Genomic DNA, 53295 nt, shown 5'->3' on the forward strand with positions numbered 1-53295 from the left:
CATTTCAAAAAAGAAATCTCCTCCTTCTGGATATCTACAATACATATATCTTCCTCCTAAAATCTTACTTTACCTTGCAATATGGTTTAAAATATTCCCTCTTATACTTACATAACGGACATATAAGTGGTGCTTCTGTTCCTTCATGAATATATCCACAATTCATACATTGCCAGTAAGTTACTTTGTCAGATTTAAACATAGTATCTGTTCTTATTTTCTCACAAAGAGTTAAAAATCTTTTTTTATGGCTCTCTTCAACTTCTCTAAGTTCTTTATAAAATTTTGCAATTTCTTCAAAGCCTTCTTCCCTTGCTACATCCTCAAACTCTTTATATATACTTTCACTTTCTTCATTTTCAAAATAAGCTGCATCCATTAAATTATCTTCAGTACTATTGATTTTTTTAAGATATCTCTTAAATGCTTCCCTTGAATGAGCATATTCATTTTCTGCTGTTTCATCAAATATTTCTCCAACCCATCTATATCCTTCTTCTCTTGCTTTTTCTGCATAAAGATTATATTTCCCTCTAGCTCTTGATTCTCCTGAAAAAGTTTTATAAAGATTTTTTTCTGTTTTACTTCCTTTTAAATTCAAAATATACTCCTAAGTAATCATTACTATAATTTATAACTTATTCATTTTTAATGAAATTTGTTACCTTCAGAAATAGCAACTTTTCCATTATCACAAATTAATGTAAATTCTTCTCCTGCCCTATCTTTAGTATTTAGTCTAACTCTATAACCCCAAAGTTTTCCTAAATATCTTAAAGTCTCCTTTGCATAAGATAATTCTAATTCTCTTCCATCAAATACATGTTCTAAAGTTAATGTATAATCTTTCTTATTTAAATCTATAACTCTTATATGAGGTATTCCTCCAATTCCTAATGATAAAGCTAAATTATCTCTAATACTTTTCCATCCTCTATCATCAGAAACTTCTTCAACTACAAAATCAAAATTTCTCTTTCCATATTGAAATAAATTAAGTTCCACGCAAAGTTCCTTTGTTAAATACCTTCTTATAAATGAAGAATCTCTATCTAAAGCCCTCACTTCAAAAATCTTTTCTCTTCCATATCTTTTTTCTAAATCCATAAATATTTTAAATCCAATATAATAAGGATTAAGTCTCCCCTCTATTGGAGCTACAACATCATTATGTCTTTTTAAAAATTCAAGATAAAGATCTTCTGAAAGTCCAAGTTCCCTTAAAATTGTATAATGACAAAAACATGCCCATCCTTCATTCATTGTTTTTGTTTCAATTTGTGGCAAGAAATATTCAGTTTCCCTTTTAACTATTTTTAAAATATTTTTTTCCCAGTCCTCTAATTTTCCATATTCAATTATAAAACCAAATACATCATCCCTTGGCTCTAATGGAATCTTATCTATTTCTGGCTCAGAAATTTCCTTATCCATATCTAAAAATTCTCTATTTGCTATTTTTTCTTTATAATCATTAATTCTTCTAAGTCTTATTTCCTCATCCTTTAGCTCACGAACTCCAATACTTCTTCCTATACTATATCTAATGGCATGGGCTGCATCTAAAACTTTTTCTACCTTATCATATCCAATGGAAGGATTGTTTATATAACTTCTAATTATTTCTGAATCTAGTTTAAACATTTCAAGAGACATATCTGCCCTTGTTCCCTCTTTAAATAATCTATTATTTTTAAAAAAGTCATTATGTCCATAAACATGAGCCATTGTTAATATTTGAAGTAATAATGTATTATCCTTCATAAGATAAGCTAAACAAGGATTTGAGTTTATTACCATCTCATAAGGTAATCCTGTTAAATTTAATGAGTATAAAGTTTTATTTTTCTCATAAGATTTTCCATAACTCCAATGAGGATATTTAGAAGGCATACCTACATATGCCTCATATCCTATCATTTCATTAAATCCTATTACTTCAAATTCTTGAGGGTAGTAGTTTAATCCTAATTCTTTAGCTTTTTTTTCTATTTTCTCATTCCACTTTTCTAAATCCTTTAAATTATATTCCAAAGCAACCTACTCCTCCTTAAGCTCCTCACTAAGCATAAACTTTAAAGCTTCCCATAAATCTTTCTTCTCTTTAACAACAACAGGAGTAAAATTTTCTTCTTTAATTTCTTTATTAAATCTATAATACATTGTTGTTGAATATGTTGATGGAAGTAACTCTGCATATCCAAATCTATTACTTACATCACATAATTCTTTAACTGCCTTCATTGCCTTTTCATTATCCTCTGTCCAGTTATCACCATCACTGGCGTAAACAGGATAAATATTCCACATTTCCTTTGGATAATCTTTTTTTATAACCTCTAAAGCTAAATTAATTCCACTTGATATATAAGTTCCTCCTGATTCTGCCTTGTGGAAAAATTCATATTCATTAACTCTTTTTGCAACTGTAGTATGAGATATAAATTCAAAGGCTAAATTATTATATTTTCTCCTTAAAAATCTAGATAGTACAAAGAATAAAGACCTTGCTAAATATTTTTTTGTACTATCCATAGATCCTGAAACATCCATTATAAATATCATAACTGCATTACTTTCCCTTTTTGGCTTTTGTTTAACTCTATAAAATCTTAAATCCTCTTCTCTAAAAGGAAATCTATGAAGCTTAGCCTCATCTCTTGGTATTCCAGCTTCAATTAACGCACGTTTCTTACCTTGTTTTCTTGCAATCTTTGACATTACAGTTTTCTTTTTTGCAAGTCTTGGTCTTATACCATATCTTTGGTATCCACTTCTCTTTCCTGCACTTTCTGATATTATTTCAGAATATTTTTTTCTATCTAAATTTGGAAGATTAATTTCCTCTGCTATATACTCAAGTAATTCTTCTAAAGTTATTTCTGTATCATAAATATCATCTCCAGGAGAATTTCCTGCTCCCTTATTACCTTTTCCTTGTCCTGGTTTTCCAGAACCTATTTTATCTCCACGCTTTTCTTCTCCAGTTCCTGTTGCAACTCCCTTAGAGTTTCTACCATAAACAAACTGATATTCTTTTATTCCCCTTATAGGAATTTTAAATTTTTTATTTTTTCCTTCTCCAATAATGCTTTCTTCTGATAAAATATCTCCTAAATTTTCCTTAATGGACTTTTCCACTAATTGCCTATGTCTTCTTCTATCTTCAATAGACCTATCATGTTCTACAGGATTTATTGTGTTATCTCTAAAGATTGCCATAAGACTTTAGCTAGTCCTTCCAAAGATTATTAGCTGCATATTTTAAAATCACATCACAGCAATGTAGGCAATAGCCATTCTTTTGCATTTCATCTACCATAGCATTATATTTTTCAGTTTGCTCTTTATCTCTAACTCTTGATTTTGTAATTATTCTTGAAAGATCCTTAACAGATGCCATAAGCTTCTTTTCAATTGCCTCTTTAATAGGTTCATAAGATGTATAATTAATCATTCCACCATTTCTAACTAAATAGAACATATAAGATGTAACATCTGCCCTAAATCCTTTTGCTGATGATTCTGAAACTCCAATTTGTTCCTCTATACTTCTCATAAACTCTTCATCTGGATTTAATTCCTCTCCAGTTGAAGAATCTTTTATTTTGCTCTTATTTACAAAAGCTTCAGCATTATCAATATAATTATTGAAAAGACTTTCTGCCTGTTCTCTAAAGGAATGAATAAATGCCTTTGTAATTTCTTTTTCTAAAATTTTGTTATATTCTTTTCTAACTGTATCTTGTATAAATCCTAAATAACGTTTTTTATCATCAGAGGAAATATCCATCTCCTTAACTGATTTAATTATACTTTCCATAATACTTAAAGGATTAATACAATTATGCTCTGAATTTGAAAGGGCATTATCAATTGCTTTAATTATAAATCTTGTTGATATTCCCTTCATACCTTCATAAGAACCTGCTTCTTCCCTAAGTTCTCCTATATCAATTCTCTTTGTTGATCCCTTTTCAACTATTTCCTCTCCATTATAAATTTTAAGTTTAGTAATTGGATCAACTTTATTTGAAGCAGTAAGTCTTGAAAGAATTGCAAACATTGCTGCTATATCAATTGTATGAGGTGCAATGTGAGCATTAAAGCTGCTCTTTTTTAATATTTTTTTGTAGATTTTAACTTCCTCATCAAGTTCTAAACAGTAAGGAACTTCAATTTTAACTATTCTATCTAATATAGCTTCATTTGTATGGTCTGCTTTAAATTTATTCCACTCAGCTTCATTTGAATGAGCAACAATTACTCCATCAAAATAAATCATAGAACCTTTACCTGGTGATGGAACTGACTTTTCTTGAGTTGCTGTAATAATTGTATGAAGATATTCAACATCATTTTTAAATACTTCTATAAATTCAACCATTCCTCTATTACCTACATTAAAAGCTCCATTTAATGAAAATATTCTAGGGTCATCCTCTGGATACATATCCATTTTTGAAATATCAATTGATCCTGTAAGAATAGAAGTATCTTGATTATTTGGATCAACTGGAGGTACAACTCCAATTCCTTTTCTTGATCTTATTGAGAAACCTTTCTTTTCAATTGGCATCTCTTCATATTTTCCATCATATTCATTAACAAGTCTGTATTTACATACTGGACAAAGATCTCCTTCAATTTTAACTCCTAAAAGATTTTCAAATTCTGGTCTTAAATGTTTAGGAATTAAATGAAGTGGTTCTTCATGCATTGGACACCCTTTAATGCTATAAATTGATTCACAACCTTCTAAAGCTTTCTTTAAAGATTCAACTAAAGATGATTTACCAGCACCAACAGGCCCAACTAAATATAAAACTTGTCTTGCTTCTTCCCCTTTCATTGCTGCTGAATGAAAATAATTAACTAATTTCATTAATACTTTATCAATTCCAAAAAAATCGTCCTTAAAAAATCCATACTTTCTTATAACGTCATTTCCATAAATTCTTTTTACTTTATAATTTTCTTCCCCTTTTAGTGTTTCAACTCCCTCTTTTTTTATAATGTCATATAATCTCTTATGAGAAAGTTTTGCTATATCTGGATTTTCCTTTACTATTTCCAAGTAGTCTAAAAAGTTACCATTAAATTTTTCCTTTTCTCTACTTTCTCTATCAATTTGAATAAATTCTTTAAAGTCCATATTCTAAACCCCTCCCTTTAATAAAATATATTCATGTAATTCACTAATCTATGACAAAAAAAAGAATTAGAAATGTAAACTTTCTAATTCTTTTTTATATTTTTAATTTTTATTTGAAGGGTCTATTTTAAATTTAAATTTATCTAATAAATATTTTAAGGTTATATTTTAGTAATAAGTGTACATACTTATATTTAGTTTATCTTTTATAAAATTTTTTATTTTTTTATATGTGTTCTCTGATAATAATGCTTCTATAGTAACATTATTTGAAAAATTTGAATTTTTTATTTCATCATTATTTTCCTCAATTATATTTTTTATTGGAGCAAACATATTATATGAACACTCTAAAAATACCCCTATCTTTTCTTCCTCTAAATCCTCCTCTATCTCTTCTCTATAATTTGCACGACAAACACTACTATCTATTGAATCTAATATATAAAACCTAAGTTTATTACTTCTTGGAAATTCTCTTTTTTCTATAGTCTTTAATAATTTTTTAAGTTCCTCTTTTGATAAATCTTTAAATTCTTCTTTATGAAATCCATATTCATAAAGATTATATTTATTTTCTAACTTTTCTATTATCACTTTTCTATTTTTCTTATATGATCTTATATCTAAACAATTATAAGGCTTTAAATCTTCTAACCTCTTCATTGAATCAAAAACAAAATTATCAATAGCTATCAAATTTACCACCTCTATTTCTTATACTTAAATTATACAACTTTGTTTGTTATAAGTTATATATTGTTTTTTTATATTTATAATATTAATTAACTTATATATAAGCAAGTTTCACTACCCTAAAATTTCCTCATTTATTTTCCATCCATATATGTATAAACTAACTATTTATAACTAACTATATTAAAGATTAAATAATAATTATATGAGGTGCAAAATAATGAAAAAATCTATTAAAATTTGTTTATTTATATTTTTATCTATGGTATTTTCCTTTAACCCTATTATTGCTAACTCTAAAATTATTTCTGATGTAAATCTTGTAGAGGATTCATTAAGAATAGATACACTACCAAAAAACTTTCGTAAAAGCTCTGATAAAATATATTCTAATGAAAATCTTAATTTATATGGCTTAGATAATTTAAATATTTCAGGTAGTGGACAATTTTCTAAAAATGGACTTTCTTTAATTAAAGATTCTATTGGTAATAAAATGCCTATAACAATTGTTGATTTAAGACAAGAATCACATGGATTTATAAATGGTATTCCTATTAGTTTTGAAAATGCACTAAATAATGCAAATGTATGTTTAAATACAGAGGAAGTTTTAAAAGATGAAATAAATAGATTAGAGTCTATAAAGCTAAATTCTCCTATAACTTTTTATAATACTAAAAAAACTATTATTCCAAAGGAAGTAGAAACTGAGGCTACGCTCACTAAAAATAATGAACTATCATATATTCGCATTCCCGTTACAGATGGTAATTTACCAACAGATGATATGGTAAATTATTTTGTGGATTTTGTGAAAAAACAACCTAAAAATAGTTGGCTTCACTTTCATTGTAAAGAAGGAATAGGAAGAACTACTACATTTATGATAATGTATGATATTATGAAAAATTATAATAATGTAAGTTTAAATGATATTATTAATCGCCAAATACTATTATCAAAACTAACGGAAAATAATACTAAAGATTTTTATACAGGAAAAAGATTTGAGTTTTTAAATAAATTTTATAATAAATGTAAAGAAAATAATTATTTTGTTTATTTAATATTTAATTAACCCAAAATGCACTTAGTTAAAATTACACAACATTTAAATGTATAAGCTTAACTAAGTGCATTTTTAATAAACTTAAAATAAAATTTCTAATTTAAAATCTAATTTTTAGTATAAAAATTATTTAATATTATCTTTTAATTCTTTAGCAAATTCTTCTGCTTCTGCTGCTTCTTCCTTTGCTTCATTATCTAATTCCTTATTTATAGCTTTTCCTAATTTGTCAGCTTCTTTTTCATCTTCTTTATAAGCTTTACTATTTTCATTTACTACTTTTAGATCTTCTTCAGCCTTATTCTTAATTTCTTCTTTTAAGTTGTTTATATCTTTTTTCATTTTAAAAACCTCCTCAAAACTTCTAATCTTTAAGTTTCTTAATTTTTATAGTTTTATTATAACAACTATTTTTATTAAAGAATCACTTTTGAATTAACTTTAATTTAAAAGCATAAAATTATTTACAATTCAAATTTTTTATTCATTTTTACTTATTTATTCATTTTTTGTAAATATAACTATTATTTTTCCATAATTTATGATATTATTTTAATGATTAACTAAAAAAGGGGGAAATGCTTTGATTCAATTAAAAAATGTAACTAAAGAATATACCAAGGGATTTAAAGCTGTAGACAATTTAAATTTAGATATTAAAGATGGTGAAATTTTTGGTATCTTAGGTCCTAATGGTGCTGGAAAAACTACTACTATAAGTATGATAACTGGTATTTCTGAATCTACTACAGGAGAAATTACAATAAATAATATTGATATAAAAAAAGAGCCTGTAAATGCAAAGATGCAATTTGGTTATGTTCCTGATAGTCCTGATATGTTTTTAAGATATAAAGGAATAGAATATCTTAATTTTATGGGGGATGTATACGATGTAGATACAAATATTAGAAAAACTAGAATAGAAGAATTAGCTAAAAGATTTGAAATGGAACATGCCCTAGGAGATAAAATTCAAAGTTATTCTCATGGAATGAGACAAAAAATTATAATAATGGGTGTTTTAATACATAATCCAAAAGTTTGGATATTAGATGAGCCTCTTACAGGTTTGGATCCAAAATCTTCTTACTTATTAAAAGAAATGATGAGAGAACATGCTAATGCTGGAAATACTGTATTATTTTCAACACATGTTTTAGAAGTTGCAGAAAAAATATGTGATAGAGTTGGTATAATTAAACAAGGAAAACTTATATTTGTTGGTACTTTAGAAGAGTTAAGAGAAGAATTTAAAGGGGATGATTCTTTAGAAAAGATGTTCTTGGAGATGACAGAAAATGAATAGGATTAAAATATTAACTAAATACTTTTTAGGAAACTCTTTTAATAATGCCTCTTCTGGTATAAAATCTAAAAAATTAGCAACCTTTTTATATATTTTAATTTTATTTGGGTTATCTATGCCCTTTTGCAATATGATAATGAATATGTATGAACCTTTTTCTAAAATAGGTCAAGAAGGTTTCTTACTTTCATTTATATTTTTATTTGGCTCTTTAATTATACTACTTTTAGGAATTTACGATATATTAGACTCCTTTTTCTTTTCAGATGATGTAGAACCTTTAATGCCTATGCCTTTTAAAAGTAGTGAACTTATGATAGGTAAATTCATAACAACTTTAATAGATATGTATATTTATTTGTCTATTATAATACTACCTCTAATTGCTTTTGGTGCATTAAAAAAAGCTGGTATAACATACTTTTTAATGTTAATTCCAGTATATTTACTATCACCTATAGTAACAATTATATTTTGTATTTTAATAATAATGCTTTTAATGAGTTTTATAAATATATCCAAGCATCAAAATCTATTTAAAATAATATTTAGCACTTTAGGTATTGTTATTATGCTTTTCTTATATTCTTTGAATTCTAATAGTATGAGTTCTGAAAATGTTTCTAAGGCTATGCAGTCAAATAATGGCCTTATTAATTTAAGTAACAAAATATTTATTACAAATATTTTTAGCACTAAAGCCTTAATTTATAGTAATTCTTTAAAGGGATTATTAAACTTAGGTTTATTAATATTAATTTCAGCAATTGCATTAATAATATCTTGCTATTTAGGTAAAATTTTATATACTAAAACTTTATCAAAAAGAACAGATACCTTTAGTAAAAGGGAGAACATTTTAGAAAAACAAGGAAATAAAGTTATTGTTCAAAACTCTAAAATTAAAACACTTATCTTAAGAGAAATACGAACAATATTAAGAGAGCCTAGTAACTTTATAAATTGTGTTGTAATGCTTATTTATATGCCTATATTTGTTTGTGTATTTTTTATAAAAGGAAATATTTTTGATGGAGCATCACAAGAAAAGATAAACATTATTGTAATGGCAGCTACTTTCTTAGCAATTTCTTTAACAATATCAGGAAATGCTGTTGCTGCTACTGCTTTAAGTAGAGAAGGTAAAGATATACTTGTATCAAAATACATACCTGTTAGCTACAAAACACAAATTCACTCTAAAATAATATTAAGTTTTGCTATAAATGGATTATCAATACTATTAGGTATAGGAATATTAATATACGCTAAAGTTTCTCCATTAATATTTGTACTTAGTTTAATAATACAAATACTAACTGTAATTACTATCTCTTTAAGTGAAATGCTTTTAGATTATACAGCACCAAAACTTAATTGGGTAGATATTAAAAATCTTTATAGTAAAAATTTTAGACCTTTACTTATTATGCTTGTATGCTTAATTTTAGGTATTGTAAATATATATCTAGGCATTGCATTAAGTCCATTTATTATATTTTTAGTTGATGGAATAGTTCTATTAATATCAATAGTTTTATTATATAAATTTTTAATAAAATTTGGTATTAAAGCTTATGAAAAAGATTATTTATAAAAGTATTTATATAAAATCTTACACTAAAAAATACTAATAAATTAACTATATTTTTTAATTAATCCTTAAATGACTTTAAATTCATTTAAGGATTAATTATTATTTATTAAAATCTAATATATTTTTATGTCTTTTATAACTATCAAAATTTCTTATTTATTATATAGTCCCTAAAATCTTTAATAGTATTATTTTTACACTTTTCTTTATTCCAAGCCATATATATAGTTTTATATCCAATATCTTCTTTTATATTAATTATAGATATTTTACTTGTACTTATACTTGGAGTATATGGAACTATTGTAATTCCAGCCCCTGCAGATACTAATCCCATTAGCATACTTGCCTTATTAGGCTCCACTGATATTTTTGGTGTATATCCAATAAGTTCAGAGTAAGAAATCCTTTTATTTTTTAAATTATTATTTAGTATAATAAAAGATTCTTCTTTTAACTCCTTTAGTGAAACCTCCATTCTGTTAGAAAGACGATGCCCCTTTGGAACAATTAAAACATACTTTTCTTTTTTTACAAGTACAGCCTTAAGCTCTGGATAATTATCAATAAAATTAATATCATCAAAAAATGCTAAATCAATGTCACCCTTATTTAAACTATTTAAAATTTCTAAAGTAGAACCATTATCAAATTGAAATTTAACATCTGGATTTTTATTTAAAAAATCACTTAATATAAAAGGAACAAAGGTAGAACCTATACATTCAGTAGATGAAATTATTATTTTTCTTTCATTATTTTTTTGTATATTATTTATTTCTTCAATACCTTTTTCAATATTAAATAATGCTAACTCAACATATTTTAAAAACACCTCTCCTGATTCAGTAATCTTAATATTTCTACCTTCCCTTTCAAATAAATCTATTTCTAACTCTTTTTCAAGTTTTAATATTGATTTACTTAATGCAGGTTGAGTTATTAACAATTTACTAGAAGCTATTGTAAAATTTTTAGTTTCTGCTAACATCTTAAAATATTCTAATTGTTGTAAGTTCATAAATGCCTCCCTCTTAATTATCATAACTAAATTTCATACTATTATGAATATTAGTAATTAGACTACCTAAGTTATACAGTGATATAATAGCAATAAATTAATTTTAAATCTAGTATTTTATATGACTTTTATTTATATATAATCTTAAATTTTATATAATATAAAAATTTTATAACATACATTTAAGGAGAGGATTATTAATGTTTAGTGTATCTAGTGAAAAATGTATAGGTTGTTCAAAATGTATTAAAGATTGTCCAGCAAATGATATATTCCTTAAGGATGGTAAAGCTATTATTAAAAATAAAAATTGTTTTAAATGTGGTCATTGTATTGCTATTTGTCCAGTTAATGCTGTATCAACAGATGATTATAATATGGATGAAGTAAAAGAATATAATGAAGAAGACTTTAAAATAGATTCTTCTAAATTATTAAACTTTATTAAATTTAGAAGAAGTGTTAGACAATTTAAAAATAAAACTGTTGAAAAAGAAAAAATAGAAAAGATAATTGAAGCTGGAAGATTTACTCAAACTGCAAAAAATAATCAAGATGTATCATATATAGTTGTTACTGAAAATCTTCAAAAATTAAAAGAATTAGCTTATAAAAGTTTAAAAGAAAAAGGAGACTATTTACTTAAAAATCTAACTCCTCAAACAGAACATCTAAAAAGATATGCTCTAATGTGGAGTAACATGTACGAAAAATATAAACTAGATCCTATAAATAATGATAAACTTTTTTTCAATGCTCCTGTTTTAATAATAGTTACATCTAAAAATCCATTAGATGGTGGATTAGCTTCTTCAAATATGGAACTTATGGTTAATTCATTAGATTTAGGTACTTTTTTTAGTGGTTTTTTCCAAGTTGCTGCTAAAGATAATAAAGAAATTTTAGATTTTCTTAAAATTAAGGATACAAATATAGCTTCATGTATGGTAATAGGTTATCCTAATGTTAAATACCAAAGAACAATACCAAGGAAAGAAGCAAATATTTATTGGTATTAAAAGTAATAAATAAAATTTAAAATAATAAACCTTAAAGAAAATATACTAATCTTTAAGGTTTATTATTTTTACTTTTACTAAAGTACAACTTTATTTATTAAGTATTTTAGAAACACATTCTTTTCTCATATAATTTAAGGTAATTACTTCACCTATTTCACTATAATAATTAATTAATATTTTACCTAAATTATATCTTTCTTGAAAAGGTGTTGTTTTAAATTGTACAGCTTGTATATCTTTTTTATCTAAAATATATTTAGTTCTTACAAAGCCTCCATTAACTGCCTTTATTTTATTTTTAGATATTTTTAAATTTAAGTTTTTACCTTTAAGTATTGAAGATGGTATTACAATTAATAAAAGAATATTTACTAAAAATACATAGTTAGTCTTAAAAATTAAATACCCTATTAATGATATTAAAATAACTATAATAGATGGCTTTAAAACTAGCATTAATTTCCCTTTATTTATTCCATCTCCATCTCCTTCTATTATCCAATCTGGAAGTAATTCCTGTAATAAATTAAAAAGTTCCTTTTCCTTGCCTATTGGATATAAAATTATATTTTCATCTCCAATGCCTGTATAACCTTTAACAACTACACTAAGTTCATGAATTTTAAATATTTGTCTTAAAAGATTTGATCTTAACCTTACCATTTTTACATTATTTATGTTAAATGAAAATTCTCTACTATTTATAAGACCATATTTTACTTTTATAGTATCTAAGTCCTTTGAAACAGTAAAATCATAATATTTAATCATATAATAAATAACTGCTATACATTTAAGAATAATAAGCAAAATTAATATTCCAAGTATACCAAAAAATAATGACATATGTTCTGATAAATATGAAGTAGAATTTGAAATAACATCATTTACCTTACTATCTTTAATGAATCTTTCTAAAATATTGTACCCCTTAAAAATAAGAATTATGATAATTATTATATTAAATGTTGTTAATCCATATTTAAATAATTCTTTATTACTTGCTTTTTTAACATATGTATTCTCTTTAAATTTATCTTCTTTTTCTTTATATGTATTTTCTTTATTTTCTAAAACTTCTATCTTTTCTAAACTTTCACCATAAGGATTTTTTGAAAATGCAAAATCTTTTAGTATATTTATTTTTTCTTTTGATAAATATATTTTTATCTCATCTAAATCTGCATCTTTAACTGGACTTTCTATTTTTACCTTGCTATATCTTAAAAGTTTTTCTAATAAATTTACTGATATGTCCATAGATTTTATATTGTTTTTAGGAATTATTATTGTATTTTTAGAAAAAATCCCATAGTGATATCTAGCCTCTTCTTCACTTAATAAAAAATACTGGTTAAACCATTTCCAAACAATATAAGCTATATCTAATATTAATATTACTGGTACTATTAAATAAGCCCATTTTTTCATAGAGACAATTGCAAAGATAATTAAAACAATATTTTCTTTAAGACTTAAAATAGCTCTGTAAATTATACTTTTTATATCATTTCTAATTTTGATTCCATTATTTAAAGAAGTTTCATTATGATTAATTTTACTTTTCATAACTAAGATAACAACTCCTCTTTAACATTTTCATTAATCTTTTTTCTTAGAAATTCAACTATTTTATCTACTTCTTTTCTATCTAAATTGGGTATTTCAAAATCTCCACCAGCAGTTCCAATTTTTACAGAAGCAAGATTAAAAATTCTGTTTATAGGACCTTCATTTAATTTTATATTTTGTATTCTAACTATTGGAATTGTTACACTTTCAGTAAAAAATATACCTTCTCTAAAATAAATTTCATCTTCATTAATTTTATAGCTCCATTGTTTATATTCAAAAAATGGTTCAATATAAGCTTCAATAGTAGTTAATCCTATTATTATAAAAGAAATTATATTTATTACTTTTATATGCTTAGAAACAAAATTACTTACCCAGGAAATATTCATATTAGGTATTAAAAATCTTATCCCAATATAAATAAGTATTAATACTAATAAATATATTGTTCTTGAAAATATCCAAGACTTAACAGCATTATTACTTAACTTTTTTTCTATACTCATTTTTCTCCCCCTTTAAAGATTCTTTCATTTATCAAATTATCATAAAATATACTATTTAGTCAATTTTTATAATTTTTACAACATTTATAATTTATAATTTTAAAAAGGTATCAAATTAAATAATTTGATACCTTTTTTTATTAAATTAACAATTTAAATTTTAAATTATATTATAAATTTTTCCTATTAATTGTAGCTTTCACTTAATATATAATCTTTACTTAAATGTTTTTGGAATAAATTCATCTGCTTTAGCTTTTGGTTCTCCAAAAACTGCCTTTGCACTTTCCACTAATGGATTATGATTTATATGTTTCTTTTTATTTTTCTTTTTAACCATAATTATCACCTCAAAAATAATTTGTACAAATTCTCTATATATTATGCAAAAAGAATTATTATTCTGTAATATACTAATTTTTTAAGAATATTTATTAATAAAGATAACTCCTAACTTTATATGAATATAAAAAGAAGGTGTAAATATGAATTATAATAAAAAAATTTATTTTATAAAAGATTTATTAGATAATTACTTAAAATTTGAAATTAATAATAATAATCTAATTATAAAAAATTTAAATGAGCCTATTGAAAAAAGAGAGTTTATAATAAAAAAAGATGTTATTGACTATTCCTTATATATAGAAGCAATAAATAAAATACACATATTTTATATAAACTCCATTGGAGATTTAAATTATTTTAACTATCCTAATTACTTAGAAAATATAAAAATTTTAAATGTAAAAAATGATTTTCCTTTAAACAACTTAAATATAAACATATTCAATTGTAATATTTTTACCACCATAGATTATTTCTCAAAAAATACTCTTATTCTTAAATGGAATAACCATAATACTCCTTATTCAAATAATTTAAAGGATATATTATCTTTTAATACCAATAATTTTTCACCTAAAACATTTAAAAATAATAATATTACAAAATTACAAACTTTAAAAGAAAACAATATTATAAGTCCTGAAGATGAATACACTAAATCTTTACTTACAGAAATATCTAAAAAGGATAATAAAATTAAAGAACTTATGACTACAATGCTTAATTCTGAAAACCATATAAAAACATTAAAAAATGAATATAATAATTTACAATTAAATTTAAATATAAAAATAAGCTCTCTCTTAAAACTTCTTGAAGAAAAAAATAACATAATATTAAGCTTATCTAATATAATTAATAAAAAATAAGTCCCTATATAACTTGAAGGGACTTATTTTTTAATTTAATTATTGAGGATTGCAATTTCCTCCTGCTTGAACATTACAGTTTGGAAGTGTAAAGAACCCAGATACTTGTAATCCTTTAAGAACTCCATTACAATTTAGATTAGTAACTGGATTGAAAGTTACTGTAGTACAATTACAGTTTGTAAGTTTTTGACGAATTCTTTCACATGCAGCATTAGCATCCGCTTGATTACATCTAGTACATATAACATTATTTACACATACTGAATCACTACAACATAAGTCCATTAAGAAATTAGGATTGCTAAAACATTCTGTAGAATTAACTGCATGATTTATAAGGAATGGAATACATCCTACAATTCTAACATTGTATAAAGTAACTGGTATAGGACAACCACAAACAGTAACATTTGCACTACAAGGTTCTACAACACATCTTAAACAATCTGTACTAAAAAGAACTCTTAAAAAATCTTGAGGAACAATTCCTAAATTTCCAGGTACATTTAAAATACAACAAAAATCAACTCTACGATTAGATGGACATCCTGGGATACATCCTTCTATCTGTCTACTTTCTAAAGTATTTTCTTCTAATTTACAATATTCTTTTTCTTCTTTAACTAACGGAACTTCACGTTTTATTAATTCTTTTTCTTCCAACTTAACACTTGTTTTTTCTTCTTCGTTTAAAGTAACTGCAATTTGATCACTTAAATTGTCTATTTCCATAATTAATTCTTGTATATCCTTCATCCTAATTCTCCTTTATAATTAAATATTTTCCCATTATCTTCTATATATTGTCTATAATAATATACTATTGATATATTCAAAAAAGGTACTCATTTTTCTGTATTTTTTATATAAGTTTTATCATATTCTATATAAATAGAACTTTTTTATGAAAGGAGATTCATGATTGAAAGAAAGAACCTTTATATAATAAATAATAACTCTAATGACATATTTAATTTTATATATAATAAAAAAACTGGTATAGCATATAGAATCTTCAAGGAAAATCAATGGTCAGATTATAATATTATTGCAGAAAATTGTAATGAAAACTTCCATTTAGCTTTACTTCCTAATGGTCTTATTTATCTTTTTTATGTTGATATTAAAGGAAATCTTTTATTAAAAATATATGATAATTCAAATTGGAGCAAAGAACTAGTTCTCCAAAAAAGTAAAAATAATATATATAAAATGGATTTTAAAATTGCTACAGTTGGCAATGAAATTCATATAATATATATGATTTTAAATAAAAATGATAACACACAAATATTATCTCACCAAAAAATTCAGAAAATAGATAAAATATCTCATATTAAAATAATTGATGTATTAAAATTCAACAGTAATAATTTCTTTAATATCTATGTTAATAACAAGGAAAATTTATATATAGTTTATCAAAGGTTTACCAATCAATATGCAATTGGATACAAAGTTTTTAATTTAAAAGATAATACTTATTCTGATTTTAATAATATTGATACAAAAACTGACTATTTTTCAAATTTTACTTTTTCATTTATAACTGAAGACTCCATTTTTTCTATAGAAAATAAATCAACAAAAAATATTTATGTTAATGAAAATCTAATAACTGAACTTACTGATAAGTTAAAAAAAGAGGAAACTAGAAATATATTTCAAGAAAATAAGCTATGTGATATAAAGGATAATTTAAATAAATTTTTAGATAATAAAAAGCTTTTATTTGAAAATATAGACTTTCTTCAAGAAAATTTAATTAGTAAAGAGGAAAAAATAACAAAATTAGAAAATTTAAATATGGAAATTAATAAAAAAGTCCTTAACTTAAATAAGGAAATATTGGAACTAAAAAAAGAGCTAGATAAGACTAATTCTCCACTAAAAAAGTTATTAAATAATATATTAAAAAAATTTAATGAAAATACTTAATAATAATAAAGTCTGTAGAAAAATTTGTTTTTACACAAGTTCTCCTACAGTCTTCCATTTTATCTATTAAATTATATTTTTTATATAGTACAAACTAGCCCAATACTTTCTACTATCTCTTTATAACAATTCATTTTTTCTTCTGTTGGACTCTTAAGTCCTTTTAATGTATATTCTTCTCCTATTGCCTCATATTTATTTTCCCCATAATTATGATATGGCAATAAATCTATCTGCTTTACTGTTTTTAATTTTTTTGCAAATTCTGCAATAGCTCTTATATTTTCTTCACTACTATTAAAACCTTCTATAACAGGTACTCTAATAATCATTTCTTTAGCTATATTATCAGTTATTTTTATATTTTCTAATATTTTTTCATTAGGTACTCCTGTGAATTTCTCATGTATTTTGCTATCCATATGTTTTATATCCACCATAACTAAATCTATATAAGGTATAACTTTTTTAACAGCCATATTATCTACATACATAGCAGTTTCAATAGCAGTATGCCATCCATATGATTTACATTCCTTTAAAAGTTCCACTGCAAAATCTGGCTGCAAAAGTGTCTCTCCACCTGAAAGAGTTATTCCTCCACCTGATCTTCTATAATGAATAGCATCCTTTTTAAGTTCTTCTATTACATCAGAAACAGTTACAGTTTTACCAACTACCTCTAAAGCTTCTGTTAAACAATTTTCTGCGCATTTAAGACAGCTATTACATTTAGACTCATCTATTATTTTATCTCTTCCTATTTTTATAGCATCTATTTCACATATATCCTCACATTGCTTGCAGCTTATACATAAACTTTTATTGTACATAATTTGTGGCTTAACCTTTTGTGATTCTGGATTACTACACCATAAACATGACATTGGACATCCTTTAAAGAAAACTATACTTCTTGTTCCCGGTCCATCATGTAGTGAAAATTTCTGTATATTAAATATAACCCCTTTTTTATTATCTCCTATCATGTTTATTCTCCTCTATAATTATTTTTACATAACATGTTCTGTTCTCTTTATAATATCATCTTGTATTGATTTATCTAAGGAAATAAATTGAGCACTATATCCTGCAACTCTAACTATTAAATCTTGATAATCTCTTGGATTTTTTTGAGCCTTTAATAATGTTTCTCTATCTATAACATTATATTGAACATGCATACCTTTTTGGTCAAAATAACTTCTAACTATTGATGCTAAGTTCATTAATCCTTTATCACCCTTTAATGCTGATGGATGGAATTTTTGATTAAATAATGTTCCATTTGAAGCACTAAAATGATCTAATTTTGCAACTGAATTACATGCAGCAGTAGGACCTGAAACGTCACAACCTCTTGATGGGGAAACACCATCTGCTAATGGCTCACCAGCTACTCTTCCATCTGGTGTTGCTCCTGTTAATGTACCAAAGTATACATTTATTGATGATGGATAAAGACCAGCTTGGAATTGTCCTCCTCTTGGATTTTCATATCTACTAACTTCAGTTGTATATACTAATGCTCCTTCTCTAGCTAATTCATCTACTTCATCAATATCATTACCATACTTAGGACATTTTTTCTTTAAGATTTCCTTTAACATAGGATTACTTTCAAAATTATTTGCTAATCCTTCTTTTAATTCTTTAGCTGTTACTTTTTTATCATCAAAAACAAGTTTTTTAACTGCCATTAATGAATCTCCAACATTTGCAACTCCAACACCTTGTGGTCCACTAAAGTTATAATGAGCTCCACCATCTTGTAATGATTTTCCAACACTTATACAATCTTCTACCATTGAAGATAAAAATGGTAATGGTGCTCTTTCAGCATGAGCTATATCTATACAGTTATCTGCTATACACATATGCTTTACAAAATATCTCATTTGCATTTCATAGGATTCCATAAATTCTTCAAAAGATTTCATCTTTGTAAATTCTTTTGTTTTTGGTCCTATTTGTTTACCTTTATCCATTCCTGAATTTATAGTTAATTCTACTATTCTAGCTAAATTAAAGAATGCTGAATCATGCCAGCCTTCAGTTTTTCCCCATTTTTGTGGTTCAACACATCCTATAATTCCATAATCTCTAGCATCTTCTAAAGTAACTCCTCTAGATACTAATGCAGGTATTATAACTTCATCATTATAGTAAGCTGGTATTCCAAGACCTTCCCTTGTAACCTCACAACATCTTAATAAAAATTCCTCTGGAGTTTTATTCCATATTCTTACTGATAATGATGGTTGAGGTAATCTTACATGTGCTGATGCCTTTAATGCCATATAAGATAATTCATTAGTTGCATCCTTTCCACCTTTGTCTTGTCCACCTACAATTAAATTTTGATATAATGGATATCCTCCAAAGAACTTAGTTGAAATTTCATCTCTTACTTTATTAATATCATTTAATTTTATCCAAATACATTCTATTAATTCTTGTGCAAAGTCTTTAGTTATTTTTCCATTCTCAATATCTTTTATATAGTAAGGATACATATATTGGTCAAATCGAGTTGGTGAAATAGAATGTCCATTTGATTCTATATTAATTATTGCATGTACAAACCAGAATGATTGACATGCTTCATAAAAGGAAGTTGCTCCATTTTTAGGCACTCTTTCACATATAGCTGCTATTTTTTCTAATTCTTTTTTTCTATTCTTATCTTCAGTTTTTTCTGCTAGTTCTTTTGCTTTTTTAGCATATCTTTCTGCAAATTTTATAGCTGCTTTGCAAGAAACTATAACACTTTCTAAGAAATTTCTTTTCTTAATATAATTTGGATCAGCTTCATCACTTTCTTCCATTTTTTTAATAGCTTTTTCTATAATTCCACTAAAACCTACTTTTAATACAAGTCCATAATCTACTGAAATATGTCCAACTCCATTAAAATAATAATTTCCAACTGTAAATACATCTGAATTCATAGCATCTATAGTTTCTTTAGACATATATGAAGTTGCTAGTTCATTAGTAGTTTTACCATCCCAATATTCAAAAACTTCTTGTAACTTCTTTTTAGATTCTTCAGATATTTGGAAGGCATCTCCTGTTCTTTTATCAAGTTTATCTAATTCATCTTCTAGCCACTTATTTGAAAATTCAGGGAATACTTGTGAAGATCTAGGTTCTTTAGTTAAACTACCTACAATAAGTTCATCATCTCTAATTATTACAGGTAAATTTTCTAACATCTTTTTAAGAGCTAATCCTCTTCTTACTATTGCAGGTTCCTCTTCTGTCTCCTTAAAAGATTCTGTTATTAAAATTGCTCTTTCTGTTTCAACACAAGGTGATGCATTTAATATTTGAGCCTTTAGTTTTTTAATTCTTTCTGTTGGTTCACCAAATCCTTTACTTATCATAACTATCTCTCCTTTTATAAAATAATTTTTGCTTATGTATTAAACCTTTTCATTTTATGATTTAATACTATCATTTAATCGATAAATTTTTAACAAACTTTTTTGTTGTCTATTTGTACTATTTTGCTACAAATACTATCCCTTTAAATTTTCATAGCAAAAATTTACCTATAAAAAAAACTGCTGATAAGATAATCAACAGTTTTAAATCTTTTTATTTCTATATTCAGATGGGGTTATCCCAACTATTTTTTTAAATACCTTTGAAAAGTAGCTTGATTCATCATAACCTAATTCTAAGGCTATATTAAATATAGATATATCTGTATTTTCTAACATATATTTAGCTTTTTCAATCTTATATATGTTTACATAATCAATAAATTTCATTCCTACATCTTTTTTAAACAACTTACTAAAATAATATATACTAAAATTACAAACCTTAGCTGTATCCTCTAATGTTATACGTTCCTTATAATGTTTATCTATATATTGTAATGCTATATTTATGCTATCATTTATCTTTTTTTCACCTATTAATTTATTATGTATAGTAAAGTTGTTATCACTAAATATTTTGTTCCAAAATTTATCTATATATATTTTTATATCATCTACAGATTTTAATGCTATTATATCTTTTATAAATAATTCTTCATTGATATAATTAAAAATTTCTGGTTTTATTTTTCCATAAACACTTATAATCTTTTTAATTATATAAATTACTTTTTCTTTAAATTCTAAAATACCATTACTTTTTAATGTATAAATATGGTTAACATCATTTAATAATTTTTTTGCTTCTATTAAATCTCCTGATATTATCTTATCTAAAAGTAAAAATTCCTTTTCTTTTAATCTATTAATATTAGTTTCTAAACTTAATATTTCTTTATTTAAAATATCTAATACACTTTCCCTACATATAGGTTTAAGTAAAAAATTGTTTATTTCCTTAACTAGTTTCTCGTAATTAGAACTTTTGGAATAATTACAATATCCTACCATCATTATTATTACTTTTGTATTATTTCTTTTCTTTATAATATCACAAACTTCTAAAGAATTTATTCCTGGAATTTCGTTACTTATTATTATAATATCAGGATCTAAATCTTTATCTAATTTTAAGGCAATCTCACCACATTCTGCTATACCAACTATATTTAACTTATCTTCTAAAGGTTTAATAATCTTTTTAAAAGCTTCTATTTCTAAAATATCATCATCAATTAATAATAATCTATACACCTTTTATTTTTTACCTCTATTCTTTTAAAAATTTTATAATTACTTCAGTACCTTTATTTATTTCACTTTTTATATCTATTTTATAATTATATCTATAAAATTTATTCATCCTCTCCTTAACATTACTAATTCCATTTCCATTAATTTTTTTATTCATATTTATATTCTCTAATAAATCTTCTTCAATTCCAACTCCATTATCCTTTATTGATACTACAATAAATTCATCATTTTCTAATAGAGAAATATTTATAAAGGCTCCTTTATCCTTTGATTTTAATCCATGAGTTATAGCATTTTCTACAAATGGATAAATCATCATAAATGGAATTTTTATGCTTTTATACCTATCATCCATATTTATAGAAAAATCTAATCTTTTTGAAAACCTTATCTTTTGAAGGCTTAAATAATCTAATATATACTTTAATTCCTCTTCTATAGTTACAACTTTATTAGATTTCTCATAAGAAAACCTTATCATGTTTGATAGTTTAAAAAGAACTTCCCTTGTATTTGGAGCATCTTCTATTATAGCTAAAGAACAGGCACTATTTAATATGTTAAATATAAACCTTTGGCTAGTTATACATTCAAGAGATTTTAATGTTGATTTTTCTAATTCTCTCTCAAGCTCTATTTGTTTAAATTTAGACCTTTTAACATCCTTATCTTTTTCATCTATTTCTTCTTGGCTCATCTTAAAAAGAGCTTCTCCTATAATATAATTAGATATATGGAAAAGCATTTCTGCAATTGATTGAATCTTATTTAAAGACATTACTGTTAAATTTTTATATGCGGATTTAAGTTTATGTTCTTCAATAGAATGATGAATAGGAACTATATTTTCTAAATTTGAATTCTCCTCTTCTACTAGAATTTGTCCACCCATTAATAACCCTAAATACTGATCTTCTACAATTATTGGTATTGCAAAATCAACTAATCCCATATGACATTTATATATATAAGGTTTTCCACACCTTGCCGCTTCTAATCCCCCCATAGAATCACACTTTTCACATAAATGGGTAAAATTTTTATCAGAACGAATTATTTTACAAAATTCCGTACAACAACTATGCTTAGTAAAAGGTTTACCTTTATAATCTGTTGTTAAAATAGCTACCCCCGTTGCCTTTGAAATATCCTCTTGGATTTTTTGAAAATCTTTAACATCTATTATATTTTTAAGACTAATAAATTTATTCAATATATACCCCCTAATAGCATTTTAAATTTGTTGTATTTTGAAATATAATTAAATTTTTCTAATAATATACAAAAAAATTATATCATTAACCTATTTTTAATTCAATTAATCCATTTATTCTATTAATACAAATTGTTTTCAATTATATTACAATTTAACATTTACACTTGAAATTTTGGATAATTGGAAGTATAGTAACTATGCTATATATTTTATATTTAATTTTGTTAACTTAATATTAATAATTTTAAATATTATTCTAGTATAGTATTGTTCTGCCTTAACTATAGAATTTATTTGTTTTTGAAAATTAAATTTAAGGAAATTTTTTTAATAAAGGTATTTAATATTTAACAAATGAAAAACAATTATATTTTTAAAGGCATTTTCTCAACCAATGAAGTAAAATGGTAATATGACTTTAATAAATTTTAAGGATTATTATAGATACAATATTTAATTTTTATTTAATTTGGAGGGAGTACATTATGAAATAAAATAAATATTAAATTTCGTAGTAGGGGGAGATATTAGTTATTATGAAAAGAAGGCAACACGATAAGCATTATACTAAAAATGAAAAAATTATTATAGGTATTATTATTTCTTTTTGCGTTTTACTTGCCGTATATCTAGGAACATCACTATATTTTAGCAATCATTTTTATTTTGGAACTGTTATAAATAATGTTAATGCATCATGCAAAACCGTTGATGAAGTAAATAAAGAAATATCATCTGGAATTAATACATATTCATTAGAATTAGTAGGACGAAATAATGTGAAAGAAAAAATTACTTCTTCTGATATTGATTTAAAATATAATCAAAATGGTAAAGTGAAACAATTAAAAGATGAACAAAATCCTTTTGGATGGGTTGTTTCAATATTTAAGAAATCTAATTATGAAGTGCCTGGAATTATTACTTATAACAAAGAAAAGTTAGACAAGTGCTTTAATAATTTAGCTTATTTTAATAAGAAGGATGTAGTTAATCCTAAAAATGCTAGTTTAAAGTATACAGATAATGGTTATGAAATTGTTGATGAAGTTTACGGAAATAAAGTAAATCCATCTATTTTATATAAGGATATTGAAACTGCACTTATTAATAGGGAAAAAACTTTAAATTTAGAAAAACTTAATTGCTATGAAAATCCAAAATATACTTCAAAATCTCAAGAAGTTATTGATGCTAAGAAAACTCTTGATAAATATGTATCAGCAAAGGTAACTTATAAAATTGGTGATAATACAGAAGTAGTTAATGGATCATTAATCCACAACTGGCTTGATGTTACTAACAATATGAAAGTTGTTGTTAATCAAGCTAAAGTTAGAAATTATATAAGTGGACTAGCTAACACTTATGACACTCGTGGAAAAACAAGAAACTTCGCTTCATCTACTGGAAAAACTGTTAAAGTTAGTGGAGGTAGCTATGGTTGGGCAATTAATATTCCTGAAGAAACTAATAATTTAATTTCTATAATAAAAAAAGGTGAAACTGTAACTAAAGAACCAAAATATGCACAAACAGCAGTATCACATGGCTCTAATGACATAGGAAACACTTATGTTGAAATTGATTTAACAAAACAACATTTATGGTTCTATAAAGATGGTGCACTTGTAGTTGAAGGTAACGTTGTTACAGGAAATGAAAGTAATAATCATGGAACTCCTCCAGGTGTTTACAGCTTATATTACAAAGAAAGAAATGCTACATTAAAAGGTCAAAATTATCGTACTCCAGTTGATTATTGGATGCCATTTAATAATGGTATCGGAATACACGATGCAAAATGGAGAAATAAATTTGGTGGAGATATTTATAAAACAAGTGGTTCTCACGGTTGTATAAATTCACCACATGAATTAGCAGAAACAATATTTAATAATATTTCAGCAGGTACTCCAATTGTATGTTATTTTGAATAACATCAAAAATAAGTAAGGCTTTACAAAGTCTTACTTATTTTTTTATTAATATTTATCATTGACTTTGATAAATTTTTCTTTTATAATTTATTTAAAGAAATTCTTACTAAAACAGTAAGAATTATTTTCAATAATCTTATTTTTAAATTTAAATATCCTAAAAGCTACGATTAGAAAAATAGATATTTTAACTTATCAGAGAGTAGTCTCCTTGGCTGTAAGAGACTTTAAGCAAAAAAATATCATTAAGTGCATCTATGAGCTCTTTTTTCGAAATTTTAAAAGTAGATTAAAGCGTGTACGCCCGTTATAGCGTTATAGTATGATTGTACTTATATTTGAGTTTTATGTATAAAGTTTTGTCTTTTACATATAAACAGAGTGGAACCGTGGAAGATTTACTTCTGCCTCTGTATTTAGAGGCAGGAGTTTTTTTATTTTTATATAATTTATACAATATAGGCTAATAAATTAATAATTAAAGGAGGTCTTTTTTTGAAAAAATTATTAAACAACTTAATCTTCAAATTACTTGTAGGAGTTATAGTAGGTATATTAATTGGTGATTATGCTTCCACAAATGTAATTGGAGTTGTTGTAACAATCAAGTACATATTAGGACAAATTATCTTCTTCTCAGTACCATTAATTATTTTAGGTTTTATTGCTCCGTCTATTGCAAGACTTAGAGAAAATGCAAGTAAACTTGTAATGTATGCTATTTTAATTGCATATCTTTCATCAGTGTTTGCTGCATTTTTATCTATGATTGCAGGTTACACATTAATACCAAAACTTTCAATTGCTTCAGCTACAGCATCATTAAATAAACTTCCAGAGCTGTTATTTAAACTAGACATTCCACCTATAATGAGTGTAATGAGTGCTCTTGTTTTAGCTCTATTTATAGGACTTGCTACTGGATGGACAAAGTCTGATTTAGTTGAAAAGCTATTATACCAATTCCAAGATATTATATTAAGTATAGTAAATAGAATAATAATTCCAATACTTCCATTCTTTATTGCTGCAAATTTTGCTGCATTAGCTTATGAAGGTGGAATTAAAACTCAGCTTCCTATTTTCTTTAAAGTAATAATTATAGTTTTAATAGGTCATTTTATTTGGCTTTTTGTACTATATTCAGTTGGTGGACTTATTTCTAAAGAAAATCCTTGGGAAGTACTAAAATACTATGGACCTGCATACCTTACAGCAGTTGGTACTATGTCTAGTGCAGCAACTCTTCCTGTTGCTTTAGAATGTGCAAAAAAATCTAAAGTTCTTAGAGAAGATATTGTTGATTTTGCTGTACCACTTTGTGCAAATATACATTTATGTGGATCTGTTCTTACAGAAGTATTTTTCTTAATGACAGTATCTCAAATACTTTATGGAAAATTACCAAATCTTCCAACAATGATATTATTTATTTTATTACTTGGAATCTTCGCAATAGGTGCACCTGGAGTTCCTGGAGGCACAGTTATGGCATCTTTAGGCTTAATAATTAGTGTTCTATCCTTTAATGAAGCTGGAACTGCTCTTATTTTAACTATATTTGCACTTCAAGATAGTTTTGGAACTGCATGTAATGTTACAGGAGACGGTGCCATAACACTTATGCTTACAGGAATTGCAAAAAAGAAAAATTTATAAGTATTTTTATAATATTTAATTCTTTTATGTAAAGATTTGTTATTTATTTTTTAAATGTTATAATTATATTAATTTCACTTTAAGGAAGAAGGAATTATCAATGAATTTAATACTTATAAATCTATTGTTATTATTTTTAATTGTAGCTTTCACAGTATATGCATTTATAACAAAAAAATCTTTAAACTATAAGTTAGTAGGTTTATTATTAATTGCATACTATATTGATAAAGATGTTAGGCTTATAGCACCAACTTATATTTATGCTAGTTTAAAACCTTTTCTTTACTTTTTAGAAGCTACATTATTGATAATTCTACTAATTAGATTTTTTATTAATTTTTTTAAATCTATGAAAAAATCAAAAAATACAAATTCTATAAAATAAAACTTTAATATATTATTTAAAGTTACAAAAAGGCAAAATGATAAATTTCTACTAAGTGATACGATTTCACTAAGAATTTATTATTTTGCCTCTTTTATTATTTATTTTTATAACTTCTAATATAAATTTTTCTTATATATATAACAAATATAGTAGATAATAATACAATAACACTTAAAATATTCCATGTTTTCATATCATCCAAATAGGATAAAATCTTTCCTACCATAATAGGACCTATATAATATCCTGCTCCCATTAAAATTGGAAGTATACCATTCATCCTTCCTCTGTGGGATGCTGGTGTATTATTAGCTATAAATGTATTAACATTTGTTGCTAAAATTATCTCTCCTAATGTAAATATAAATACTGATATAAATACCATAAAAATAGAATTAAAAAATCCAAGAAGTCCAAAACCTAATGTATAAAATAATCCACCATAGAATATATTTTTTAAATTTTCTACTTTATAAAATAACTTTGTTATTATTGGAGTCATAAGTATTACAACTACTCCATTAAAACTTGAAACATACCCATAATATTTTGCTCCTAAAGCACCATATACATTTGATAATTCAATAGGCAATAAAAATCCCCACTGACCATAAACTAAATCGTATCCAAATATAACAATTCCAAAATACAATAATATCTTTCTATCCCATAGAATTTTAAATATACTTCCTTCCTCATCTTTTTCTAAAACTCTATCTTCAGAAACTATTTTGCTTTCTTCTCTTCCTTTAGTTTCCCTTACAAATAAGCCAATTAATATTAATGCTGCAACTGTAGTACATGCATCTCCTATAAATAAAATATTTAAATGTTTCTCAAATAAAAGTCCACCAACAAATGGACCTATTGCAAAGCCTAAATTCCACCCCATATAAGTAAGTGCATATGACGCATTTCTATTTTTAGGTTCAGTTAAATCACCAACCATAGAATTTATAGCAGGTGATACAAATCCTGAAGCTGCCCCAGCTAACATTATTAAATATATAGTTGTCATACTTGGCTTTACAAATCCACAGGATGCATAAAGAATGCAAGCTATTCCTTGAAATATAATAATAATTTTTTTCCTTCCAAACATATCAGTAAGCTTTCCACCTATAAGTCCAGTTGGTAAATAAATTACTCCAAATATACTAATATAAATCCCTGCAAGTTCTGATGATAACCCTATTTTTTTAGTTAATATAAGAGTCATTAATGGTGCAATAAATGATCCTGCTGCATTTATAATATTTCCTATAAATAATATGTATATTTCTTTAGGAAGACCTTTGTATGGCTCTGTTAATTTCTTTAGATAATTCATAAATCAAGCCCCCTTTTTATCTTATAGTTACTTATTTTTACCCTATTAATCATCCCCTTATCTTTTATTTAATCAAAACCTATTTTTTAATAAATTTATACTTATTATTAACATAATATACAATTTTGTAATTATATTCAAATATTTTTTAAATTTTATATTGTAAATATAAATTTAAAACAAAAAAATAAAGGCAATATAATATTAAATTACATCACCTTTATTTAATAATCTCCTATTTTGGATAAAGTATTATATTTTGTAATAATATCGTATGATTTTTTAAGATACTATTAGTTACTTTAATTGCATAGATGCAGTAACTAAGCCATTTATAATACTTATAAAAAATATTATCTATTATTTTAAATCATTATATTTTTTGACGTTTTTTGACGGCAAACAGAAAAGACTAGGAATAAAAACTCCTAGTCTTTTTTGTTAATTATTTACTTTTCTTGCTAACCCCATAATTCCAGCTATAAGCATTAAAATAAATGCTATTATTTGCATAAAATTTGTTAAAAATAATATACTTGATAATACTATTAAACATATGCTAGATACTTTTGTATATTTGTTAATTAAACTCGCAAAAACAATTGATGCTATTGCTAATATAATACCAAATGAACTTAATGAGTACATTATATTTCCTAATTCGAATGTGCAAGGCAATTTTCCTAATATTGCTTTTGAACCTATTGCTGTAAAAAACGATAAAATTGAACCTATTAATCCTAAAACAAATTCTGGTAATCTTTTCATTAGTTTTCCCCCTTAAATTTTATATTTATATTTTAACATTTTTGCTTTTTCTGTATGTAAACATTTTATAAATTAGATTTTTTAAATAAAAAAAAATAAAGGGAGTAAGATTTCTCCTACTCCCTAAAATAATTATTTGCTATATAAAGCTTTCCAGGTATTCTTACCCACAATACCATCTACATCTAAACCTTTATTTTTTTGTAGGTTCTTAATTGCTATAGTAGTTCCTCTTCCAAATACTCCGTCTGCTCCTCCACTTGATTTTAATGAAGTATATCCTCTATTTAGTAGTCTTTGTTGCATTAACTTCGTAATATTACCTCTAGCACCTTCTCTTAGCATAGGACATGCGTTTAATGTACTATCTCCAAAATATCCATCCTCTTTAATATTTCCGTAACCTTGTCTATTTATTTCACTTTGTAAAGCCTTAACTTCTTCTCCACTTATAGATTTTTGCCATAACTTAGAATTATTTGAAACTGAAGAAGTTGAATGTGATTGTTTAGAAGAGTTACTTGAAGATATTGACTTACTACAAATTTTCTGAGCTATTCTCCTAGCTACTTCATCAGGTCCTAATTTTCTATAAAGTTCCACATCTTCTGTTGCTTCTACAAAACATATCTCAAGTAACATAGCATCCATATTAGATTTTCTTAGATCATAAAGATGAGGGTCTGATTTAACACCTCTATTTTTAAACCCCATCTCAGCTAATGCACTCATTGCAGCTTTAGCTTGAGAAAATGACTTACTATATACATATACCTCTGCACCTATAGCACCATTATAATGATTATAACAATTATTAAAATGTATAGGTATATATAAGTCTGCTCCCCAATTATTTGCTTTATTTACTCCATAAGCTAAGTCTTTTGAAACTGTATTACAAGAATCAGGTGGAGTTACATCTAAAACATCTTGTCCAGCTAATCTTAAATATTTTATTAAAGAATCCTTTACTTTTCTATCTTCTCTAGTTTCACTAATTATTCCACTTGCTCCAGGAACACTAAAATTATGTCCTCCTCTTACTGCTATTTTCATTTTAAATTCCTTCTTTCTTTTTTTATTTCTATATAAATTAAATATTGTTTTTAATCTTAATTTGTAAACTAAGGCAATAAAAAAAAGACAGCTCTAAGCTATCTGTTGCCATAATAAACTATTTAAGTTCTTCTTTATCTTTCTTGCCTATTCCATCTATTCCTGGAGAAGTTGGATTATTAAGCACTCCTAATGCTACCCCTACAGAACATAATGCATTTACTATATACATTACTTTATCTCCATCTACGCTAAAACCTAAATTTGCAATTATCATTATAGCTGCGCTTGTTATTGCAACTATTGTTCCTGTATTTTTTAATCTTTTTAATATTTCTTTTACTTTCATTTAATCTTCCTTCTTTCTATTTATCATTTCTTCTACTGATATTTTTCTCCAGTATCTTTCATCATCTAAATATTTATTAGAGTTATTTTTTATACAAACAAAAGATCCTTTTCCGTATCTAATTTTATCGTTATAGTCACCACAATAAACAATATCGTTAACTTTGTACTTTTCAGATGGATTCCATCCCAATTTATCAGTAAATTTTTTATCTAAGCAACCAAGGGGACCAGTTGGTCCTATATCACACATTTATAGTCACCTCTTATTATTTAAAAATATTAAATTGTATTGCATATATAAAAAAGCCAACAAGTCCACTAGCGAGAAAACCAAATCCCCATTTCAGTGTACTTATTAGCCCTTCAATACTCTTACATAGATTTTCTATTTGCACATCTTTTTTTACGTCATTTTGCTCTAATTTGTCTAGTCTATCAGCATGATTATTTATCCTTTCGTCATGGATTTTTACTTTATGCTCTATAAGTTCATCATTCATGCATATGCCCTCACTTTTCTAAAGTCTATATTAGAAATTTTTGTCCACATATTTCTTTATATTGTTCCTGGTTAATTTCTCCGAATGGATTACTTTCTGTTTTTACAGCTTGTTTTAATAAGCTAGTATCTATGCACCCCATATTATAAGCCATTTTCCAAAATTCAAAATTTATATTTTCCATACTTAATTACTTCCTTTCAACTTCATAATTTCAAGTTTATTTTGAGCTTGCTGTTTCATAAGCATATTTATAGTTGAATCCTTTTTCATAGCTGCTAATTTTTCAGCAGCTAATTGTTTTGTTAAATATTCTATCTTATCATCTACTGATAACCTATTTTTCATAGATTTTATTAAAGATTCTTGATATGCTACATCTTTTGTAAATGTGTTACTAGATTCATTAAATACAAAAATATATGGATTAACCAATAATTCCTCATATTCTGTATTGTTATCATCTATTTCTATTTCTAAAATAATATCACTTTCACATGAGCTAGAGCTATAACCTTTAACTCTTTTAGTTTCTTTATCTACTTGAATATAAAATAACATTTTTACACCTCCCAAATTTCTCTTAAAACAACGTCATTCCAATCTTTCATACTGTTATTACTACAACCTTCTAGTCTATCGTCTTTTACATAAATGGCTTTGATTATCCAACCTCCGTCCTCGTTGCAAGGTATAGAAATAAGATAGTTTCCTGAATTTACATAAGAGCCATCTTTGCTAACAAACTTTTCATACCAGTTATAATTATTACCTGTTTTGTTTGATGTACCTGGATCATAATCACTAAAAATAAGACTTATCCCATTTGCACATTCACTCAATTTCTTAGATAAAACTTCAGTATCACCCTTGTTTAAGTAATGACTCCCCTTCCATAGTAAAGTTTTCTTATTAAACTTATCTTCTAAATTTTTTCCATCATTAAAATAGATTTGTGCTGCATTTGTCTTAAAATTTATTTCATCAAAGCCTCCCTTCCCGTCGTCTACTTTATAAATTGCATTTTTTACTGCCATTATAATTCTCCTTTCTTATATAAGTTCTATCCAAACTCTTCCATAAGCACTTCCACTAGGTCTACTAGAAGATGTTATTATTTGTGTTCCTGAATCTCCTTTATCGCCCTTATCTCCTTTATATCCTTGAGGACCTATTGGACCTCTATCGCCTTTTGGCCCTTGTGGTCCTTGTGAACCAGTAGCACCTGTATTACCTTGTAGTCCTCTTGGTCCTTGTTCTCCTGTTAATCCTCTAGGACCTATCGGTCCTGTATCTCCTTTGTCTCCTTTTATCCCTTGAGGCCCAGGTATTCCTTGTAAACCCTTTTGTCCTTGTGGTCCTTGAAGTCCCTGTATACCTCTTTCTCCTTGCTTACCCTGTGGACCAATAGGTCCTTGTATCCCTTGGTCACCCTTTGGACCAATAGGCCCTTGTTTTCCTGTCAAACCAGTAGCTCCCGTATCGCCTCTAGGACCTATTTCTCCTTTTGGTCCAGGAATACCTTGAGGACCAACAGGACCTCTTAAATCTTTAACAGCTTGCATAGCTTCTATAAAGACTTTATCACCTTGATTCAAAGGGAATTTAAATTCAATTGTATGCCCATCAACCTCTTTTATAGAATTATTAGTAAACCTTGAACCATTTACATATACTGCTATTGCATTAATACCTACTGGATAAACATATCCATCATTCCATGAAAATATTTTTTGCCCTTCTGTGGAAATAAAAAATCTTTGAAATACAACATAACTTTGTCCATTACCTGCTGGACCTTGTACTCCTTGTATACCTTGAGGTCCTCTTTCTCCTTGTGGTCCTCTTGCTCCTGTGTCTCCTTTCAATCCTTGAAGTCCTCTTTCCCCCTGTGGTCCACGCTCTCCTTGAGGTCCAGTTAAACCTCTATCGCCTTTATCTCCTTTTAACCCCTGTTTACCTACTTGACCCTGTGGTCCTTGATCACCTTTTGGTCCAGTTAATCCTATAGGTCCTTGTATACCTTGTTTGCCTTTAGGACCTTCTAAACCAATAGGACCACGTTCCCCTTGTATTCCTTGCTTTCCTTCCAATCCTTTTTCACCTCTTGGGCCTTGTATTCCTGGAATACCTTGCTCCCCTTTAGGCCCTTGTGGTCCAATTGGACCTACTGCTCCTTGGTCTCCCTTTTCTCCTTTAGGTCCTATTGATCCTGTTAATCCTATAGGCCCTCTTTCTCCTTGCAATCCAGTTAATCCTCGAGGACCAATATCTCCTTTTTCTCCTTTTGGACCTCTATCTCCTATTAGTCCTTGCGGGCCTCTTAAATCAACTACCATTTGAAATGCATCTATAAAGACTTTATCCCCCTGACTTAAAGGTAATTTAAATTCTATTGAATTTTCGCTAGTTTCATTAATTGCTTTATTACTTAATCTAACTCCATTAAGATATATAGCTATTGCATTAACATTGATTGGATAAGTATATCCATCATTCCATGAAAATACTTTTTGCCCTTCTGTAGCTATAAAAAATTCTTGGAATTTAATATAACTTTGTGTACTTCCTACTGGTCCTCGTGGTCCTACTAAACCTATTGGCCCTTGAATTCCTTGTGGGCCTTGAGGTCCTGGTATTCCTCTATCTCCTTTTTCTCCCTTTTCACCCATAGGTCCTACTACACCTTGTATACCTTGTTCACCTTTAGGTCCTACTGGCCCTATTGGTCCTATATTTCCCTTATCTCCTTTATCTCCTTTTAGACCTTGCATACCCATTGGACCACGTTCTCCTTGAACTCCTTGACTTCCTTGTGGTCCCTTTATATTTACTACTTTTGGTGATTCATTACTTGTATTTATAGACCAATTTAAATTGCCATCTATATCTACATTAGGCCTCCATAATTTACTGTTGTTACTTGCTTCTGGAACTGAATTTATTTCTTGATTTAAATCATCTATGGGATTAGAAATAACATTACCTAAAACAATATCTATTTTAAAAAAGCTTTCATAAACTTCTGTTACTTCTGAAACTCTCAAATTTTCAAATTCATCATCAATTTTTCTTATAACTATATCTCCTAAATCCCAATCCTTTTGATATACAAAATTAGTATTTAGAACTGTACTTTCTGTACTATTAATATAATCATAATTTTTAAGTTTAGCTTCTGCTCTATCTGATAGTTTATCTGATTGACCTTCTTCTATATCTCTTGCATCTATAAATAATTCTCTACGCTTTAAACCAATATCATTATTCTTGAAAATCTTTTTAAATTCTCTATTTATACCTTCTCCCTGACCCGCAACGTATCCCATTGTTTTATAATTTTTAGAATCGTTTGTTCTATTAATAGATGTTATATTATCAAAGTCCTCAGAAAAAATAACTTTATTATCTGATTCAGTAAGGTTTCTACCTTCTATAACATCAAATATAAATTTTTTATTTACTAAATCTAATGCTATTTCCCAGCCTAACCCAACGCTATTACATATATTGCTTATTTCAAAGTTTAAATATTTATATCTACTTTGCCAGTTAATAATTTTTCCTCTATGTTTAGATGCAGCTATTACTAATTCATTGATCTTTCTATCCTTCTCAAATGGATTAACTGCATTAGATTCAACATAATGTTTAATTACATCCTCTGCTGATCCTTTAAAAGAATCATAAGCTTCTCCAGCAGATGGTATTGTTATTCTTCTATCTAATATGCTTTTTAAATCTCTTCCTTTTACAGTAATTAACTTTTTATCTTCATTTATATTTATATTTTCTATAATTAAAGGTTTTTTAGGATCAATAAAAATAATATTCCCATCTTTTAAAAAATTTTTATATTTTGAAGAACAAATTAATTGAAATTCTTTAGCTTCATAATAATTTCTTACAAAATAAAAGGAAATATAGTCCTCTATATCTCCTAAAAAATTAAAATTATTATCAATTATTCTAATAGTTGAATCCATATATCTCCCACCTTTGTACTAGGCATATTAGGTTGTATATAAATACCCCTAATACTTTTACCCTGCATATTATTAAACCAATCCTGCCATAAATTTTGTTTAGAATTCCATCCACTATTGAATATGTCCCACATTTCTTGTATATCAGCCTTGCCTGTAAAAGACATAAATCCACATACCTCTGTATTATGTCTTTCATCAGCAACTGAAAAATCATTGCCGCTTATATATATTTTTGCAAGGCTTAATTCATATACACTATTATCTCTTTGTAGTGCTGCGGGAATAGATGTACTTCCCTTCTTTACATCTATTCTTAACTTTCTATTTATTAAGTCTAGTTTCAAGACAACTCTATCAACTCTACTTGTACCAACTTCTACACTTTTAATTAAACTTGCATCATTTAAATACATATATCCTTGAATATTTGCAGCTCCTTGCCTAATTTCTATACTTGTACTATTTCTTTTATATACCTTCAAACTATCAAGCGCTGGGTTAACACCAGTACTCATAAATGTCTTGAAATATTTTGCAAAATCTTCACTTTTATATTTTCTATCTCCATTTACACTATTAAAAAACCCGCTAAATTCTGCCATATTATCACCTCCTATAAACTTAGAAATTGATTTTTATATTTAACTATAACAGTTTGTGGAATGAAATCCCCATCTGTACTATAACTTATTATGTTATTTCCTACTGGTAAACTAAAAAATTTGCTAAATATATCTATATAACCATAAGCATTTTCTCTTAATCCATTTTCCTTAATTATTTCAACTCTTTTTTTGCCATAAGCAGTACAAATATATAGTATTTCTCCATCATTAATTTTTTTATTAACTTTTATATATTCGTTATTATTTAAAATGATTTTAGGATTTAATGCAGGTGCTTTAAAATATATTTCTAAAGGTGCTTTCATTTGTCCATTATTTATTATTTCTATTTGATTAGGTCCTTTTCTTGCTAATTCTATTCCTTCACTTTCTATACAAAAGGGAAATTCAAAATTGCTTTCCCATGTTTCTATATTTATATTATTTTCTTTCTGATCCATCCATAACGGATAATCAGCGCTTAAAGTAATAATAAACTTTCTTAAATTATTTGTATTAACTTCATCACTAAAAATCGGAATACTTGTTGCTCTTACTATTATTTCTTTTTCTATATTTTCATCATTATATTTTAATAACACATCTTGTACAGGATTGAAAATATAAACAAGTTCAGATTTAAATATCTCAACTTGCATTAGATTTTCTCCAATAATAATACCTTCTATAACTATTTCTCTTTCACTTAAAGTAGCTGAATTTATCGATTGTCCAATCTGATTTAATCCTTTAATCTTTTCAAAAATTCCTTTGGGTTGGCTATCTAAAAACTTAGTACATACTATTCCATTTTGATCTACATTACTTTCTATATTTATTTCTTTATTATTAACTAAGTTAATTACTTTAATAGAGCTATACATATATTTACCTCCTTATGTGAATTGTAGTTCTCTTATACTTCTTTTAGTAGCTTTAGCAATCTCATAAGGACTTGCTGTATCTGCATAAATATTTTGTGTTACATTTATATCCCCATTGCCTTTATTATAATTAGCATTTTCATCTGCTGTTAATACTCTTTCACCCTTGTGTAATCTTGCTAAATACCCATCAAAAGGAACGTTATCAAGTCCATTATAGTGAGATGATGCTGCACCATTATTTCTTGTTGCAAAATCTGCAAATGCTTTAATTGGATGGTTTAATACATATCCTATAGTATCATCCCAATTTCTTGTAACCCAATCGAATAAACCTGCTGTATGTTCACATGCTACCTTAATAGCATTATTCCAAATAGCATCTTTCTTTTCATCATAGCTATCTTTTATAGGTTTGAATTTAGTACCATCTTTTAATCCTTTATCTATAGCTTCTCTTGCTTTTACTGGATTACCATAAATACTATCTGTTGTTTTATCCCATACTCCATTTATTTGTCCTGTTGCTTCATCTACTGATACATAACAATCGTGCATACTTCCATCAGTAGTATCTTTTATTTGATAATAACCTGTTTTTGTAATACCATTTAATTTTTCCATCTTTTTGCTATAGTTTAATAAGCTTGTTTGTTTAGCTTGTTCTTCAGATGTAAGTATTTCTCCATTTTTAGCATTTATATATCTTGCTAATTCTGGATATTTCTTTAAAGCAGCTTCTAAATAACCATTGTATTGACTATTTTTGGTTTTAATAGACTTTTGTTTTAAGCCTTCAAGTTTTTTTATTTCTTCATCAGCTGCTTTTTGTTCTTCTTTAGACATTTTAGGTTTATACAACTTTAATAATTCAATTTTTTTATCATATTTTTCAGTATCAATTTTTATTTCTTTATCTCTTGCTTGTGCTTTTTCTTTTAATAAAGAAGATACACCTTTCATATCTAAAGAATTCATTTTAGCATTAAAAGTAGCTTGTGCTGCTAACATTTCGCTTTGACTTTTTGCTGTATTTTCTGCTGCAACATTTCCTATTTTCTTTGTTAATTCTTCTATTTCTTTTAATTCATCTTCACTTAAATCTCTTTTTTTCTTCCTAGCATTTTCTTGTATTTTTAAAATTTCTTTATGATATTTTTCTACTTCTTTTATTTGTTTATCTTGAGAATGTTTTAAGAAGTCATTTATCTTTTTCTCGTTTTCATCCAATTTTCCATCATCAGCTTTAAAACATTCTGCCATTTCCTTCTGTACTTCTGGACTTCTACTCTTTATTTTTTTAATGGCATCATTAACAATTTCATCTAATCTTTTATTAAGTTTTGCACCATCTTTTTTACTTATAAGTCCATCTAAACCATTACTATGTGCTAATTCAAAATTAAAATTAGCTATTCTATTAGCTACCTTATCTAATTCTTTAGCTGTGTCTGGAGCTACTTTACTATTCCAATCTTTATGTTTAATATTAAATTTATCCATTTCTGCTGCTGTTAAAGCATAACTACCATTTAAATTTAATAATGCATTATCTACTAATCCCAGATCTTCTTTACTTCTTAGACAACTACCATTCATAGTTTCACTATTCTTTGTAAATAGATAAATTCCACCTGCAACTGCTGCGATTATTCCAATCAAAGGTAATGCTACTGCACTTAAAGCCCCAACTCCTACAGCTGCTCCACCTGCTGCAACTCCTGCTCCTGCTGTTGCTGTTGCTGTTCCTGCTACCAATGGTGCTAAAGTTGTACATAATGTTATACCTTTTCCTGCAATACTTAATACTGGTCCTGCTGCTATTGCAATACCACCTAATGTAAGTATTATCTCTTGGGTGTGTGGATCTAATGCACTAAATTCATCAGCAAGATTTCCTACATCTTCTGCGACTTCTTTTATTGCAGGTGCTACTACTTTAAGCATTTTTATTGAAGCTGTTTCTAATGCTCCCCCAGCTTGTTCTATACTAGCTTTAGTGTTATCTTGCATTGTTTCAGCCATTTCTTTGGCTGCTCCATCACAATCCTTATAGCTATTAGTTAAATCATCTAATCCTGCCTTACCATTATCCATTAATACCATCATTCCACTTAAAGCTTCTGTACCAAAGATAGTAGCAATTTTATTTTGCTTTTGCTCTTGCGTTAATCCCTTAGTTTTAACACTTAACTCTTCTACAATGGTACTTAAATCTTTCATTTTTCCACTTGAATCAAAAGCAGTAAATCCTATTGATTTCATAGCACTTATGGCAGGATCGCTTGGTTTTGTTAGTCTAACTAATGCAGCTCTTAATGTTGTACCTGCTTGACTACCTTTTATACCTGCATTTGCCATTTCTCCAATAGCGGCAGTTACTTGTTCTAAAGATAATCCCATTGTATGTGCAACTGGTGCAATATACTTCATTGCATCACCTGTATCTTTAACCGCAGCATTTGTTGCACCCGCATTTTTAGCTAATACATCAGCTACATGCCCTGCTTGACTTGCTTCTAATCCAAAACCTCTAAGAGTACTTGCTGCTATATCAGAACTTGTCGCCAAATCTTCACCAGAACTTGCTGCTAAATCTAAAAGTCCTGGCATAGCTTCCATTATTTCTTTCGTATTGAATCCAGCAGATGCTAAATTTTCCATACCTTCTGCTACTTCTTTTGCACTAAATGCTGTACTCTGTCCTAAAGATAAAGCTTGATCTTCTAATTCCTTAAATTGATCTCCCGTAGCTCCACTTATAGCTTTAACTCTTGACATTTGAGATTCAAAATCCATTCCTACTTTTATACCTACTGCACCTACTGCTGCAAGTGGAACCGATACATGAGTAGTTAATTTATCTCCTATATTAGTTAGACTTTTACCTATATTCCCTAACTTATTAGATGCTTTACTAGCTGTTTGTTCTCCTCTTTCCTCTACTTTATCCATAGATTTATTAAAGTTATCTACATCCCCATTAACAGCCACAACTAAAGGTGCTAACTCTATACCACTAGCCATCTGTTTTACCTCCTTTCTTTTTTTACTTTATTAGTTAATTTACAATTACTTATCTTTTTGTTATCTGCCTTAGTAACTTGTATTTCTGCTAATGTTTGTAAGAATTCTCTTCCCTTTTCAGTTCCTTTTAATCCATATAGCCATGATTCTTTTCTATACAATAAATAAAGACTATAAGGCAGGTTATCAATCTCCATAAAATTCAAACCTGTATAATCACTTATAGTCTTTATTTCTGCTGTTTTAGATATATAGTCCTTCTCCCATTCCTCTATAGGAAAATACTTTTCAATTAAAGCTTCTCCTATTTTCCCATCTGGAATGGGGAGTTTTAGTTTGGGCTTTCTTCTATCCCTTTTATAGCATTTATTAATGTAGTATATAGTGCTTTAATAGCTGTAAAAGATAAATTATCAATATCCTTGTCATTAAATTTTTTATTACTAGAATTATTATTTAAAAAGCTTACTAATATATCAGATTGCTCTTTATATATTTCTTCCTCTGTTATTTCTCCTAAACTTTTTTCGTAAACTCTTACTTTTTTAGCTAAAGAAAAGGAAGGCTGATTGACCTTCACTAATCCTTTGTTTATCTTAATTTCTATTGGTTTGCTATTTATTAAATCTAAATCTAACATTTAAAATTTCTCCTATTTCTTATATTTCTTGTTCAAACGCTGCTAAAAAGCCTTTAATCTTTTCAATTGCTTGAATTTCTGCATTAATTGTTGTTTCTTTTTCTCCAAAATCTAATCCAAAGCCATTCCCGCCTTGACCAATCATAGTGAATCTTAAATGCTTTCCTTCTTCTTCATGTACAAACCTAATAAGTACATTTTTCAATGATCCACCACCACCGAATGTTAAAGTCCTGGTTTTCTTTGAACTATCTTCTGTCAATTTAGCTGTAGATAATAATGCTAATTTATCTAAATCCCATGATATAATTCCTGTCTTTGCTGTTATATCTTCTTTAGTTATAAAAGATTTAACTGTTTTACCATATTGATTATCAACATCATATTTTTTAGGTTTATAATCAATCTTAAAACCTCCACTACAATGTCCTACGTTATGTTCATCTGTTTCTATAGTTGCATGATCCGGTATTTCTGTACCTGTAAATTCGTACATAAAAACTTCTCCTGCTCCTAGCATAATTTCATCTTTATTTGCTTCTGCCATAATTATCTATCTCCTTTGTATTTAATAATAAAAATAACGCTATTCTCAAACATTTGTAAATCTTCTCTAAATAGCGTTCCTCCACCACTTCTAGTTGCTTTAAAGGTTATATATTTATATGTTTTAAACTTGCTATCACTGACATTACTATTAAAAATGTCTTCTAAACACTTTTCAATTACCTTAACTTCGTCATAATCATTCCATATTATATTAATCTGCAATTGAGTTTGACTCACATAATCTTTAAATATAGGTGCATATGAATATACTAAGGAAGGCTTAGAAATATCTGTAGTCATTAATGGAAAAAACCGATTCTCACCAACTAATTCTATTAACTCTTTATTAGTATTTAAATACTCAATAATTGTATTTTCTATCTCAATCCCTCCCTTAACATGAGCTCTATTCTAGCTATATTATCAGTCTTTGCTTTTTCTAAAAAAGGATTAGGCTTTTGCCCTTTGGTTGTATGCCAACCTTTATACTTACCTGCCTTAGCTTCATACCTCCATGGTGTTTTTCTTCCATCTCCGTTTACTGCATATATTCCAGTACCTTGATGCACATATGGAGCATATTCTAAGCTACTTGCTATATAACCATTTACTGAATTCATATTATGAACTGTTCTAAAAAATATACTAGCTCTTAATATCCCCATATCTACTGGGCAGTTTTTAACAGCTTCTCTTTTAATAAGTAAGCAACATTTATTAATGTTTTTTCTTAGTTGCATATTCATTTTAGCTTTTGCTTCTTTACAACTATTTTTAAACTCTTCGTTATTAGACATTTTCTATCACCTTCAAAAAGACCTGATTTAATCTTCCTTGTGGATTTGTTCCAGTTATGTTGTAAATCTTATCTCCATCTTTTAACCTATTTTTAGAAGTAACACTCTTATCAAAAGTTAATCCTATATGAGTACTAGAATTATATATGGCATTACTTGTATTAACTCTATTATCAGTTTCATAGATTGCTATTAAAATAGGCTCTTTTAAATCTATCCAATCCTTTTTTCTAGCTCCAGAAGGTTTTATAATTTCTTTATTTTCCTGTAATATAAGTTTTCTCATTTCTGAATTTATACTCATATCATCACCTCTTAAGGAAGCTTTCTATAACGATTTAACTTTCTTTTAATATCCTTTGGAATATCATCTAAATAACTTGTAGATACACCACTAAAGCCTTCTGAACTTATTCCTTCTGTACCAAGTCTATTACATTTAATAATTACTAACTCTATCAAAGATCCTTCAAGTCCTGCTGGTAATTCATTTAAGTTTGTATATCCTAATAAATCATTCTCTGTTTCTTCTATAAGATCATTGATTAATTCATTAGATTGATTAGTTGCTGAATTGCTTCTTCTCTTTATTTTTTCTAATATCTTTTTATTATCCATAATATCACCTATAAAAATAAGAGTAGACTAAATATCTACTCTATTTCTTGAATTTAGCTAAAACAACTTTGCTAGGATTTGAAACTACTGCTGTATAAAATTCATCAACTGAAAGGATAGTTTTTCTTCCTAATGTGTTTCTTTCTTTTTCTAAGTTTACATTTCTTTTTAAATAAATAGTTAAAGCTGGTACTTCTTGATTTTGTATATTTGCTTCTGAATTTTCTTCTAAAACTACAATAGGGCAAGAATAAAAAGCACTTGTTGAATCTAAAACTACTTTTTTACTAGGTACTACACTTGCACCAGCTATAGAACCAATTTCACCTGTCATCATTACTTTGTTGCCATATTTATTAACATCTATAAAATCAGGATCTTTTCTTAAAGTTGTAATTTGTTTTGGATTTACAAACATAACCTTTTTACTTGAAACTTCTTCATCAAATAAATCTATTGCATCTACAATTCCATTATATGAAATCTTAGAAGCTGAACCATCATATACTAATGTCTTAACACCTAGTAAAGCACTCATACAATCATTATCAACTTTAGAAGCTAATGACTTAGATAATTGTCCTGTTGCTTGTCCAAGTGGATCACCATATCCACTTAATAAAGCTTCATCTGTTATTTCTACTGCTTTCATTGCTTTTTTTACCTTTGCTTTTGTAGTTGATGCAGTTAATACTGTTGTTCCTGCTTCTACACCTTCTGCAACATCTTCTGCATCTCCAATGTATGCATAAGCTGGTACTGTTATAGTATCTCCTGGTTTTCCTTGTAAAGTAGTATCAATCTTAGCAAATGGTGTTACTACTATCTTTTTACCTATTTGACCATCAATCATGTCTGCCATTACTTGTGGGTCAATTAAATTTTCTAATTTTGTTGTTCCTGTTGCCATAGTTTACATCTCTCCTTTTAATGAATTATATAATTCTGGATTATCTTGATTTAATTTAACTCTTTCAAGGTAACCCATTTTATTAAATTGTTCTTTTGTAATTGTTGTTGGTTTACCATCTGGATTAGGTGGAGTCTTACCTCCTAAAGAAACTTCAAACATATCTTTGTAAGTATCTTTAAAGCCTTTAAGCTGTTCATCTAATCCTGTTACTGTTCCATCTTCATTTATTACTAACTTATCTCTATTAATTTTAGATGCTAGCAAATCAGAATGTTTTGCTTTAGCTTTAGTTAATGCACTATTTATAGCACTATCTAAAGTTAAATTTCTTACCTTAGTTTCATATTCTGTCTTTTGTGTCTTAATAGTATTTTCATACTCTTTTACTTTTGTTTGAAGTTCTTCATTATTAGAATTATTTTTCTTTAAATTAGTGATAGTATTATTAGCTTCTTTTAGTTGACTATTAGCACTTTCTAGCTTAGTAGTAGCTTCTACTGTCTTAGCTTTCTCTGCTTCAATGTCTGAACCATTTTCAGCCATAATCTTATCAATAACTTCTTTTTCTAAGCCTAAATCTTCTAAAAACTTTCTTTTCATATTTAATCACTCCTAATCTACGCCTTTTACGTGAGTTGCTCCACTGATTAATATCTTCTTTTACGCCTGGATATTTAAAGGCAAAATTAAAAAGCCTTATTTCTAAGACTTTTAATTACTTATTATTACTTCCTTCTTTTCCTTTTTGTCTTTAAAAGTTTTGTTTATATCTTCTTTAGCTTTATCATGGTCTTTCTTAGCATCTTCTTCATCTATAATTGGTAAATAGGTACATCTACAATTAGCATGAAGTGGTAACACTGGTCTATCTTTAAGACTATATATATTACCATGTTTTATTCCACATCTAGGACAAGTCCTTTCATCTTCTGCCGCCCAATATTGAACCTTATCACATCCACTATCTGTATAAGCTTGTATACTGCTCTCATTTAAATAGTGCATTGTTTCAGTTCTTACTAGCCTATGTGCTACATTAAAACCCTCATTCATTCTATTATTAAGCTGTATAGCCATTTCTGTAACTGTTTTTCCTTGTGTAAGTCCAGTAGTTAGAATATCGTTTAGATTTATAGCTAATGTCTTAGTATTCTTCCAAAGTCTTTCAGAGAAATTACTACCTAACCATGGTTTGTTAAGCATTTCTTCCATTAACTTTTTATTAGGCATAGCAAAATCTATCTGTCCTAGTTCTTCCATAGTAGCTTTATAATTAAGATTAAAACCTTCATACATATTTTTCTTGCCAAAGTTCTCTGTATCTGTGCCAAGTTGCTTTATTATAAGATTAATATTATCTTGTAGCTTACTAAGTCTATTATATCTATGTGCATCAGATAAACTTATACTTGATGTTTCCATCTTTTCACCTAATCTGTATAATTCATCACTGATATTTGTACTTGCTTCTTGATACATTTCTAATAATGCTCTATTCTTTTCCTCTAAACTGTTATATATATTCCAAGTCTTTTTAGCAACTCTATTCTCCCAGTATTCAGAGTTCTTATTCATTTGCCCCACCTTCTTTTGGTAAAGGTATTTTATCAAAGGTTTCTCCAAACTCTTCTTTTTCTTTATCAAGTTGCTCCTGTTCTTCTACTGGATCCTTAACCCAAGGATGATTAGCCATTATAGTTTTATTACTAATTATTCCTTTACTATTAACACAATTAGTAATAGTTTCACTCTCATTAATCTTAATATTCTTATTGAATATAATTTCTACTGGTACATCTTTGTATGTTCCTTGGTTAGATTCAGATAAATATATATTTATAAAATATAATAACTCTTTAAAAGCTTTCTTAAATAAAACTTCTAAAGAGTTACATTTTAAATCTATTCCACTATATAAGAATTTAAGGGCTATACCACTTGGAGAACTGCCAAACTTATCTAGGTCTTTATTTACTCCTTGGCCACACTCATTAATATCACGTTTTAATTGTTCATAATGAACTTTAACAGCTTCTACGTCAATAGTGGGGTTTAATGTATCAACTCCGCCTTGCTCTACATCATCAATAATAATTGCTCTATAATAATTTAGGTTATCCATAAACTCGCCTAAATCTTCTCCACCATATCCTTTTAATACATAGATTAGATTTTTAACTTCTTCAATAAAGTTTGCTACATCACTTCTACTTAAATCATAATTATCTATAAGAGATTTAATAAACTTTATATCCGGCATTTCTATTCTATTATTTTTAAAAGGTATAAATGGTATCTTGCCCCATACAGCCCATGCACCATCTTTTAAATAATGTCCTATATTGCCATCTACATTAAGATATTTCTCACTGTCTAAGATTATATTATCTCCATCTTTAACATAGTATTCAACTTTATCTTTATACCAAAGTTCAACTTTAGTTACTGTTTTCTTATTAGTTCCTTCATAAACTATAACATCATAAAGTCTTATTAATCTATCTAAAGCCTTATGCCTTCTATCTACCCATATAGGTATTATCTGTTCACTAGGAATAACCATGGTATCGAACTTACCTTCTTCATCTAAGAATATATGTAACCAACCTATTCCTTTGTTACTAGATTCATATCCTAACTCATTAAATATATCTAAGAAGTCATCTCCTAAAGTCCAATTTATCTTGTTAAGGTATTCCTCATTATCAGATTTTAAAGTATAGTCTTTTCCTAATAAGTAATTTACTTTTTCATCAACTAGATTCTTATAAAAAGCGTGCGCTAGTTTATTATTAGCTTTATACTTTAGTTCTTCTGTTCCACCATTTGATGTAGGTCTAGTAATCTTCCTTTGAAATATATCATTGTTAACTTGATAATACTGTTCTCCTGTAAGCATTAGTTGTCTTGAAGGTGAACTTAAGAACTCTTGTATTTCTTCATTTAACCATTGTGTTGTACTCATAATCCCACCCGCTGGTGCAGGTTGTCCTAATCCAAACATATTATTCCTCCTTTCTATTTAAGTACTCTTATTCCGCCTTTTTTCTTTGTTTGTTCCATAGCATATCTTAATGCATCCATAAGATGATTATAATCATCTATAGGTTTATTTATAACTTGTCCTTCCTTTGTATCCCATACATAGTTATTTAATTCTACTAATGTATTTTCACATTTAGGATGAACATATATTTTATAATCTTGTATATTTTGTATTCCATTTAATATACTATCTTTACCTTTTTGTGCTGCTTTAATTCTTCTTATTCCTTGCTTTCTAATATCATCAATACTCTTAGGCTCTGCACTATCTGCTATAATTCTTTCTTTCGAATATCCTTTATATTTAATCATATTAACTATATCAGTATTACTCATAGCTTTTTGATAATGTTCATCAAAAATAAAAAGCTCCTTAGTCTTTTCATCAACTAAGCAGCATATAAAAGCTGTAGGATCATTAGTGTATCCAAAGTCTAAACCAAAGACACTAATAATACCTTTTCTCTTATTTATTTCTTTTAAATCAAATTCAAGTTCAGTAAAGTTTTCATATACTAAGCCTTCTGCTATTCCCCATTCTCCAAGACCTTCTATTTTATATCTTCTTGGATTATTCTTTTCCATACTTTCAAATATGTTTCTATCATCTTCACCTAAGAACTCATTACATTTATAATTTGTGGTTATTGCTAAAACATTATCATCCTTTTTATCAAAGAACCTTTTCTTTAACCAGTGCTTTTCACTCCAAGGATTGAAGCTTAAAGTTATTTGTTTAAAATATCCCATTGGTAACTCACCCCTTATTGACATATCTACTTTGTTAAAATCATCTTCATTCATTACTTGGAATGCTTCTTCAAACCAACACCAACATAAAAAACCATGTTCTACAGTAATAGAAGTTATACTCATAGGATCATCTAATCCTCTAAATAATATTTTCTGTCCTGTTGAAATGTATGTAGCTTCCAAAGGTGATTTACTAAAATGCCATAAATGAGATACTCCTAGGTTATTAGCCGCCCATTTAAGTTGAGTATAAGTTGAATCTTTATGAGTATTAAACACTCTTCTTATAACTAATGTATTAGCCTTTGAATACTTCATCATATTATAGATTATCCATTGTGCAGTAGTAGTTGACTTCTTACTCCCCCTACCACCTTTAACAACTCTATATCTTCCTTTGAAATTCCAAAATGTTTTATATCCTTTTCCAATCTTCTTAGCAATATTAATCTTCAAGTTCATTTTCTCCCTCGAATATAATATTTGCATCTACATTAGCTTCTATCTTGTCAACAAATAACCTATATCTTTTACCTAATAGCTCTGCTGCTTTAGTTCTATCTTGAAGTGATGCATCTAATCCGAATTGGTCCTTTTCTTCTCCCCTCATAACCTTTGTGAGATATTGAAGAACTTCTTCACCTTTTGCTATTCTTTCATCTTCTATCTTTTTTAAGCGTTTATCTATATATTGTTTTATATTAGGTTTTATTAGGTTTTCTGTTCCTATTACTGCTGCCGTCTTATTACTATATCCTGCTCTTCTTGCTGCTTCTGTAGCATTGCCTAGCTCAATATAATAATCTGCAAATGCCTTCTGTTTTGGTGTAAGCTTTCTATCCATCTGCTCCACCTACTTCTTTATATATCTCAACTAATTTTAAAAGTATTTCTTGTTGTTTAAATGTACTTAATATTTCTACTTTAACTTTAGAATACTTATTAGGATCTTTCTTATCATCTGGATACATATTGTTATAATCTTCAACATCCATTAAGTGAAATAACTTATATACAGTACATACATTTCCTGTATTTTTACTTACAAATTGTTCTCTATTCACTAAGTATATATATCCATAAATATTTAATCCTTTTATTAACTTATTTATTTTACCTTGTATATTCATTATTTCACCTTGTTTCTATGAAAAAATAAAAGAACCCTCATATGAGAGTTCTAATTGTATTAGTTTGTAATATTGTTTTCGTATTTTCTAAATTTTTCTTTACACATTTCCACTAGGATAAGTTTATTATCTTGAGATAATTCATACCCTTCAATATTCACATCATTATTTAATATTTTGTAAATTCCAATAAACTCTTTGCTATTAATATTTACAACTATTTCAGCCATATCTTTAGATATAACATCAAATTTAATTATATCCATACCTCTCACCCCCTTTATAATATTATTCTACAAAGAAGCTTTATTTCCTTTTTATTCCATATAAATATTTTTAAATAAAAAGAACCTAGCCTAAACTAGATTCTTTAGTAAACTTACTAATAGCACTTGTAATCCCTATCAGTAGTCTTTATTTAATGGTGGAAAGTAAGAGATTTGAACTCTTGTTAAATGCTATCTATTAACACTACTGGATAATAAATAAACAGTTCTCTTAACCGCTTGAGTAACTTTCCTTAATGGTAGGAACTTAATCCTACCTATGGTATAAAAGGGTATTGAGAATTTATGAGAGGAAGGTAAAGGAATTGCACCTTTATAATACTATTCCTTCCATATTGCAGGGAAATTAATCCCTGCTAAATCTAAAACATAAGGAGGCTTCACGCAATGAACATCTTCACCCTGTCCACATATATATTATCTCATATAAACTCACATATTTTTTATCATATGTTTATCAAATGTTTATCATTTTTCTTGTTTTTAAACATTAAAGTATTTTTAAAATCTGCAACTATTCTTACTACATCTTCTCTTTTTCTATAAGCTGTTGCTTGTGCTATATTTAAACTCTGTGATATTTGTAATATGCTTTTATTATCTCCATACTTTAGTTCTATAAATCTTCTATCTTCTTCACATAGAGTGTTTAAATTAGTTTCCATATTATCTACATATTCTTCTAGTTCTCTTATCTTATGGTTATTTCTTAGTATCTTCTTACTAATTATTAAATGTTCTTTTTCTAGTTTGGTTATTTCTTTGCACATTTGTTCTTCTGCAAAACTGCTACCAATAGGTGATGTTTGAACTCTTTCAGATATTCCTGCTCCATTTTGATAATAGTCTATTGTTACGTTAGCATTTCTAATATCATTTTCTATTTTTTCTAATCTATTTCTTAACTTGTCTACCCATTGCTTTAAATAGTATATCTTCTTTTTATATTGAAAATATCTATATAACTTTCCTTCTGTTTTCTTAAATGTTTCTTTATCCATTAAATACCTCCTACCATTTTGCCGACATCAGCAATATGCTATATCTCCTTTAAATTAATACTTGTTTGACATATAACTTCTTCAACATCTATCCCGAATTTTGTCATATCTGCATAAGCTATAAATTTTAAAAATCCTTTTTCAAATACAACATCAACATTATTTTCTTTTGCTTGTTTTATTAATTCATTCATTTTCTTTTTATAATAAATAGGATCATCTTTTCTTAATTTCATTTTTAACACCCTCTATTTTATTATTTTTAATATTGGCTTTTTATTATCTTTATGTGTATTACTAAATTCATTTATATAGTAATCACAGTTGCAATGGAGCTTTATATATCCTTTTTCTTTATCCCAGGTTAAACCATATATTTTTGTTATTCTTATTTCTGTATCTTCTCCATTTACTTTCCAATCATTGTTCCAGGTATTTAATAAAGGTACTTCATAAAATAATGGAATTTTTAATACAAAGTCTTTATTTCTTATGCAGCCTTTTTTATCAAGTTTAAATACTAAGCAGCCTTTTTCATCTAAGTTATTAGTTTTACCATTACATTCTCCACCATGTCTATAATGTCTTATGCAATATGCACATTCTAGCCTATTAGGAACATTATCCATTGTTATCACCACCATTTTTATAAAGCTATACTTTTTATATTTCTATAATCAATTTGAATTAATAATCCTGGTGTTGATATTTGAAGTTCGCCATTTAAAAATTTACAAAGCATATTGTTATAATTAAATCCTATAATTGGACCATTATATAGTTCTATATCAAATATTTTAAAATCATCTTCTATATATCTATTAATTAACTTTTTAACTTTTTCTTTATTCATTTACTCACACCATTCTTTCTTTATTGGATATAAATTATAAGATTCTCCATTATAAAAATATTCTTTTATTTCAAAATATCTTTTATCAAAATTGCTTATTTCTACTTCCATTCCATCTAGAATATCTAAATGCTCCTTAAGTAATCTTTGTACATTTCTTGGAGCATTTTCTTTAAATCTCTTTTTACTAAATTTCATTTTTATTCATTCCTTCTTTTTTTAAAAGCAAATGTATTACCCATGAACCAATATCTATATATAGGTTCTTCTGATACAAGTAATTCATAATCTTTATATACTTCTTGCCAACATAGTTTCATTTGTTTAAAAGTACACTTACCTTTACATTTAACATCAATATTATATTCATGCGGACAATTCATTCTCTCTAATTTATTTTTAACTTTCTTTGTTAAATCTGTAATCCCTAACATTCTTAGAGTTTTTCTTATATCTCCATTAAACTCGAAATAAGCATATTCACTGCTCTCTTCAACTGATAAATCTCCAATAAATTTTAATTGATTTATAATATTCTGATTTCTTTTTATTTCTAGTTTTAACTGTGTCTTATTTTCTTTAATAAGCCTAATTTCCATATAATCACTCTTTTCTCACATAGATTTTTACTTTCTTATTAAACTGGCTAAACTATATATTGTGTGTGATGGGGGTACATCACATCCTTTCAAAATTAATTCGTATCATAGTTTAGCCAGTAGTTTTTTATATTTCCTCATTAATAGAAATTCTTAATACATCCTCATCAGCTTGTACATCTCTAATATAGTATTCTCCATAATTTTGTATATCTATATAAGTTGGATAAAACTCTTCTTCTCTGTTTTTAATTAAAATAGTTTGAAATGTACTAACACAACTTAATAAATCTTTTAATTTTATATCCATTCTTCTATTCCTCCACTTCTAACAACTCTGGATTTTCGTATATATTCCCTATTACTTCTACTTCCATAACCTTTAAGCAACTAGGCTTTATCATCATTGTGTAACCTTTAGCATTTCGAAGTCTATAACCCAAATTACAGCTTGATTGCCACCATTCTATAACGTTATTTTTATATTCAAATATTTTCTCGTCCTTTTTGAAATACTCATATCCCCTTATCTTACATTTGCAACGCAATATATCTCCTTCATATATTCCCTTGTTATTCTTATCTTTTAATCCTGTGTATTGCATCCAAATATAATCTTCATTCATAAGTCTGCAATTAACCATTTCTATGTCACTGCAATCTACTCCGTCCCAGTAACAACTTGACATATCCTCATCTTTATAAACCATTATATTTTTTTCTTTATTCCAAGCTCTAAACTTAATTTCTCTCATTTTTAACACCTTCTTGTATCTCTCTTATAAACTCCATAGAATGTTTTATCTATTAACACAATATAACTATCCTCTTTCTCTAAGAAAACCTCATGTACACTATTTTTAGTTAATAGAGGATGGAGCCTTGTCCAATCCTCCAGTAACTTTATTTTGGGTTTATCAAATATACTTATTTGTCCTTGTATCATTTTTATCTTTCCTTTAAAATAATCTTAGTGAATGTGTAGACTATTACTAGTCCACACACCATTATTAATAACTTCATAATGCTTAACCTACTGCATTAATCCTTTTTAGCTCTCTATTTATCTTGTACTCCATACTTTCTTTAATATTGCCAATGTTAATATCTTTTCTTAACATTAACTGTGTTATCATAATTAATACATCTGCTATTTCTTCTTCTATGTTTTTTAAGTCTTTTCTTGCTATTGCTCTTTGCAATTCTGCTAATTCCTCAATTGTTTTAAGTTCCTGTGCTTCTACTCCATGGTAATTTAATATTTCTTGTACGCCTTCACTATGTTCTATTGTTATATTCATTTATATTTCCTCCAATTCCAGCATTACTCTTTCAATATCATCTGTATATTTCTTAATTACTGTTAAATTAACTATTTGGCTATCGTCCTTATACGCTATTCCATTTAGACTATCTAAAATAATCTTTGCTATATTATCTACATCTGGCTTCTTACAAGGATACTCTATACCTTCTCTTATCCTCTGTATTCGCTTTTTAGTATAAGACTTAGGTATTTTATAGTAGGCTGTTATAGTAGCCTTTACAGAGCCTTCTAGGTATCTTCCATCCTGTTCCTTGTAGCATATCTTTACCCAGTTTTCGTATTGAACCGTATCTGCTGGTGTAATAGCATGTCCATTAAATACTCTAGGTCTTGCTTTACCTTTTATCTTCCCTTCTATGATTACCATGTACCCCACATCCTTTTAGGGTCATTAATTCTTTTAAAATTTGTTCTCATGCCGTCCGCAAGCACACAATTTGCATCCCTTTCAGCTTTCTTTACTTTTATATATTTTCTGTAATTAAGCATATCTACTGTATATTTTGCTCTGCCCTTTGGTGTACTTAAATCGTAATTCTTTTGCATAGGCTTATTCATAGTGCTTCTTCTCCTTTCTAAATGCAGTACTAGATTCTAAGTGCTCTATTTTAACCATATTGTTTGGTAACATCTCTTTAGTTACTTTAGTAAACTCTTTGTTCTCTCTTATTTGCAATAAGTTTTGTTCTGGTTTTATTATGTCTGCTACATTAACACATACTTTATAATTTTCTAAATCCAATAAGATGTAGTTCTTGTATATCTTATTAACTATTCCATCATAATTTTTAGCTCTATGGTGGTAATCTCTATGGATTAGCCTTACTCTATCTCCTATCTTTAATTTCATATCCTCACTTCCTTATTTTTAAGTAGCTTTTCTATTTCTCTATATTGTCCTGTGCAAGCTCCATAGCATTTTATTTTCTTATTAAATAATTCACAGAACTCACATTCACACATAAACAAATCTGATTTACCTATTAATCTTTTAGCTTTTCTTTTCCACCTTTTATTCTTCACATTTTCACCTCGCAATTGATTTTCATATGAGAATGATTAGATATAACAATACCTGAAATCACTCTCATATTTAATTAATTAAATTTATTCATTTATCATTAATTTAAATCCTTGTTTTTGTTCAACTGAAAGATATTTCTTATTTCTCTCAAACCATTTAATTTGTTGCTTAGTTAGTTTATATTCATAATCTATAAATGCATAATTATATACATCTGTATTTTGAAATACTACAGCTCCTTTTATGTTTCCATGGCAGTTATCAATAAAATTTAACATATTTG

68 protein-coding genes and 1 tRNA gene (1 of these 69 cut by a window edge) are annotated in these 53295 nt (G+C 27.1%); 9 read left to right on the plus strand and 60 right to left on the minus strand.

Going from position 1 to position 53295, the window contains the following annotated elements; genetic code table 11:
- The 6 genes from J2S18_RS12180 to J2S18_RS12205 all read right to left on the minus strand — a co-directional run.
- A protein-coding gene (locus J2S18_RS12180; protein ID WP_307487235.1) for a hypothetical protein crosses the window boundary here: on the minus strand, nucleotides 1-45 show its 5' end (the start). Its footprint begins 216 nt before the window's first position; 45 of the gene's 261 nt are visible here — the first part of the coding sequence; its start codon is at nucleotides 43-45; its stop codon lies beyond the left edge, outside the window.
- A gap of 19 nt (nucleotides 46-64) precedes the next feature.
- Nucleotides 65-601 (minus strand): rubrerythrin family protein, encoded by a 537-nt coding sequence (locus tag J2S18_RS12185; protein WP_307487237.1) that lies wholly within the window; start codon nucleotides 599-601, stop codon nucleotides 65-67.
- 47 nt (nucleotides 602-648) lie between these two features.
- Nucleotides 649-2034 carry a SpoVR family protein gene (locus J2S18_RS12190; RefSeq protein ID WP_307487238.1) on the minus strand — a complete coding sequence of 462 codons (1386 nt, stop codon included), beginning with the start codon at nucleotides 2032-2034 and terminating at the stop codon, nucleotides 649-651.
- A 6-nt stretch (nucleotides 2035-2040) separates the two neighbouring features.
- Entirely contained in the window at nucleotides 2041-3222 is a 1182-nt protein-coding gene (gene yhbH, locus J2S18_RS12195) for a sporulation protein YhbH (protein WP_307487239.1), read from the minus strand.
- A 10-nt stretch (nucleotides 3223-3232) separates the two neighbouring features.
- Complete coding sequence (locus J2S18_RS12200; RefSeq protein WP_307487241.1) at nucleotides 3233-5155, minus strand: PrkA family serine protein kinase; 1923 nt, start codon at nucleotides 5153-5155, stop codon at nucleotides 3233-3235.
- Nucleotides 5156-5323: 168 nt separating this feature from the next.
- A complete protein-coding gene (locus J2S18_RS12205; protein ID WP_307487242.1) occupies nucleotides 5324-5854 on the minus strand; it encodes a DUF1949 domain-containing protein in 531 nt (176 codons plus the stop codon).
- 217 nt (nucleotides 5855-6071) lie between these two features.
- On the opposite strand from J2S18_RS12205, the gene J2S18_RS12210 reads away from it, so the two are divergent.
- On the plus strand, nucleotides 6072-6932 hold the full coding sequence (locus J2S18_RS12210; protein ID WP_307487244.1) for a fused DSP-PTPase phosphatase/NAD kinase-like protein: 861 nt from the start codon (nucleotides 6072-6074) through the stop codon (nucleotides 6930-6932).
- 117 nt (nucleotides 6933-7049) lie between these two features.
- Here J2S18_RS12210 and J2S18_RS12215 read toward each other — a convergent pair whose 3' ends face one another.
- Nucleotides 7050-7265: a hypothetical protein gene (locus J2S18_RS12215; RefSeq protein WP_307487245.1), complete on the minus strand. Its 216-nt coding sequence runs from the start codon at nucleotides 7263-7265 to the stop codon at nucleotides 7050-7052.
- Between the two features lie 241 nt (nucleotides 7266-7506).
- On the opposite strand from J2S18_RS12215, the gene J2S18_RS12220 reads away from it, so the two are divergent.
- Both J2S18_RS12220 and J2S18_RS12225 read left to right on the plus strand, forming a co-directional pair.
- A complete protein-coding gene (locus J2S18_RS12220; protein WP_307487247.1) occupies nucleotides 7507-8232 on the plus strand; it encodes an ABC transporter ATP-binding protein in 726 nt (241 codons plus the stop codon).
- Nucleotides 8225-9829 carry a putative ABC transporter permease subunit gene (locus tag J2S18_RS12225; protein ID WP_307487248.1) on the plus strand — a complete coding sequence of 535 codons (1605 nt, stop codon included), beginning with the start codon at nucleotides 8225-8227 and terminating at the stop codon, nucleotides 9827-9829. The genes J2S18_RS12220 and J2S18_RS12225 overlap by 8 nt, the downstream gene beginning before the upstream one ends.
- Before the next feature lie 142 nt (nucleotides 9830-9971).
- On the opposite strand, the gene J2S18_RS12230 is transcribed toward J2S18_RS12225, so the two are convergent.
- Nucleotides 9972-10850: a LysR family transcriptional regulator gene (locus tag J2S18_RS12230; protein ID WP_307487250.1), complete on the minus strand. Its 879-nt coding sequence runs from the start codon at nucleotides 10848-10850 to the stop codon at nucleotides 9972-9974.
- A gap of 200 nt (nucleotides 10851-11050) precedes the next feature.
- On the opposite strand from J2S18_RS12230, the gene J2S18_RS12235 reads away from it, so the two are divergent.
- Nucleotides 11051-11869: a nitroreductase family protein gene (locus tag J2S18_RS12235; protein WP_307487252.1), complete on the plus strand. Its 819-nt coding sequence runs from the start codon at nucleotides 11051-11053 to the stop codon at nucleotides 11867-11869.
- A 90-nt stretch (nucleotides 11870-11959) separates the two neighbouring features.
- Here J2S18_RS12235 and J2S18_RS12240 read toward each other — a convergent pair whose 3' ends face one another.
- The 3 genes from J2S18_RS12240 to J2S18_RS12250 form a co-directional block, all read right to left on the minus strand.
- Nucleotides 11960-13441, minus strand: a complete 1482-nt coding sequence (locus J2S18_RS12240; protein WP_307487253.1) for a PH domain-containing protein — start codon at nucleotides 13439-13441, stop codon at nucleotides 11960-11962.
- Nucleotides 13442-13443: 2 nt separating this feature from the next.
- Nucleotides 13444-13947 carry a PH domain-containing protein gene (locus J2S18_RS12245; RefSeq protein WP_307487324.1) on the minus strand — a complete coding sequence of 168 codons (504 nt, stop codon included), beginning with the start codon at nucleotides 13945-13947 and terminating at the stop codon, nucleotides 13444-13446.
- Between the two features lie 223 nt (nucleotides 13948-14170).
- Nucleotides 14171-14293 (minus strand): CPC_1213 family protein, encoded by a 123-nt coding sequence (locus J2S18_RS12250; protein ID WP_307487255.1) that lies wholly within the window; start codon nucleotides 14291-14293, stop codon nucleotides 14171-14173.
- Between the two features lie 145 nt (nucleotides 14294-14438).
- Here J2S18_RS12250 and J2S18_RS12255 point away from each other — a divergent pair, with 145 nt between their 5' ends.
- Nucleotides 14439-15170, plus strand: coding sequence for a hypothetical protein (locus tag J2S18_RS12255; protein WP_307487256.1), 732 nt, complete (start codon nucleotides 14439-14441; stop codon nucleotides 15168-15170).
- Between the two features lie 39 nt (nucleotides 15171-15209).
- Here the strand turns inward: J2S18_RS12255 and J2S18_RS12260 are convergent, their stop codons facing one another.
- The gene (locus J2S18_RS12260; RefSeq protein WP_307487257.1) at nucleotides 15210-15929 is read right to left on the minus strand and encodes a hypothetical protein; all 720 of its coding nucleotides are present in this window, start codon (nucleotides 15927-15929) and stop codon (nucleotides 15210-15212) included.
- Nucleotides 15930-16091: 162 nt separating this feature from the next.
- Here J2S18_RS12260 and J2S18_RS12265 point away from each other — a divergent pair, with 162 nt between their 5' ends.
- Complete coding sequence (locus tag J2S18_RS12265; RefSeq protein ID WP_307487259.1) at nucleotides 16092-17111, plus strand: hypothetical protein; 1020 nt, start codon at nucleotides 16092-16094, stop codon at nucleotides 17109-17111.
- 80 nt (nucleotides 17112-17191) lie between these two features.
- On the opposite strand, the gene J2S18_RS12270 is transcribed toward J2S18_RS12265, so the two are convergent.
- From J2S18_RS12270 to J2S18_RS12285, 4 genes are all read right to left on the minus strand, one after another.
- Nucleotides 17192-18100 carry a glycyl-radical enzyme activating protein gene (locus tag J2S18_RS12270; protein ID WP_307487261.1) on the minus strand — a complete coding sequence of 303 codons (909 nt, stop codon included), beginning with the start codon at nucleotides 18098-18100 and terminating at the stop codon, nucleotides 17192-17194.
- A 24-nt stretch (nucleotides 18101-18124) separates the two neighbouring features.
- Nucleotides 18125-20500, minus strand: a complete 2376-nt coding sequence (gene dhaB1 / locus J2S18_RS12275) for a glycyl radical glycerol dehydratase DhaB1 (protein ID WP_307487262.1) — start codon at nucleotides 20498-20500, stop codon at nucleotides 18125-18127.
- A gap of 204 nt (nucleotides 20501-20704) precedes the next feature.
- Entirely contained in the window at nucleotides 20705-21757 is a 1053-nt protein-coding gene (locus J2S18_RS12280) for an AraC family transcriptional regulator (protein ID WP_307487264.1), read from the minus strand.
- A gap of 16 nt (nucleotides 21758-21773) precedes the next feature.
- Complete coding sequence (locus J2S18_RS12285; RefSeq protein WP_307487265.1) at nucleotides 21774-22973, minus strand: PocR ligand-binding domain-containing protein; 1200 nt, start codon at nucleotides 22971-22973, stop codon at nucleotides 21774-21776.
- Between the two features lie 539 nt (nucleotides 22974-23512).
- Here J2S18_RS12285 and J2S18_RS12290 point away from each other — a divergent pair.
- From J2S18_RS12290 to J2S18_RS12300, 3 genes are all read left to right on the plus strand, one after another.
- Entirely contained in the window at nucleotides 23513-24916 is a 1404-nt protein-coding gene (locus J2S18_RS12290; protein ID WP_307487267.1) for a L,D-transpeptidase family protein, read from the plus strand.
- A 495-nt stretch (nucleotides 24917-25411) separates the two neighbouring features.
- Nucleotides 25412-26575 (plus strand): dicarboxylate/amino acid:cation symporter, encoded by a 1164-nt coding sequence (locus J2S18_RS12295; protein WP_307487269.1) that lies wholly within the window; start codon nucleotides 25412-25414, stop codon nucleotides 26573-26575.
- A 100-nt stretch (nucleotides 26576-26675) separates the two neighbouring features.
- On the plus strand, nucleotides 26676-26963 hold the full coding sequence (locus tag J2S18_RS12300) for a hypothetical protein (protein WP_307487270.1): 288 nt from the start codon (nucleotides 26676-26678) through the stop codon (nucleotides 26961-26963).
- 97 nt (nucleotides 26964-27060) lie between these two features.
- Here J2S18_RS12300 and J2S18_RS12305 read toward each other — a convergent pair whose 3' ends face one another.
- The 44 genes from J2S18_RS12305 to J2S18_RS12520 form a co-directional block, all read right to left on the minus strand.
- Nucleotides 27061-28296 (minus strand): MDR family MFS transporter, encoded by a 1236-nt coding sequence (locus tag J2S18_RS12305; RefSeq protein ID WP_307487271.1) that lies wholly within the window; start codon nucleotides 28294-28296, stop codon nucleotides 27061-27063.
- Nucleotides 28297-28737: 441 nt separating this feature from the next.
- Complete coding sequence (locus J2S18_RS12310; protein ID WP_307487273.1) at nucleotides 28738-29064, minus strand: hypothetical protein; 327 nt, start codon at nucleotides 29062-29064, stop codon at nucleotides 28738-28740.
- 132 nt (nucleotides 29065-29196) lie between these two features.
- Nucleotides 29197-30120 (minus strand): N-acetylmuramoyl-L-alanine amidase, encoded by a 924-nt coding sequence (locus tag J2S18_RS12315; RefSeq protein ID WP_307487275.1) that lies wholly within the window; start codon nucleotides 30118-30120, stop codon nucleotides 29197-29199.
- Between the two features lie 118 nt (nucleotides 30121-30238).
- On the minus strand, nucleotides 30239-30469 hold the full coding sequence (locus J2S18_RS12320) for a phage holin family protein (RefSeq protein WP_307487276.1): 231 nt from the start codon (nucleotides 30467-30469) through the stop codon (nucleotides 30239-30241).
- A complete protein-coding gene (locus J2S18_RS12325) occupies nucleotides 30470-30721 on the minus strand; it encodes a hypothetical protein (protein ID WP_307487278.1) in 252 nt (83 codons plus the stop codon). It lies immediately after the preceding gene.
- Between the two features lie 16 nt (nucleotides 30722-30737).
- Nucleotides 30738-30971 carry a hemolysin XhlA family protein gene (locus tag J2S18_RS12330; RefSeq protein WP_307487280.1) on the minus strand — a complete coding sequence of 78 codons (234 nt, stop codon included), beginning with the start codon at nucleotides 30969-30971 and terminating at the stop codon, nucleotides 30738-30740.
- Nucleotides 30972-30996: 25 nt separating this feature from the next.
- Nucleotides 30997-31155 carry an XkdX family protein gene (locus J2S18_RS12335; protein WP_307487282.1) on the minus strand — a complete coding sequence of 53 codons (159 nt, stop codon included), beginning with the start codon at nucleotides 31153-31155 and terminating at the stop codon, nucleotides 30997-30999.
- A gap of 2 nt (nucleotides 31156-31157) precedes the next feature.
- Nucleotides 31158-31532: a hypothetical protein gene (locus tag J2S18_RS12340; protein WP_307487284.1), complete on the minus strand. Its 375-nt coding sequence runs from the start codon at nucleotides 31530-31532 to the stop codon at nucleotides 31158-31160.
- A gap of 2 nt (nucleotides 31533-31534) precedes the next feature.
- Nucleotides 31535-32008, minus strand: a complete 474-nt coding sequence (locus J2S18_RS12345) for a hypothetical protein (RefSeq protein WP_307487285.1) — start codon at nucleotides 32006-32008, stop codon at nucleotides 31535-31537.
- A gap of 15 nt (nucleotides 32009-32023) precedes the next feature.
- Entirely contained in the window at nucleotides 32024-34957 is a 2934-nt protein-coding gene (locus J2S18_RS12350; protein WP_307487287.1) for a Gp37-like protein, read from the minus strand.
- Complete coding sequence (locus J2S18_RS12355) at nucleotides 34936-35562, minus strand: hypothetical protein (protein ID WP_307487289.1); 627 nt, start codon at nucleotides 35560-35562, stop codon at nucleotides 34936-34938. Before J2S18_RS12355 ends, J2S18_RS12350 begins: the two co-directional genes overlap by 22 nt.
- 11 nt (nucleotides 35563-35573) lie before the next feature.
- Nucleotides 35574-36449, minus strand: a complete 876-nt coding sequence (locus J2S18_RS12360; RefSeq protein ID WP_307487290.1) for a phage distal tail protein — start codon at nucleotides 36447-36449, stop codon at nucleotides 35574-35576.
- A 12-nt stretch (nucleotides 36450-36461) separates the two neighbouring features.
- Nucleotides 36462-39476 carry a phage tail tape measure protein gene (locus J2S18_RS12365; RefSeq protein ID WP_307487292.1) on the minus strand — a complete coding sequence of 1005 codons (3015 nt, stop codon included), beginning with the start codon at nucleotides 39474-39476 and terminating at the stop codon, nucleotides 36462-36464.
- 5 nt (nucleotides 39477-39481) lie between these two features.
- Nucleotides 39482-39673, minus strand: coding sequence for a hypothetical protein (locus tag J2S18_RS12370; RefSeq protein WP_307487294.1), 192 nt, complete (start codon nucleotides 39671-39673; stop codon nucleotides 39482-39484).
- Between the two features lie 134 nt (nucleotides 39674-39807).
- Nucleotides 39808-40116: a hypothetical protein gene (locus J2S18_RS12375; protein ID WP_307487295.1), complete on the minus strand. Its 309-nt coding sequence runs from the start codon at nucleotides 40114-40116 to the stop codon at nucleotides 39808-39810.
- Nucleotides 40117-40135: 19 nt separating this feature from the next.
- Nucleotides 40136-40663 (minus strand): hypothetical protein, encoded by a 528-nt coding sequence (locus tag J2S18_RS12380; protein WP_307487296.1) that lies wholly within the window; start codon nucleotides 40661-40663, stop codon nucleotides 40136-40138.
- 2 nt (nucleotides 40664-40665) lie between these two features.
- A complete protein-coding gene (locus tag J2S18_RS12385) occupies nucleotides 40666-40965 on the minus strand; it encodes a hypothetical protein (RefSeq protein ID WP_307487297.1) in 300 nt (99 codons plus the stop codon).
- Nucleotides 40966-41042: 77 nt separating this feature from the next.
- A complete protein-coding gene (locus J2S18_RS12390; RefSeq protein ID WP_307487298.1) occupies nucleotides 41043-41462 on the minus strand; it encodes an HK97 gp10 family phage protein in 420 nt (139 codons plus the stop codon).
- The gene (locus J2S18_RS12395) at nucleotides 41455-41766 is read right to left on the minus strand and encodes a head-tail adaptor protein (protein ID WP_307487299.1); all 312 of its coding nucleotides are present in this window, start codon (nucleotides 41764-41766) and stop codon (nucleotides 41455-41457) included. The genes J2S18_RS12390 and J2S18_RS12395 overlap by 8 nt, the downstream gene beginning before the upstream one ends.
- Nucleotides 41767-41777: 11 nt before the next feature.
- Nucleotides 41778-42080 (minus strand): phage head-tail connector protein, encoded by a 303-nt coding sequence (locus J2S18_RS12400; RefSeq protein WP_307487300.1) that lies wholly within the window; start codon nucleotides 42078-42080, stop codon nucleotides 41778-41780.
- 40 nt (nucleotides 42081-42120) lie between these two features.
- Nucleotides 42121-42990, minus strand: coding sequence for a N4-gp56 family major capsid protein (locus J2S18_RS12405; RefSeq protein ID WP_307487301.1), 870 nt, complete (start codon nucleotides 42988-42990; stop codon nucleotides 42121-42123).
- Nucleotides 42991-42993: 3 nt separating this feature from the next.
- The gene (locus tag J2S18_RS12410) at nucleotides 42994-43593 is read right to left on the minus strand and encodes a phage scaffolding protein (RefSeq protein ID WP_307487302.1); all 600 of its coding nucleotides are present in this window, start codon (nucleotides 43591-43593) and stop codon (nucleotides 42994-42996) included.
- 111 nt (nucleotides 43594-43704) lie between these two features.
- The gene (locus tag J2S18_RS12415; RefSeq protein WP_307487303.1) at nucleotides 43705-44568 is read right to left on the minus strand and encodes a minor capsid protein; all 864 of its coding nucleotides are present in this window, start codon (nucleotides 44566-44568) and stop codon (nucleotides 43705-43707) included.
- Nucleotides 44561-45997, minus strand: coding sequence for a phage portal protein (locus tag J2S18_RS12420; protein ID WP_307487304.1), 1437 nt, complete (start codon nucleotides 45995-45997; stop codon nucleotides 44561-44563). Before J2S18_RS12420 ends, J2S18_RS12415 begins: the two co-directional genes overlap by 8 nt.
- A 14-nt stretch (nucleotides 45998-46011) precedes the next feature.
- The gene (locus J2S18_RS12425; RefSeq protein ID WP_370873849.1) at nucleotides 46012-47247 is read right to left on the minus strand and encodes a PBSX family phage terminase large subunit; all 1236 of its coding nucleotides are present in this window, start codon (nucleotides 47245-47247) and stop codon (nucleotides 46012-46014) included.
- Entirely contained in the window at nucleotides 47237-47635 is a 399-nt protein-coding gene (locus J2S18_RS12430; RefSeq protein WP_307487306.1) for a terminase small subunit, read from the minus strand. Before J2S18_RS12430 ends, J2S18_RS12425 begins: the two co-directional genes overlap by 11 nt.
- Nucleotides 47628-47921 carry a hypothetical protein gene (locus tag J2S18_RS12435; RefSeq protein ID WP_307487307.1) on the minus strand — a complete coding sequence of 98 codons (294 nt, stop codon included), beginning with the start codon at nucleotides 47919-47921 and terminating at the stop codon, nucleotides 47628-47630. Before J2S18_RS12435 ends, J2S18_RS12430 begins: the two co-directional genes overlap by 8 nt.
- Nucleotides 47922-47980: 59 nt before the next feature.
- Complete coding sequence (locus J2S18_RS12440) at nucleotides 47981-48187, minus strand: hypothetical protein (protein ID WP_307487308.1); 207 nt, start codon at nucleotides 48185-48187, stop codon at nucleotides 47981-47983.
- Between the two features lie 156 nt (nucleotides 48188-48343).
- A tRNA-OTHER gene (locus J2S18_RS12445) sits at nucleotides 48344-48441 on the minus strand.
- A gap of 213 nt (nucleotides 48442-48654) precedes the next feature.
- Complete coding sequence (locus tag J2S18_RS12450; protein WP_307487309.1) at nucleotides 48655-49209, minus strand: DUF722 domain-containing protein; 555 nt, start codon at nucleotides 49207-49209, stop codon at nucleotides 48655-48657.
- A 38-nt stretch (nucleotides 49210-49247) separates the two neighbouring features.
- A complete protein-coding gene (locus J2S18_RS12455) occupies nucleotides 49248-49445 on the minus strand; it encodes a hypothetical protein (RefSeq protein ID WP_307487310.1) in 198 nt (65 codons plus the stop codon).
- 12 nt (nucleotides 49446-49457) lie between these two features.
- A complete protein-coding gene (locus J2S18_RS12460; protein WP_307487311.1) occupies nucleotides 49458-49838 on the minus strand; it encodes a hypothetical protein in 381 nt (126 codons plus the stop codon).
- 17 nt (nucleotides 49839-49855) lie between these two features.
- Nucleotides 49856-50062: a hypothetical protein gene (locus J2S18_RS12465; RefSeq protein WP_307487312.1), complete on the minus strand. Its 207-nt coding sequence runs from the start codon at nucleotides 50060-50062 to the stop codon at nucleotides 49856-49858.
- Entirely contained in the window at nucleotides 50063-50260 is a 198-nt protein-coding gene (locus J2S18_RS12470) for a hypothetical protein (protein WP_307487313.1), read from the minus strand.
- 2 nt (nucleotides 50261-50262) lie between these two features.
- Complete coding sequence (locus J2S18_RS12475) at nucleotides 50263-50661, minus strand: hypothetical protein (protein WP_307487314.1); 399 nt, start codon at nucleotides 50659-50661, stop codon at nucleotides 50263-50265.
- Nucleotides 50662-50788: 127 nt separating this feature from the next.
- Nucleotides 50789-50971, minus strand: a complete 183-nt coding sequence (locus J2S18_RS12480) for a hypothetical protein (protein WP_307487315.1) — start codon at nucleotides 50969-50971, stop codon at nucleotides 50789-50791.
- A gap of 4 nt (nucleotides 50972-50975) precedes the next feature.
- Complete coding sequence (locus J2S18_RS12485) at nucleotides 50976-51416, minus strand: YopX family phage-derived protein (RefSeq protein ID WP_307487316.1); 441 nt, start codon at nucleotides 51414-51416, stop codon at nucleotides 50976-50978.
- 2 nt (nucleotides 51417-51418) lie between these two features.
- Nucleotides 51419-51607: a hypothetical protein gene (locus J2S18_RS12490; RefSeq protein WP_307487317.1), complete on the minus strand. Its 189-nt coding sequence runs from the start codon at nucleotides 51605-51607 to the stop codon at nucleotides 51419-51421.
- Nucleotides 51608-51689: 82 nt separating this feature from the next.
- Nucleotides 51690-51962 carry a MazG nucleotide pyrophosphohydrolase domain-containing protein gene (locus J2S18_RS12495; RefSeq protein ID WP_307487318.1) on the minus strand — a complete coding sequence of 91 codons (273 nt, stop codon included), beginning with the start codon at nucleotides 51960-51962 and terminating at the stop codon, nucleotides 51690-51692.
- Complete coding sequence (locus J2S18_RS12500) at nucleotides 51963-52355, minus strand: RusA family crossover junction endodeoxyribonuclease (protein WP_307487319.1); 393 nt, start codon at nucleotides 52353-52355, stop codon at nucleotides 51963-51965.
- Entirely contained in the window at nucleotides 52349-52546 is a 198-nt protein-coding gene (locus J2S18_RS12505) for a hypothetical protein (protein WP_307487320.1), read from the minus strand. Before J2S18_RS12505 ends, J2S18_RS12500 begins: the two co-directional genes overlap by 7 nt.
- Nucleotides 52539-52838, minus strand: coding sequence for a hypothetical protein (locus tag J2S18_RS12510; protein WP_307487321.1), 300 nt, complete (start codon nucleotides 52836-52838; stop codon nucleotides 52539-52541). The genes J2S18_RS12505 and J2S18_RS12510 overlap by 8 nt, the downstream gene beginning before the upstream one ends.
- Nucleotides 52835-53011: a hypothetical protein gene (locus tag J2S18_RS12515; RefSeq protein ID WP_307487322.1), complete on the minus strand. Its 177-nt coding sequence runs from the start codon at nucleotides 53009-53011 to the stop codon at nucleotides 52835-52837. The genes J2S18_RS12510 and J2S18_RS12515 overlap by 4 nt, the downstream gene beginning before the upstream one ends.
- Before the next feature lie 84 nt (nucleotides 53012-53095).
- The coding region (locus J2S18_RS12520) for a hypothetical protein (RefSeq protein WP_307487323.1) at nucleotides 53096-53295 on the minus strand (200 nt) is incomplete at its 5' end.

The organism is Eubacterium multiforme, from assembly GCF_030813415.1.
GTDB classification, from domain to species: domain Bacteria; phylum Bacillota; class Clostridia; order Clostridiales; family Clostridiaceae; genus Clostridium; species Clostridium multiforme.

Bases quoted from the DNA above. Each gene is read 5' to 3' on its own strand.
- yhbH (WP_307487239.1), bottom strand. From the start codon at position 3,222: ATGGCAATCTTTAGAGATAACACAATAAATCCTGTAGAACATGATAGG.
- J2S18_RS12200 (WP_307487241.1), bottom strand. From the start codon at position 5,155: ATGGACTTTAAAGAATTTATTCAAATTGATAGAGAAAGTAGAGAAAAG.
- J2S18_RS12210 (WP_307487244.1), top strand. From the start codon at position 6,072: ATGAAAAAATCTATTAAAATTTGTTTATTTATATTTTTATCTATGGTA.
- J2S18_RS12215 (WP_307487245.1), bottom strand. From the start codon at position 7,265: ATGAAAAAAGATATAAACAACTTAAAAGAAGAAATTAAGAATAAGGCT.
- J2S18_RS12225 (WP_307487248.1), top strand. From the start codon at position 8,225: ATGAATAGGATTAAAATATTAACTAAATACTTTTTAGGAAACTCTTTT.
- J2S18_RS12230 (WP_307487250.1), bottom strand. From the start codon at position 10,850: ATGAACTTACAACAATTAGAATATTTTAAGATGTTAGCAGAAACTAAA.
- J2S18_RS12235 (WP_307487252.1), top strand. From the start codon at position 11,051: ATGTTTAGTGTATCTAGTGAAAAATGTATAGGTTGTTCAAAATGTATT.
- J2S18_RS12240 (WP_307487253.1), bottom strand. From the start codon at position 13,441: ATGAAAAGTAAAATTAATCATAATGAAACTTCTTTAAATAATGGAATC.
- J2S18_RS12250 (WP_307487255.1), bottom strand. From the start codon at position 14,293: ATGGTTAAAAAGAAAAATAAAAAGAAACATATAAATCATAATCCATTA.
- J2S18_RS12255 (WP_307487256.1), top strand. From the start codon at position 14,439: ATGAATTATAATAAAAAAATTTATTTTATAAAAGATTTATTAGATAAT.
- J2S18_RS12260 (WP_307487257.1), bottom strand. From the start codon at position 15,929: ATGAAGGATATACAAGAATTAATTATGGAAATAGACAATTTAAGTGAT.
- J2S18_RS12265 (WP_307487259.1), top strand. From the start codon at position 16,092: ATGATTGAAAGAAAGAACCTTTATATAATAAATAATAACTCTAATGAC.
- J2S18_RS12270 (WP_307487261.1), bottom strand. From the start codon at position 18,100: ATGATAGGAGATAATAAAAAAGGGGTTATATTTAATATACAGAAATTT.
- dhaB1 (WP_307487262.1), bottom strand. From the start codon at position 20,500: ATGATAAGTAAAGGATTTGGTGAACCAACAGAAAGAATTAAAAAACTA.
- J2S18_RS12290 (WP_307487267.1), top strand. From the start codon at position 23,513: ATGAAAAGAAGGCAACACGATAAGCATTATACTAAAAATGAAAAAATT.
- J2S18_RS12300 (WP_307487270.1), top strand. From the start codon at position 26,676: ATGAATTTAATACTTATAAATCTATTGTTATTATTTTTAATTGTAGCT.
- J2S18_RS12305 (WP_307487271.1), bottom strand. From the start codon at position 28,296: ATGAATTATCTAAAGAAATTAACAGAGCCATACAAAGGTCTTCCTAAA.
- J2S18_RS12310 (WP_307487273.1), bottom strand. From the start codon at position 29,064: ATGAAAAGATTACCAGAATTTGTTTTAGGATTAATAGGTTCAATTTTA.
- J2S18_RS12315 (WP_307487275.1), bottom strand. From the start codon at position 30,120: ATGAAAATAGCAGTAAGAGGAGGACATAATTTTAGTGTTCCTGGAGCA.
- J2S18_RS12320 (WP_307487276.1), bottom strand. From the start codon at position 30,469: ATGAAAGTAAAAGAAATATTAAAAAGATTAAAAAATACAGGAACAATA.
- J2S18_RS12325 (WP_307487278.1), bottom strand. From the start codon at position 30,721: ATGTGTGATATAGGACCAACTGGTCCCCTTGGTTGCTTAGATAAAAAA.
- J2S18_RS12330 (WP_307487280.1), bottom strand. From the start codon at position 30,971: ATGAATGATGAACTTATAGAGCATAAAGTAAAAATCCATGACGAAAGG.
- J2S18_RS12335 (WP_307487282.1), bottom strand. From the start codon at position 31,155: ATGGAAAATATAAATTTTGAATTTTGGAAAATGGCTTATAATATGGGG.
- J2S18_RS12340 (WP_307487284.1), bottom strand. From the start codon at position 31,532: ATGTTATTTTATATTCAAGTAGATAAAGAAACTAAAAGAGTTAAAGGT.
- J2S18_RS12345 (WP_307487285.1), bottom strand. From the start codon at position 32,008: ATGGCAGTAAAAAATGCAATTTATAAAGTAGACGACGGGAAGGGAGGC.
- J2S18_RS12350 (WP_307487287.1), bottom strand. From the start codon at position 34,957: ATGGATTCAACTATTAGAATAATTGATAATAATTTTAATTTTTTAGGA.
- J2S18_RS12355 (WP_307487289.1), bottom strand. From the start codon at position 35,562: ATGGCAGAATTTAGCGGGTTTTTTAATAGTGTAAATGGAGATAGAAAA.
- J2S18_RS12360 (WP_307487290.1), bottom strand. From the start codon at position 36,449: ATGTATAGCTCTATTAAAGTAATTAACTTAGTTAATAATAAAGAAATA.
- J2S18_RS12365 (WP_307487292.1), bottom strand. From the start codon at position 39,476: ATGGCTAGTGGTATAGAGTTAGCACCTTTAGTTGTGGCTGTTAATGGG.
- J2S18_RS12370 (WP_307487294.1), bottom strand. From the start codon at position 39,673: ATGGAGATTGATAACCTGCCTTATAGTCTTTATTTATTGTATAGAAAA.
- J2S18_RS12375 (WP_307487295.1), bottom strand. From the start codon at position 40,116: ATGTTAGATTTAGATTTAATAAATAGCAAACCAATAGAAATTAAGATA.
- J2S18_RS12380 (WP_307487296.1), bottom strand. From the start codon at position 40,663: ATGGCAGAAGCAAATAAAGATGAAATTATGCTAGGAGCAGGAGAAGTT.
- J2S18_RS12385 (WP_307487297.1), bottom strand. From the start codon at position 40,965: ATGACTACAGATATTTCTAAGCCTTCCTTAGTATATTCATATGCACCT.
- J2S18_RS12390 (WP_307487298.1), bottom strand. From the start codon at position 41,462: ATGTCTAATAACGAAGAGTTTAAAAATAGTTGTAAAGAAGCAAAAGCT.
- J2S18_RS12395 (WP_307487299.1), bottom strand. From the start codon at position 41,766: ATGAGTATAAATTCAGAAATGAGAAAACTTATATTACAGGAAAATAAA.
- J2S18_RS12400 (WP_307487300.1), bottom strand. From the start codon at position 42,080: ATGGATAATAAAAAGATATTAGAAAAAATAAAGAGAAGAAGCAATTCA.
- J2S18_RS12405 (WP_307487301.1), bottom strand. From the start codon at position 42,990: ATGGCAACAGGAACAACAAAATTAGAAAATTTAATTGACCCACAAGTA.
- J2S18_RS12410 (WP_307487302.1), bottom strand. From the start codon at position 43,593: ATGAAAAGAAAGTTTTTAGAAGATTTAGGCTTAGAAAAAGAAGTTATT.
- J2S18_RS12415 (WP_307487303.1), bottom strand. From the start codon at position 44,568: ATGAATAAGAACTCTGAATACTGGGAGAATAGAGTTGCTAAAAAGACT.
- J2S18_RS12420 (WP_307487304.1), bottom strand. From the start codon at position 45,997: ATGTTTGGATTAGGACAACCTGCACCAGCGGGTGGGATTATGAGTACA.
- J2S18_RS12430 (WP_307487306.1), bottom strand. From the start codon at position 47,635: ATGGATAGAAAGCTTACACCAAAACAGAAGGCATTTGCAGATTATTAT.
- J2S18_RS12435 (WP_307487307.1), bottom strand. From the start codon at position 47,921: ATGAATATACAAGGTAAAATAAATAAGTTAATAAAAGGATTAAATATT.
- J2S18_RS12440 (WP_307487308.1), bottom strand. From the start codon at position 48,187: ATGGATATAATTAAATTTGATGTTATATCTAAAGATATGGCTGAAATA.
- J2S18_RS12450 (WP_307487309.1), bottom strand. From the start codon at position 49,209: ATGGATAAAGAAACATTTAAGAAAACAGAAGGAAAGTTATATAGATAT.
- J2S18_RS12455 (WP_307487310.1), bottom strand. From the start codon at position 49,445: ATGAAATTAAGAAAAGATGATCCTATTTATTATAAAAAGAAAATGAAT.
- J2S18_RS12460 (WP_307487311.1), bottom strand. From the start codon at position 49,838: ATGGATAATGTTCCTAATAGGCTAGAATGTGCATATTGCATAAGACAT.
- J2S18_RS12465 (WP_307487312.1), bottom strand. From the start codon at position 50,062: ATGAATAAAGAAAAAGTTAAAAAGTTAATTAATAGATATATAGAAGAT.
- J2S18_RS12470 (WP_307487313.1), bottom strand. From the start codon at position 50,260: ATGAAATTTAGTAAAAAGAGATTTAAAGAAAATGCTCCAAGAAATGTA.
- J2S18_RS12475 (WP_307487314.1), bottom strand. From the start codon at position 50,661: ATGGAAATTAGGCTTATTAAAGAAAATAAGACACAGTTAAAACTAGAA.
- J2S18_RS12480 (WP_307487315.1), bottom strand. From the start codon at position 50,971: ATGGATATAAAATTAAAAGATTTATTAAGTTGTGTTAGTACATTTCAA.
- J2S18_RS12485 (WP_307487316.1), bottom strand. From the start codon at position 51,416: ATGAGAGAAATTAAGTTTAGAGCTTGGAATAAAGAAAAAAATATAATG.
- J2S18_RS12490 (WP_307487317.1), bottom strand. From the start codon at position 51,607: ATGATACAAGGACAAATAAGTATATTTGATAAACCCAAAATAAAGTTA.
- J2S18_RS12495 (WP_307487318.1), bottom strand. From the start codon at position 51,962: ATGAATATAACAATAGAACATAGTGAAGGCGTACAAGAAATATTAAAT.
- J2S18_RS12500 (WP_307487319.1), bottom strand. From the start codon at position 52,355: ATGGTAATCATAGAAGGGAAGATAAAAGGTAAAGCAAGACCTAGAGTA.
- J2S18_RS12505 (WP_307487320.1), bottom strand. From the start codon at position 52,546: ATGAATAAGCCTATGCAAAAGAATTACGATTTAAGTACACCAAAGGGC.
- J2S18_RS12510 (WP_307487321.1), bottom strand. From the start codon at position 52,838: ATGAAATTAAAGATAGGAGATAGAGTAAGGCTAATCCATAGAGATTAC.